The following is a 54,057-nucleotide window of genomic DNA, read 5'->3' on the forward strand; positions in this document are numbered from 1 at the left end:
CCGTTCGCGCCCGTGGCCGGGCTGGGTGGTGAAAGGCGGTGGATCCGCTTCGAAGGGCAGCCGGGGAGACGGCACGCCGCCGTCCGGAGCCCTTCGAAGCGGCAAGGGGACTTACTGGGCGGGTGCGACCGGAGCCGCGGCCACCGGGGCTGCCGCCGCCGGGGGCAGGGCCGCCGGCGAACTTGCGGTCACGCCGGCATTTTGCGCGCGCGGCCCGTCAAGCCAGTTGAACCGGTCGGTGCTGAGCAGGATGAAATGGATCAGCAATGCCAGTACGAACAGGAAGGTGAACAATGCCACCAGGGTACGGCGGGGATCGAAAATCAGCCAGATTCTCCACATGGCCAGGGCTCCTTAGCTGAAGATCGTCAGGACGACGCTGGCCATCTGCTGGCCGGTGTCGATCATCGCGGAGGCACCGTAGCCAGCCTCGCCGGGAAGCCACGGCCGCCACATCCAGGCAAGGAAGTGGGCAACAATGGCGATCGCCGTGAACAGCAAGAAGCTGGTGACGAAGATCTTGTGGAATTCTTTCGCTTCCTCCGGGGTCAGGTAGGTACCCGGACCGAAGCGATCATCGCGCTCTCTTGTGTCGCTCATGCGTCGCTCTCCATTATGCCCGTTTCCGAAGAAGGAGGCGCGAACGCCAGCGGGCGGCTTTCTCCGTGGGCGTTGCCGTCCACGAAGGGGGTGGGCCTGGGGGACCAGGCGAAGGCGGGGGAGCGGATCATGCCGGCAGCTCCATCAGGGTATCGGCGAGGCGGTCGGCGGTGACCGTGCGCTCGCCCGCGGATCGTGCCGCGCGTTCGGCGGCGTCGCGCAATTTCTTGGCGGCGGAGATGCGGACCAGCACCGGCTGGGCATCGACGATCGCCTGCAGCTTGGCGCGGGCGGGTTCGTCCCAGGCAAGCTCGGCCAGGCCGCGCGTGGGGGTCGCCTCGACCTTGTCCATCTGCGCGGCGCCCGGGAGGATGTGGAAAAGCGCGTCGAACAGCGCGTTGCACACTTCCTGCAGCAGGTAGGTGGCGCCGGCATAGCCCATGAAGGGCGTGCCGGTGTGGCGGCGGATGATCGGCAGCGGGAAGCTGGCCGGGATGAAGGTCGCCCGCGCTCCGCTTTCGGCCAGGTACATGCGCTCGTTGAAGCTGCCGAAGACGATTAGCGGGGGCTGGTTGGCGCAGGCGGCGATGACCGTCTGGTTGTCGGGCTTGACCCCGGCACGGCGGGCAAAGGCGAAGCTGCAGGGCAGGCCCATATCGCCCTCGAGAAAGGCGCGGACGCCGCGGGCATAGGTGTCGGTGGCGTGGATCCCGAAGCTGGCGGTGCCGAAGAAGTCCTGGGTGACCGAGCGCCACAGGTCCCACAAAGGCTTGATGGTGGTGTGCTTTTCGCGCTCGATGAACGGCTCGGGATCGAGCCCGGTGAGCTCGCCCAGCTGGCGCAGGAACAGGGTGGTCGAGGTGATGCCGATCGGCGCCTGGAGGTAGGGGCGGTCGAGCTCCTCGCACAGCTTGCGGCCCCATTCGCGGTACATACAGACGTTGACGCTGGCATCGGCGAGCTTGCGGATGTCGGCGAGGTGGGTGCCGAGCGGGAAGGTCATGTTGACCTCGGCGCCGATGCCTTCGACTAGGCGGCGGATCTCGGCGAGATCCGAGGGCATGTTGAAGGCGCCGTATTGCGGGCCGATGATGTTGACCTTGGGCCGCTCGCCCTCCTTCAACTTCCTAGGGCCAGGCACTTTCTTGGGGCCGAACTGGGTCCACAGCCAGAGAAGCGCGCGGTCGGCGGATTGCCACTGGTCCTCGTCGATGGTGCGGGGAAGGAAACGCTGGATGGTGGTACCCTCGGGCGTCACGCCGCCGCCGATCATCTCGGCGATCGAGCCGGTGACGACCACGCTTGGCAGGTCAGGATCGAGGGTCGCCCAGGCCCGCTTCATCGCGCCCTCGGTGCCGTCGCGGCCGAGTTCCTGTTCGGAAAGGCCGGTGACCACAATCGGCAGTTCGTGGGGCGGCAGCGCGTCGGTGTAGTGGAGGACGCTCGTGACCGGCAGATTCTCGCAGCCGACGGGGCCGTCGATCACCACCTGCAGGCCTTTGACCGCGGTGAAGGCGTAGACCGCGCCCCAGTACCCGCCGGCGCGGTCGTGATCGAGGATCAGGGTCATGAGCCGATCGCCTCGGCCGCCTTGGCGGCGGCGATGCGGCGGGCGGCGTAGCGGGCCTTGAAGTCGGAGCGTTCGGCAGGGACGTCGAGGTGGATGCCGGCGGTGTGGCCTTCGCCGACGCCTTCGAAGAAAGCTTTCATCGAAGCCATGCGATCCTTGCCGGCGATGGCAGCGTTGATCACCGTGGCGAGACTTCCAGCGCCGGCCGCGCCCATCAGCGGCCGGGCGGAGATCAGGTTGGTGAAGTAGAGCGCAGGCATGCCGCGGCTCTTGGCGTATTGGACCACGGGTGTGGTGCCGATCGCTAGGTCGGGGCGATATTCCTCGACCGCCGCGATGTCCTGTTCGAGGCTGGCGCGATAGTTGATGCGGACGCCGCGTGTTACGAGCCATTCGCGGTCGGGATCGGACCAGGGCGTGCGCGGGCAGGCGGTGCCGACGTACGGCACGTCGGCGCCGCTTTCGATCAGCAAGCGGGCGACGAGCAGTTCGGAGCCTTCGTAGCCTGACACGGTGACTCGGCCCTTGATCGGCATGGCGGCGAGGGCGGCGCGGATGCCGGGAAGGATGGCGTTCTTGGCAGCGGCGACGGTGTCGGCAGCAATCCCGCAGGCGGCGCCGATCGCGTCGAGCCAGGCGGCGGTGCCGTCGACCCCGACCGGTGCCGAGCCGATGATGCTACGGCCGGCGGCGGCGAATTCGCGAACGCTGGCGGTGTAGAAGGGGTGGATGGCGGCGACCGCGGCGCAATCGAGCGCACCGTACAGCTCACGCCATTCGCGGGTCGGGACGACCGGGCCGGCGGCGAGGCCGAGCGGGGCGAGCAGTTGGCCGATGACGACGGGGTCGGCCGGGAACATCTCACCCAGCAGAGTGATCGTCGGCTTGTCCGAACGCTCACGCGGTGCAGCGACCGGGCCGGCGGCTGCTTCGGCGCGGGCGAAGGCGAGCATCGCGCCGGCGAGCACGTCCTTGGCTTCGGCATGGGTGGGCACGCCGAAGCCGGGGACGTCGATGCCGATCACGCGGACACCGTTTATTTCGTTCGGCAAGAGCTGCAGCGGCACGCCCGAGGCGGTCGGCACGCACAGGTTGGTGACGATGATGGTGTCGTAGAGCGCCGGATCGGCCAGCTCGTGCACCGCGTCACGGATGTCTTCGAACAGCTTGCCGGTGACCAGGGTTTCGGAGCTGAAGGGGACGTAGCCGACGCTGCGCTTGGCGCCATAGAAATGCGAGGTGAAGGTGAGGCCATAGACGCAGCAGGCCGAGCCCGAGAGTATGGTCGCAGTGCGCCGCATCCTGAGGCCGACGCGCAGCGAGCCGAAGGCCGGGCACATGCTTTGCGGCTGGTCGTGCGGGCCCTTAGGATAATCGCGCGCGAAGCCTTCGAGCAGTTCGGCCTTGCCGGCGGCCGCGGCTTCCGCGCGGAGACGCTCGGCGCCGGCATGGCAGCCGCCAGCGTCGCCCTCGACCTCAATCCGGTCGAGCTCACGCGAGGAGGGCGCGGCATAGTCCATCAGGCGCGGGCCTCAAATCGTGTCATAAATGACCTCGAGGCTGGGCTTGGGCGCGAAGCCCGCACCGCCGCGCATGTCGGCCTGGGTGGCCGGCTTGAGCGAATAATCGGCGCCGGTGATGTCGGCGCTGAACAGACCGAGCAGGCCGTCCTGGTCGAGCGGGGTCGGGCGCAGCGGCGGCGCGGTGGCGACGTTCTCCGCCAGCTCCTCGAACAGGCTGCCCCACTGACCGCCGGGCATGCCGATGATCTGGTAGTTGGCGCTCTTCTTGCGGATATCCTCGTTGGCGGGGATGGCGGTGAGGACCGGGATCCCGACCGCTTCGGCAAAGGCATTGGCCTCGCCCGTCCCGTCATCCTTGTTGAGGATCATTCCCGCGACGCCGACATTGCCGCCAAGCTTGCGGAAATATTCCACCGCCTTGCAGACGTTGTTGGCGACGTAGAGCGACTGAAGGTCGTTCGAGGCGACGACGATGACCTTCTGGCACATGTCGCGGGCGATCGGCAGGCCGAAGCCGCCGCACACCACGTCGCCGAGGAAATCGAGCAGGACGTAGTCGAAGCCCCATTCGTGGAAGCCCAATTTCTCGAGCGTCTCGAAGCCATGGATGATGCCGCGTCCGCCGCAGCCGCGGCCGACTTCGGGGCCGCCGAGTTCCATCGCGAACACGCCGTCGCGCTGGAAGCAGACGTCCTCGATCCCGACTTCCTCGCCCGCCAATTTCTTGGCCGAGCTGGTTTCGATGATGGTCGGGGTCGACTTGCCGCCGAACAGCAGGCTGGTCGTGTCGGACTTGGGATCGCAGCCGATCAGCAGCACGCGCTTGCCCTGCTGGGCCATCATGTAGCTGAGGTTGGCCAGCGCGAAGCTCTTGCCCGAGCCGCCTTTGCCGTAAATGGCGATGATCTGGGTCTTGGAGGTCGGTTCGGCGGTGTGGACCGGATCCGGCTCGTGCATCGCCTCTTCGCGCAGTGCTTCGTGGTGGTCGAGCATCAAGGCCATCCTCTCCAGTCGAGCACCATCTTCAGGCAGCGCCTGTCGTTGAAGGCGTAGGGGTAGGCGTCGCCGGCTTCTTCGGCCGGGCGAACGTCGCTGATCAGCCCGGCGAGCGAGAGCCGACCGGTTTCGACCAGGGTGCGCACGGCGGCGAGGTCGTCGGGTTGCCATTCGGCGGCGATGCGAAGCCTGGCTTCGCGCATGAAGGCGGGCGCGAAGGCGAAGTTGATCGGGGCCGGGTAGAAGCCACCGAGGATCAGCTCACCCTGCGGGGCGAGGCGGCCGATAAGTGTGTCGAGCAGGCCGGAGTCGCCGGTGACATCGGCGATAACCCGATAATCGCGGCGGGAGTCCGCCTCGGCAGTAGTGACGAGGTAGCCCTGGACGCCGCCGCTGCGGAGCGGATCGGATTCCCACACGGTCGGCGCGGGTGCACCGCACGCGACAACCAGCCGGGCGATCAGACGACCGAGGACGCCGTGGCCGACGATCAATTCGGGCGCCGGGCCACCTTCCAGCAGGTGGGCGGCGGTGGCGGCAAGAGCGAGGAGGATGCCGTCCTGGCCGAGCGACTCGGGAACGGGAAGGGCCCGGGCGGCGGGGACGATCAGGCGGCGGGCAGTGCCGCCGAACAGGCCGTGTGCGTCACGGAAACAGCGAGCGCCGGGGACAAACACCCATTCGCCGATCCGCTCGCGGGCGTCGCTCCCGGAATCGACGATCCGGCCAACCGACTCGTAGCCGGGGACCAATGGGTAGCCCATGCCCGGAAAGGGCGGCATGGCGCCCGACCAGAGGAGCTTTTCGGTGCCGCTGCTGATGCCGCTCCAGGCGATGTCGACCAGCACGTCGCCCGCGCTCATCGGCTCCAGAGTCAGCTCGCGAAGCGTGAGCTGCTCTGGTGCTTCGATGATGACGGCAAGTGCGTCCAACGACCGTTCCTTGCGGAGGAACGATCGGACTTGTGGCTAATCCCACAAAACCAACTTCCTCCATGTGTCTTCTGCGCTTGACACAAAAGACTGTCAAGCAAGATGGACGTCAAGTGAACGCGACAAGGCAGCTTGCGACGAGGGGGAGCGGGGTCGCCTTGCGTTGAACGCGCGCGAATCCAGCGGCTTGCAGCATTGTGGTGATCTCACCGGGCTCGCGCGGACGGCCCGACTGCATGGCGGCGAGATACATGCCGAAATAGGCGTGGCCTTCGGGCGCTGAGCCGAGCGCAGCCATCGGCTCGACGATCAGCAGGCGTCCCCCGGGAGCGAGCGCCGCGCGACTCGCCTTGAGAATGGCGAGCGCGGCTTCGTCGTCGTGATCGTGGAGCACCCGTACGAGGGTGTGCAGGTCGTAACCGCCCGGCAGGGGATCGCTGCGGAAGTCGCCGCCGTGGCGGGTGATGCCGGGGGAAGCAGCAGTGGCGGCGAGCACTTCCGGACGGTCGAACAGGCCGAGCTCGAGGTTTGGAGCGTGCTCGGCCGCCGCACGCAGAAAGGCGCCCGAGCCGCCGCCGATGTCGAGCAGGCGGTGGTGCTGGGCGAAGGGGTAAGCCGCGAGCGCCTGGGCGGCAACCATCGGTTGGGTCGCCGCCATCAGCTCGGAATAAGTGGCGGCGTCGGCGGGCTGAGACCCCGGAGCATAGTCCCATAGCCGGGCCAACGCCCCGCGGCCGCTGCGCCTCAGCATCGCCAGCGGATCGGCGAGGTCGGCATAGAGCAAGCGGTGGTGACGGATCATCGCCTCAAGCCCTGGAGTCGCGAGTAGTGCCGCGCCGCGCACGCCGAGGATCCAGTGGCCCGACACCCGCTGGGTAATCCCGAGCGAGGCCGCGGCGAGCAACAGGGTGCGGGTGGCGGCCGGGGTCAGCCGCGCGGCATGGGCGGCCTCGTCTTCGCTGAGCGGGGCGGCCGCGAGGGCCCGGAGCAAACCGCTTTCGACCAGCGCGGCGGTGATCTGGCTGTAGACGAAGCCCGCGGTGAGATCGAACAGGCGGCGGGCGTGGGCGCGGGCAATCCAGCGGCCGGGAAGCAGGCGCTGCGCGAGCGCCTGGAAGCGGGGGCTGGCGATCAGCCGGTTGCGCCACTCGGCCAGCGCCAGGCCGGGGTGCCTCGGCCGCGCGGCGGGCAGGGGGCGCTGTCTGTCAAGCACGCTTGTTCCTTATTGCTGTCCACGAGAATGGACACGTGTTAGGCTACCGTCAATGGAGGCGGTGATGCACGGCGCGGAGCAAGTGGTGGTGATCGGCGCCGGTATCGGCGGCCTTGCCAGCGCGGTCCTTCTTGCCGCGCGCGGTGTATCGGTCACCCTGGTCGAGAAGGACGCTCATCCCGGCGGCAAGGTGCGCCGGCAGGAGGTCGGCGGGGTGGTGATCGACGCCGGGCCGACGGTGTTCACCTGCAAGGACGTGTTCGAGGCGTTGTTCGCCGAAGTCGGGGCCGATCTAGACCAGCGCTGCGCCATCCGCCGTGCCGACTCGCTGGCCCGTCATGCCTGGAGCGAAGGCGAGCGGCTCGACCTGTTCGCCGATCCGAAACGCAGCGAGCAAGCGATCGGGGACTTCGCCGGGGCGGACGCGGCGCGCGGCTACCGTGCCTTTGCCGCCGAGGCGAAGCGGATCCACGGCATCCTCGACTCCTCCTTCATGCGCAACAGCCGGGTCTATCCCCCGATGTTGATGTGGCGGATCGGGCTGTGGCGGCTCGGCGCGTTGCGGGCGATCAGGCCCTACGAAAGCCTGTGGAGCGCGCTTGGCGGCCATTTTCGCGACCCCCGGCTGCGGCAGTTGTTCGCGCGCTACAGCACCTATTGCGGCTCCTCGCCGTTCGAGGCGCCCGCCACCCTGATGCTGATCGCACATGTCGAGGCGCAGGGCGTGTGGCTGATCGAGGGCGGATTGAGCGCGCTGGCCGGGGCCTTGGCGCAGCTTGCCCGCGAGCAGGGCGCGCGGCTGCGGTTCGGTGAGGCGGTTAGCGAAGTGCTGGTCGAGCGCGGGCGTGCGGCGGGGGTGCGGCTGGCGAGCGGCGAGGTGATTCGCGCGGCGAGCGTGATTGCCAATGCCGATCCCGCGGCGCTGGGCTCGGGCGCGCTGGGGCAGGACGCGCGGCGGGCGGTGCGGCCGGTGCCGGCCTCGCGCCGCTCGCTGTCGGCGGTGACCTGGCTGATTAAGGCGCGGAGCGACGGCTTTCCGCTCGACCGGCACAACGTCTTCTTCTCGCCCGATTACCAGGCCGAATTTGCCGCGCTGAAGGGGGGCCGGCTGGCGGCCAGCCCGACCGCCTACCTGTGCGCGCTCGACCGCCCCGGCCAGCCACCGGACGGCGGCGAGCGCGTGCAGATCATCGTCAATGCGCCGGCTAACGGCGACACCCACCCTTATGGACCCGAGGAGATCGCCGCATGTGGAACCGCGATGCTGGAACGGCTGCGTCGTTGCGGCTTGACGCTGGAGCCGGCGGCGGAACCGCTGGTCACCACCCCGGCGGACTTCGCGCGCCGCTTCCCGGCGACGGGTGGAGCCCTTTATGGACGGGCCTCGCACGGGTGGGCGGCCTCCTTCCTCCGGCAGAGCGCCCGGACACGGATCCCTGGGCTTTATTGCGCGGGCGGGAGCACCCACCCGGGGGCGGGCGTGCCGATGGCAGCCTTGTCCGGGCGCCTGGCCGCGCAGACCGTGATGAGGGACTGGGCTTCCACGCGGCGGTTCCGGCCGGCGGCTATGCCTGGTGGTATGTCGATGCCATCTCCGACTGCGGTGCCTTCGGGCTGACCGTCATCGCCTTCCTGGGCTCGGTCTTCTCGCCTTATTACAAGGGGAGCGGGCGGGGCGATCCGCTGGACCATGCCTGCATCAACGTCGCGCTTTATGGGCCGAGGGGTGCGCGGTGGACGATGACCGAGCGCGGGCGCGACAGCGTGTCGCGCGGGCCCGCCCATCTCGCGGTGGGGGACAGCCTGCTGCACTGGCAGGGCGATCGGCTGGAGATCGACATCGAGGAGCAGGCGATATGGCTCGGCGTGCCGTTCCATCCGCCGGTCAGGGGCAAGGTGGTGATCGAGCCCGAGATGTGGAGCGGCCAGCGCTTCGCCCTCGACCCCGCTGGGCGCCACTATTGGCGGGCGTTCGCGCCGCGGGCGCGGATCCGGGTCGAGATGGAGCGGCCGGGAATCAGCTGGAGCGGGACCGGCTATCTCGACGGCAATCAGGGTAGCGAGGCGCTGGAGGAAGGGTTCGCCGACTGGCAATGGTCGCGCGCGCACCTCGGCGAGGAGGCGGCGGTGCTGTACGAGGGCGTCTGGCGCGACGGGTCTAGCTTCGCCTCGGCGTTGCGCTTCGATGCCCAGGGGCATGGGCAGGAGGAGTCGTTGCCGATGGGCGCGCCCTTGCCCGCGACGCGCTGGCTGATGGGGCGGCGGACGCGTGCCGATCGCGGCCATGCGCGGGTGGTCGGGACGTGGGAAGACAGCCCGTTCTATGCCCGCTCGGCGGTGGCCAGCCGGCTGTTCGGGCGCGAGGTGCTGGCGGTACACGAAAGCCTGTCACTCGACCGCTTCCGCTCGCCGATCGTGCAGTGGATGCTGCCCTACAAGATGCCGCGGCGGGTCTAGGGCTCCTTCGTTTCGTCGGCCTTCTTGGCGCGGTCGCGGGCGATTTCGCGGTTGATCGATATGAGTTGCCAGCCGCCGATGCCGAGCACGACGACCGCGACGAACACCATCTCGATCCAGCCGTAATTGTTCATGCCTGTCCTCCCGCGACGATCCGCGCCGCCGCCAGCTCGGGCCGTTCCTCGTGGAGGAGATGGCCAAGGCCCGGCAGCAGCTCGAAATCCGCCTTAGCCAGCCGCGCCGCGCGGCGGGCGTCGGCGGGACGAATGGAGCGATCGGCGGCGCCATGCACGATGGCCAAAGGGACGGGCAGGTGCGGCAGCGCGCGTTCGAGCGGCTCAAGCCGCCAGTTGGCCATCATCGCGATCGTCCCGCGCAGATGGTCGGGATCGGCGAAGAGGCGCTGGTAGAGTGCCGTTCCGATGGGATCGATCCGCGAACCTGTTGCCCGCTCGAGGAAGCGCTCGACCTGACCGGGGGTACGCGCGACCGAGGAGAAGATCGAGATCGCCAGCGGGTTGAGGAAGAGCATTTTCGCAAAGCTGCCGAACAGGGGCGCCGCGCTTCCACCCATCGGCAGCAGGGCCGGGCAGAAAGCGGTGATCGGGCCGGCGATCGTGCCGGCGATGGCCATGCGGCAGGCAATCGCCGCGCCGGCGCTGTGTGCAGCGACTTGCGGCTTCTCGATCCCGAGTGTGGCGAGAAGTTGGGCGACCGCGTCGGCCATGCCGTCGAGCGTCGGGCCACTACCGAGCGCGCCGCGGGTGAAACCGTGGCCGGGTAGGTCGGGGATGACGAGCTGGAAGCGGTCGGCGAGTAGCGGGGCGACGTCGCGCCAGCTGTGGCTGCTCGCGCCGGTGCCATGGAGCAGTAGCAGCGGCGGGCCCTGGCCGAGCAGTTGCACATGCCAGCGCAGCCCCGCCACCTCGACGAACCGGCTATGCTCGCGGAGCGGCCAGTCCCGGCCTTGAGTCGCGAAGTCGAGCAAGGCTTAGGCCGCGGCGCCGGTGACCGCCGCTGCTACGGCGGAGGCTTGGCCCAGCGGCAGGTGGAGGTAGCGGGCCGTCATGTCCTTCGCGAGAGCCGAGGCCTCGGGCCGGGCGCGGGGGCCGATGTCGATTACCAGGGCGCGGAGCGAGCTGCCGGCGACGCGGCGGGCGGCGGCGGCGGCATCGGCGAGGGCGGCGCTGCGGTCCTGCCGGCCGTCGAGCGCGACATTGGCCCGTCCGTCGGTCAGCACCACCAGCGCCGGCACTCGTCCGCGAGCGACCGCGGACAGCGCGAGTTCGCGCGCCGCATCGATCCCCGCGGCAAGCGGGGTGCCGCCGCCGCCCGGAAGCTCGGCCAGCAGGCGTCGAGCGCGGGTCAGCGAGCGGGTGGGAGGAAGCAGCAGGGTCGCGCCGTCGCCGCGGATCGCGACCAGCGCGACTTCGGCGCGGCGGACATAGCTTTGCTGGAGAAGGCTTTCGACCGCTCCCTTGGCCTCGGCCAGGCGCTGGGCCGCGGCCGAGCCCGAGGCATCGACCGCGAACACCGTCAGCGCGGTGGACTTGGCCTCGTGGCGGCGAATGCGCAGGTCGTCCCTGGCGATCTTGATCCGGTCGACGCGTCCGCGCAGCCGTTGCCACGGAGCGGCTGCACGCAGCGTGTCTAGGATCGCCAGCCGCGCGCCATTGCCGGGCTTGCCGGCGCGGGCGCCGATCAACCGCCCATGCAAGGGCGACAGGCGGCGCCCGGCCTTGCCTGCGCCGGTCTGTTTCTTGCCCGTGTCTCCCGCCGCCAGCAGCGAGGCGAGCAACTGGCTCGGCAGTGCGGTGCGGACGGCGTCGAGCACGACATCCTCGAGCTTGCGCTGGCCGTCAGAAGGTGGCGGCGGCTGGTCGGGCGCCTGCTCGGGTTGGGGCTCGGCCGCCGGAAGGCGAGTGGCGCGGGGTGCCAGCACGGTGCGCAGGGCGAAGGCGAGGGCGGCTGAGTCGATTGCGCTTCCTCGCAGTGCCGCATGGGCGCGGACAGCGTGGAGCGCGAACAGGTCGGCGCGAGCCCCGGCGACGCCGAGCATGGCGGCGGCTTCGGCAACGGCGGTGCGGGCCTCGTCTTCGGACAGGGCGGTGCCGGGAGGTGAGTCGTCGTGTTCACTACCGCCGAGCAGGTGGAAGGCGACTCGTTCCAGCAGGCACGGCGCGATTGCTGCTTCGTCGGGTTCACCCCGGTCGAGCAGCAGCAGGTCCGGACCCCCGTCGTCCATCGCCGCGGCGATCCGGCCGGCGATGGCGCCGCTCAATCGCTCGGCGCCGGGGACCAGCAGCAGGCCACCGCGCGCTTCCTCGAGCAGGCCCGCGCGCCGCACCGGGCGGGAGGCGGCAAGGGTGGCGGCGACATCGAGGCCGCCGTCGAGGCGCTCGGGATCGACTGTCGCTGGAAGCTTGCGGAGCGGCGTCGGCGCGGTCAGCGCGGCCAGTGAGTGTTCCGCCCCGCCCTCATCCTTGATCCACAGGCCGCCGAACAGCTGTGGGTGCGCCGCGACCAGCCGGGCGGCGATGCGGGCGTCGCCGCCTAGTCCCACAGCTCGGCCATCGCGCGCTCGATCCGCACGGTCGGGCCGGTTTCGTCCAGCACCCCGCGGCGCAGGCGATGGCGCAGCGCCATGGGAGCGACGGCGCGCAGGTGGCTTCGTCCGACCGCTGTCTCGCCCTCCAGCGCGGCGAGGGCACGGGCGGCACGGATCAGGGTCAGCTCGCCCCGCAGGCCGTCGGCGCCGACAGCCATGCACAGCATTGCCGCATCGGCGAGGGTGGCTTCGGGCACGCTCAACTGGGCGAGCAGGGTGCGGCCCGCGGCGATCTGGTGCAGGACCTGCCGGTCCTTGCGTTTCCACTTGGCGCTGAAGGCCTTGGCATCGCGCTCGGCGGCGTCGCAGCGACGCATGATTTCGATCCGCTGCTGGACGTCCTGCGGAGTGCGCACCTCGACCGACAGGCCGAAACGGTCGAGCAATTGCGGGCGCAGTTCGCCTTCTTCGGGATTGCCGCTGCCGATCAGCACGAAGCGCGCGTCGTGGCGGACACTGAGGCTTTCGCGCTCGACCACATTCTCGCCGCTGGCGGCGGCATCGAGCAGCAGGTCGACGAGGTGATCCTCGAGCAGGTTGATCTCGTCGATGTAAAGGAAGCCGCGATTGGCGCGGGCGAGCAGGCCCGGCTCGAACGCTTTTTCCCCCGCGACCAACGCGCGTTCGATGTCGAGCGAGCCGGTCACCCGGTCTTCGGTCGCGCCGAGGGGTAGGTCGACGAACGGAACCGACACCTCGTCGATCTTGCCGTTGCCGCCATGACTGCATTTGATGCCTGCGGGATCGCAATTGAAGCGGCAGCCCGCGACCACCTTCATCGGGGGGAGCAGCGCGGCCAGCGCGCGGGCGGCGGTCGACTTGCCGGTACCGCGATCCCCAAACACCATCACCCCGCCGATCCGCGGCTCCACCGCGGCGATCAGAAGCGCGCGCTTCATCTCGTTCTGGCCGACGATCGCAGAGAAGGGGAAGGCGGCCATGAGGCTCCAAGTGTCAACGTGCTTGGACGGAGGCTATCGTCAATCCAGCTTGCGGTCCAGCCATCGTCGAGTTGCTTCCGGCATTTCCTCCGCTACGGCGCAGCGATGCTGATAGTTGCTCTCCCAGCCGAAATCGTAATCACCGCGCGGGCCTTGCCCGATCCGGTGGCGGAACGCCTGCTGGGGGTCAGCCGGATCGATCGCGACCGGCTGGAGGATGCCGGCGGCCTAGGTGTGGAGCAGGTTCTCCGCGAGGCGGCGGGAGTGATCCTGTTCCGCCGGTCGGATGCACGCAGCGGGCAGCCGACCAGCCAGGGCGTGACCCTTCGCGCGCTGGGCGGGAATGCCGCGAGCAGGGCGCTGCTGGTGCTCGACGGCGTGCCGCAGTCGGACCCGTTCGGCGGGTGGATCAACTGGCCGGCGTACGACCCTGCGGCGCTGGCCGAGGTCCGCATCGTTCGCGGGGGCGGGAGTGTTGCCGATGGACCAGGCGCGCTCGCCGGAACCATCCACATGACGAGCGTGGTCGGCGCGGAAATCGCGGGACGTGTCGAGCTCGGCAGTCGCTCGGCGTTGTACGGCAGTGCGCGGGCCGGGATGGCGCTGGGTTCGGGAAGCCTGATGCTGTCGGGCTATGGCGGGCTGGGCGACGGTTTCGTCCCGGTCGAGGCGAGTGTGCGCGGGCTGGCCGATCGGGCGTCGCCTTATGCCTTTGGCGGCGGACGGATGCGCTGGGCGGGCGACATCGCGGCCGGCGTTGCGCTTGAGGCGGCGGTGGGCGGCTTCGACGACCGGCGCGAGCGCGGCCTGGCGTTTACCGACAACCGCACGCGGGGCCTGGACGCTTCGTTGCGGCTAGTCGGGCGGGGTAGCTGGGGCTGGTCGGCGCTGGTCTATGGCCAGCGCCGCGAGTTCGAGAGCAGCTTCGCGAGCACCGACCGGGCGCGCACCACCACCACTCGCACTGCCCTGCAATACGACGTGCCCGGCCGCGCGATCGGCTGGAGCGCGGAAGTCCGGCCGCCGGTGGGTGCGCGGACCGAACTGCGCATTGGGACCGACGGGCGGAGGATGAAGGGACGGTCGGACGAATTCGGAGCTTACGTTGCCGGGCAGCCGACCCGTGACCGGAGTTCGGGCGGGCAGAGCGCGCATGCCGGGCTGTTCGCCGAGCTGACGCGGGAGGAAGGGCGCTTCACGCTGAGCGGCACCGCGCGGGTGGATCGCTGGACGATCACCAAGGGCGCGCTGCGCGATCGATTGATTTCGACAGGAGCGCTGACGAGCGAGCGCTTTCCCGACCGCTCGGGCTGGCGGCCGACCGGGCGGATTGCGGCAGGGGCAGCGCTGTCGAACCGGGTTGCGCTGCGTTCGGCGGCTTACCTCGGCTGGCGGCTGCCGACGCTCAACGAGCTGTTTCGCCCGTTCCGCGCCGGGACCGACGCGGTCGCCGCCAACCCGGCGCTGGCGCCCGAGCGGCTGCGCGGCGCGGAGGTCGGGGCCGACTGGCGAGGAGGCGGGGCATCGCTATCCCTCACCGCCTTTGCCAATCGCCTGCTTGACCCGATCGCCAACGTCACCTTGGGGACCGGTCCGGGCAGCTTTCCGGGCGTCGGCTTCGTCGCGGTGGGCGGGAGCTATCGCCAGCGCCGCAACCTCGACCGAATCGATGTGGCTGGGCTGGAGGCGTCAGGGTCGTGGCGCCTAGGCGAATGGACGCTCGGCGGCTCGCTGTCGCTGGCGGATGCGCGGGTGAGGGCGATGGGAGCGGCCGCGCCGCTCGACGGCCTTCGTCCGGCGCAAACGTCGTCGTTCGGGGCGGGTGCTAGCGTCGGCTGGGAACGCGAGGGGCGGTCGGCGGCTCTTCAGCTGCGCCATTCAGGGCGGGCTTATGAAGACGACCTAAACCGCCTGTCGTTGCCGGCTGCTACCACCATCGACGCGGCCGCGTCGTGGCCTTTGTCGCGGCGGATCGCGCTGACCGCGCGGGCCGAGAATCTGTTCGATGCGCGGGTCATCGCAGGGCGGACGGGGGACGGGATTACTGAGCGGGCGACCCCGCGCAGCCTGTGGCTGGGGCTTCGCCTGAGCCGCTGATTGTTGCCGCTGGGCGACACCTGCCGCCATTCGGTTCCGCGACCCGCCGGGAGTGACACAATCGGGCGGCTCGGGCATTGGCGGGCAAGGGGGCTGTTGAGAAGAGTTTGAATTTGCGACTTTCGGTGCCGATTTCCTTCCGCAGGACCTTGCTGGCCGGGTGCGCCACTCTGATCTTCGCTGCTTCTCCGGCCGGCGCGCAGGTCGCCGCGCCCGAGCCCCAGCGTCCGGTCTGCCCGCCCGAGGGGCCGACCGTCGCACCGCCGCCGCCTGGAGGAAGTGACCTGCCCCAGGTCGACCCGATCATCTGCCAGGAAGAATTGACCCGCGAGGTGCCCCCGATCGGTGCCGACGATCCCGCGCTTGCCACCCCGCTCGAGACCGTAGCCGAGTTCGAAGCGCGGCTGAGGGCGCAGGAAGCGGCCGGCATCGGCGTCGCGCCGACCGCCGATCCCGAGCTGACCCAGCCGCTGCCGCCGCTCAATCAATTCGACGTGCGTGAAGTCGAACTTGCCCAGCCCGAGCCGGCGGAAGCGGTGGCCGAGCTACGCTACGCGACCCGGATCGAGGGGCTGGCCGAAGCCGATGCCGCGACCGAGGCCGCGCTGCTCGACGAATTCGAAGCGCTGTCGGCGCTCGACGATGGCGACGGCAAGGCGGCCAACGAGGCGATGCTGTCGGCCCGGCTGACCGAGGACAGCAAGCTGATCCAGCGCATCCTCCAGGCCGAGGGCTGGTACGATGCGGCGGTGCAGACCCGGATCGACCGCTCGCCGGCCGAGGACGGCCAGCCGGTCAACGCCGTCCTGCAGGTCGCTCCGGGGACCCGCTACGCCATCGGCACCATCGCGGTGCAGGCCGACGCGCCGACGCCGCCGGACCTCATCACCAGCAATCTTGCGCTCAAGGTCGGGGAGCCGATCGTCGCCCAGCGCATCCAGGGTGCCGAAGCCAATATCGCCATCGTCCTGCCGCAGGAGGGCTATCCGTTCGCAACGGTCGGCCAGCGCGACGTGCTGCTCGATCCCGACACACATCTTGGCGACTACACCCTGCCGATCACGCTTGGCCCGCGGGCGCGGTTCGGTGGGTTCCGCACCACCGGCGACCTCGCCTTCGGGGCGAGCCACGTGAAGACGCTGTCGCGGTTTAAGGCGGGCGAATTGTACGACAGCCGCGACGTCGACGACCTGCGCCAGGCGCTGGTCGCGACCGGGCTGTTCACCACGGTGGCGGTCGAGCCCGAGCGCAGCGGGCAGGTCAATCCCGACGGGACCGAAACGGTGACCATGCTGGTGACCCAGGACGCCGGCCCGCCGCGGACCCTGGCGGCGAGTGCCGGATATGGCACCGGCCAGGGGTTCCGGGTCGAGGGCAGTTGGACCCACCGCAACCTGTTCCCGCCCGAAGGCGCGCTGGTCGCCTCCGCGGTCGCGGGCACGCAGGAGCTGGGCGCCAGCGCGATCTTCCGCCGCTCCAACGCCGGCAAACGCGACCGTACGCTGCAGGCCGGGATCGAGGCGCTGCGCAGCGACTATGACGCGTTCGAGGCGCTGACCGGGCGGATCTTCGGGCGGCTGAGCTACGACAGCACGCCGATCTGGCGGAAGACCTTCACCTGGGGGATCGGCGCCGAAATCCTCGGCACGATCGAAAAGGATTATAATTTCGCGCTCGGTCGCCGGGACGATCGCAAGTTCCTGATCGGGGCGCTGACCGGACAGGTCGGGTTCGACAAGACCGACAGCCTGCTCGACCCGACCAAAGGGTTCCGGGCGCAGATCCTGGTCCAGCCCGAAGGCGCGCTGAGCGATGGCTTCCGCCCGTATGTGCGGAGCCAGCTGGACGGCAGCGCTTATTATTCGATCGGCGACAGCATCGTCGTCGCGGCCCGCGCCCGGGCCGGGACCACGCTGGGGATTGATCGCTTCGAGCTGGCGCCGTCGCGCCGGTTCTATGGCGGCGGCGGCGGTTCGGTGCGCGGGTTCGCCTATCAGCAGCTTGGGCCCAAGGATCCGGAAGGTCGGCCGCTTGGCGGGCTGAGCCTGGTCGAGGCGGCGGGCGAGGTGCGTTATCGCTTCGGCGACTTCGGCGTGGTCGGGTTCGTCGACATGGGCCAGGTCTATGAGGAAAGGGTGCCGAGCTTCAGGGATCTGAGGACCGGAGTGGGGATCGGCGCGCGCTATTACACCAGCTTCGGGCCGCTGCGGGTCGACGTCGCGACGCCGCTCGGCCGCCGCGAGGGCGAGAGCCGGTTCAACGTCTACATCTCGATCGGCCAAGCCTTCTGATGAGCGAGACCGCCGCCACCGCCGACGGCCTGCCCGAGGGCAGCCACGAGACCATCGTGGTCCGCCGGCACCGCAACTGGCCGCTGACGATCGCCAAGGTGCTGCTGGGGCTGGTGGTCGGGCTGGCGCTGCTGGTGCTGGCGCTGTTCACCTTCATCAACACCGACCCCGGCCGCCGCTTCGCCGCCGACCGGATCGAAGCGCTCGAATTCGCCAACGGGATGAAGGTCGGGGTCGGGCGGATCGACGGGTCGCTGACCGGGGCAATGACCATTCGCGGCTTCACACTGAGCGACCCGCGCGGGGTGTTCTTCTCCGCGCCGCTGGTCATGCTCGACTGGCGGCCGTTCGATTATCTCAACAATCATGTCGACATCCGCAGCCTGGTCGCGCCGACCGCGACATTGGCGCGGTTGCCGCAGTTCAAGGCGACTCCGCCGAGCGACGGGCCACTGCTGCCCGACCTCGACATCGACATCGGGCGGCTGAAGGTCGACCGGCTGGTGATCGGCCCATCGGTGACCGGCGAGCAACGGGTCGGGTCGATCGACGGCCGCGCGCGCATTGCCAATCGCCGGGCGCAGGTTGCGCTGCAGGCGGCGGTGATCGGCGGCGAGGGCCGCGCAGGCGGCGACCGCCTGGCGCTCAATCTCGATGCCGTGCCCGACGACAACAAGCTGACGCTCGACGCCTTCGTCAGTGCCCCGGCGGGCGGGGTGCTGGCCAAGATGGCCGGGCTGACGGCGCCGGTCCGCGCGCGGATCCAGGGCCGCGGCGACTGGAAGCAATGGGATGGCCGGCTGCTTGCCGACCTCGACAATCAGCCATTCGCTCGGCTGATGCTGACTGCGCGCAACGGCACCTTCGGGGTGCGCGGGCCAACCCGGGTCGCGCGACTGGTCGAGGGGCCGACCGCGGCGCTACTGGGGCCGATCACCAACGTCGCGGTGCAATCGACCTGGGCCAATCGCCGCGCCGACCTCAATGGCCGCGTCTCGAGCGATGCGTTCACGCTGGTCGCCAATGGCGTGGCCGACCTCGGCCGCGACCGGTTCGAGGGCATGAAGCTCGATTTCGGGCTGCTGAAGCCGCAAGTGCTGGCACCCAATTTCGCCGGGCGCGACCTGCGCGCGGCGCTGACCCTGAACGGGGCGCTCCGCAAGCCGACGGTCGACTACCGGGTGACGGCGGCGAGCCTCGCGTTCAACGACATGGGGCTGCAGGGGCTCGACGCGAGCGGCAAAGCACGGTTCGATAAGGACCAGATGATTGTTCCGATCGCCGCCACCGCTCGCGCGATCACCGGGCTCGACGTTGCCGCAGGGGGCCCGATCACCAACGTTCGTCTCGACGGCGATCTAGCGGTCGACTGGCCGCGTATCGTGTCCGACGACATCCGCATTCGATCGAACCGGATCGACGCCCGGGCGATCGTCCTCGCCGACATCGGCACCGGGCTCTACACCGGGGCGATCGACGGGCGGATCAACGATTACCGCGTCGACAGCGTCGGCATCTTCAACATCGACACCGATGCCGATGTGAAGAGGGTAGCGGGCGGCGGCTTCGCGCTGGTCGGGCGGATCCGGGCGCAATCGACTCGGCTGTTCAACGATGGCGTACGCAGCTTCCTTGGCGGTAATCTCGTCGCGTCGAGCGATGTCGCTTACGGCACCGACGGGATCATCCGCTTCTCGCGGTTGCGGCTGAGCGCGCCTTTGCTGCGGGTCACCGATGGCAGGGGCAGTTACTCGCCCGACGGCCGAATCGACCTTCGTGCGCAGGGCGTGTCGCGGCAATATGGGCCGGTTGGGGTGCAGGTCGCCGGCACGGTTGCCAGCCCGCGCGCAATCGTCACTGCGGCACGGCCGGGCTTCGGGATCGGCATTGCCGGCCTGACCGCCGAGATCCGCAGCACCGGCAATGCCTATGCGATCCTGGCGCGCGGGCGCAGCAACTATGGCGACTTCACCGCCGACGTGTCGGTGCAGACCGCGGCGGGGCCGCTGACGGTCGATATCCGCCGCGCGACGCTGGCCGGGATCACCGTGCAAGGGCGGGTACGGCAAACGCCGGCCGGGCCTTTCGCCGGGCAGTTGAATGCGCGCGGGGACGGGCTTGGCGGCGTGGTGCGGCTGGCCGCGGCCGGTCGCTTCCAGCAGGCGATCGTCAATCTGCGCGCCCGCAACGCCATCCTGCCGGAGCCGGCCGGCATCGCGGTCGGCGCCGCCATCGTCGATGCTCGCATCATCCTCTACGACCAGCCCGAGATCGTCGCCGACGCCCAGCTGGCCGACGCCCGGTTCGGGTCGACCAATATCGCGGCGCTACGGACGATCATCAATTATCGCGGCGGGCAGGGGTTCGCCCGCGGCGTGGCCGAAGGCACGTCGGGCGTGCCGTTCCGGATGGCCTTCAACAGCGAACTGACCCCGCGGCTGTGGCGCGCCTCTTTGAAGGGGCGGATAAACGGGATCGACGTGCGCACCGAAAGCCCGGCCCGCATCGTGCCGCGCGGCGGGACCTATGAGCTGCTCCCGACCCGCCTGACCTTCGATCGCGGCAGCATGCGGCTAGCCGGAAGCTATGGCCGTGAGCTGGCGCTGCGGAGCCGGATCGATTCGATCGACATGAGCCTGCTCAACATCTTCTCGCCCGGTCTCGGAGTCGGCGGACAGGCAACCGGAAGCATCGACTTCGTCCAGGCCGGCAGCGCCTTCCCGCGGCTGGACGCGAGCTTGGCAATCCGCAATTTCACCCGAACCACCGCGGCGTCGGTCAGCCGTCCGCTCGACGTCAATCTGGTCGCGCGGCTGGCGCCGGGGGCGGGCACGCTCAACGCCGTGATGCGGACCCGCGGAACGGTGGTCGGCCGGGTGCAGGCGGCGATCCAGCCCTTGTCGTCGGGCAGCTGGACCAGCCGCATCGCCGGCGCACCCCTGCGTGGTGGCATCCGCTATGCCGGTCCTGCCGATGCCTTGTTCTCGCTGGCCGGTCTGGCCGACCAGAGCCTTGCCGGACCGCTCGGCGTCGCAGCCGACTTCGGCGGGCGGGTCGAGCGGCCGAGCCTGCAGGGCGTGGTCCGTGGCCGGAACCTGACCTATGCCAACGCCACCTACGGCACGCGGATCACCGACATGGCGCTGCAGGGCCGCTTCACGGGCGAGCGCTTGCAGATCGATCAGCTGACCGGGCGCGCGGGTAGCGGGACGGTGACCGGCAACGGTTATGTCAGCCTGGCAGCGGCGAGCGGTTATCCGGCCAATTTCGACCTGGCGCTCGACAATGCGCGGCTGGCGGACAGCGACGCGTTGCGGGTCACCGCCACCGGCAATGTGCGGCTGATCAAGGCCGCTAACCAGTCGCCGGTGCTGAGCGGCACGGTGCGACTGCCGGCCACCCGCTACCAGATCGTGCGCCAGGGCTCGGCCCAGGTGCCCGAGCTGACCGGCGTCCGCTTCAAGCCGCCAAGGGGCCGGCCGAGGGTTACCGGCGATGCCCCGCCGCAGTCAGCTGCCGCCAGCTTCGGCGACGTGCGCCTCGACCTCAACATCGTCGCTCCGGGGCAGCTGTTCGTGTCGGGCATGGGTCTGGAATCCGAATGGCGCGCCGACATGCGGGTCGCCGGGACCAGCCAGGCGCCGCGGATCACCGGCACCATCGACCTGGTGCGCGGAACGCTGGGCTTCGCCGGCCGCTCGTTCGAGCTGCAGGAGGGCCGGGTGCGCTTCAACGGCGGCGGGGCGTCCGACGCGACGGTGGCAATGCAGGCGACCGAATCGATCGAGGACGTGGACGTGACGGTAAACGTCGCCGGCAACGCGCTCGATCCGCGGATCACCTTCACCAGCTCACCCGGCCTGCCGCAGGACGAGATCGTGTCGCGCATCCTATTCGGCAATTCGGTCGGGCAATTGTCGGCGATCCAGGCGGTTCAGCTGGCGGCCTCGCTTAACACCCTGCGCGGATCGGGCGGGGGCGGGCTCAATCCGCTCGGCAAGCTGCGGCAGGTGGCGGGGATCGACCGCCTCCGCATCCTCGGCCCCGACGACACGCAGGGACGCGGAACGGCGCTCGCGGCAGGCAAATATATCGGCGACGACATCTATCTCGAGGTCGTGACCGACGCACGAGGCTTCACCGCGACCCAGCTCGAGGTGACGCTGAGCCGGAGCCTGTCGATCCTCAGCCAAGCGGGCGGATCGAACAGCACCAACGTCAACGTGCGCTATCGGAAGACTTACTGATGCGGGTGGCGGCCGCCTTGCTAGGCCTGCTCGCGCTGACCGCGTGCGGCGACCGGCGCAGCTTCGACGAGCGCTACAACGATACCAGCAGCCAGCTCGAAGACCGCGCGCGGGCGATCGACGATAACATCGCCAACGAACTGCCGGCGGACGAGAATCAATCGGGCTAGGCGTGCGTCGGCTCGGCTTCCTCAGCCATCCAGCCACTCCGCCGAGATCACGCCGCGATGCCCGTCGGGTGCCAGCGCGGCGCGATAGGCTTCCAGTAGCGGGGCTAACCCTTGCGTGAAGGCGTAGGGCGGATTGATGATGAATAGCCCCGCGCCGTTGTAAATGCCGGGCTGTTCGGCGTCGTACAGCCAATGCTCGATCACCAGGAATTTGGCGATGCCGAGCCGGCGCAGCTGCTGCTTCCAGCGCAAGTGGGTCTCGCGATTCTTGAGCGGATACCAGATGGCCGTCACCCCGTGAGCCCATTTGCGCTGCGCGGCGGCGAGGGTGTCGGTGATGCGCTCGCGTTCGTCGGTCTGCTCGTAGGGCGGGTCGACCACCACGACCCCGCGAGGCGTCCGGGTCGGCAGCACCGCCAGCCACAACTCGTAGGCATCGCGCTGATGCACCGCGGCGGGCAGGCCACGCATCGAGGCACGCAGGGCAGCGATGTCCTCGGGATGCTTTTCGTTGAGGATCAGGAAGTCCTGCAGGCGAAGCAACTGCGCCAATACCTGCGGAGAGCCGGGGTAGAGACGCGGCTCGGTCCCTTCGTTGACTGCCCTGACGGCCGCGCGATAGTCGTCGAGCAGGGGGTTGCTGTCGGCGAAGGCCCGTACGACGCCTTGCGTCGCCTCGCCGGTGCGCTGGGCCCTGTCATCTTCGAGATCGTACAGCCCGCAACCGGCGTGGGTATCGATCAGCGTCAGCGCGCCCGGCTTTTGCTGGAGCGCGCGAACGAGGGCGATCAGCAGGCCGTGCTTGACGACATCGGCGCTGTTTCCGGCGTGGAAGGAGTGGCGATAGTTCATTGGTGTCCAGATCGGTGCTGTTGTGCCTGCGGGCGGAGATGCGGACCTAGACGGCGATTTCCTCGAACTGGCCCGGGGCGATGTTGGCGACGGTCCAGTCGCCGATCGACCAGCGGACCAGCCGCAGGGTAGGCAAGCCGACCGCCGCCGTCATTCGCCGGACTTGCCGGTTGCGCCCTTCGCGAAGCGTGATCTTCAGCCAGTTGTCGGGGATCGACAGGCGCCGGCGGATCGGCGGGTCGCGCGGCCACAACTCGGGTTCGTCGATGCGCGCGACGTCGGCCGGGCGGGTCATGCCGTCATTGAGCTCGACGCCCTGGCGCAGACGCTCCAGCGCCGGCTCCTGCGGATCGCCTTCCACTTGCACGAGATAGGTCTTGGACAGCTTGAAACGCGGATCGGCAATGCGCGCCTGCAATTGCCCATCGTCGCACAGCAGCAACAGACCCTCGCTGTCGCGGTCGAGCCGTCCGGCGGGGTAGACGCCTTTCACCGCGATGAAGTCCGACAGGGTCGAACGAAGCGTCGGCGATCCGCGATCGGTGAATTGCGAAAGCACTCCATAGGGTTTGTTGAATAGCAGCAACCGGGCCATCGGCCGTGCATATCGCCCGATCGCGGCAAAGTCTTCTGACCTGCGCTGCGGCGATTCGTGGCCAGTGCCATGGCCGAGGTCGTGAAAAGTGGCGCGCCCGGCAGGACTCGAACCTGCGACCACGAGCTTAGAAGGCACGTGCTCTATCCAGCTGAGCTACGGGCGCGTTGGGTCGTCGCTAGGGCCACGAGCGACCGGGCTCAAGCATTCATCTTTCATTCACCGCGCGAGTCGCGTATTACCTAGGCAAGACAGGGGTGTTTATGCGCGTTTTTCTCAGCCTGCCGCTCGCTTTCCTGGCGTTAACCGCGACTCCCGCTGAAGCGGCCAAGATCCTGATCCTGACCGACCCGATGACGCTGGAACGGCGGATGGTGGTGATCGAGGAGCCGGGGCCCGACCGCATCTTCCTGTGCGCGATGCCGCCCGCGGTGGCCGGCTGCAAGGACGTCACCCCCAAGGCGCGCTAAGCGGCCGCCAGAGCGCCAACCAGGCTCTCGAATAACCGCCGCCCATCCTCGTTGCCATGCGCCGGCTCCGCCGCCCGTTCGGGATGCGGCATCATGCCGAGCACGTTGCCCCGCTCGTTGACCAAGCCGGCGATATCGTTGGCCGAGCCATTCACCGTGCAGGCGTAGCGAAAGACGACCTGGCCATTCCCCTCGACTCGAGCGAGCGTCTCGGCATCGGCCTGGTAGTTGCCGTCATGGTGGGCGACCGGAATGCGAATTGCCTCGCCCTCGGCATAGGCGCTGGTGAACGAGGTGCGGTTGTTGACGACGGTGAGATCAGAGTCGCGGCAAACGAAGGTCAGGTTGGCATTGCGCATCAGCGCGCCGGGCAGCAGCCCCGCCTCAGTGAGCACCTGGAAGCCGTTGCAGATGCCGAGCACCGGGCGACCCTTGGCCGCTTCCTCGACCACCGCCCGCATGATCGGCGAACGTGCCGCCATCGCGCCGGAGCGTAGGTAATCGCCGTAGGAGAAGCCGCCGGGAACGCCGACCAGGTCGAGTGCGGGGGGAAGCGCGGTCTCGCGGTGCCAGACCATCTCGGGCCTGTTGCCGGTCGCGCGTTCCAGCGCCACGGCGAGGTCGCGGTCGCAGTTGGAGCCGGGGAAGACCAGAACCGCAGTGCGCATCAGCCGAGCCGCTCGATGCGGAAATTCTCGATCACCGTGTTGGCGAGGAGGTTGCGGCACATGTCCTCGATCGCGGCGTCGTCGGTGCCTTCGTCGAGGTCGAGTTCGATCAGCTTGCCCGCGCGCACGTCGTTGACGCCGCCGAAGCCGAGACCCTCCAGCGCATGGTGGATCGCCTTGCCCTGGGGATCGAGCACGCCCGGCTTCAACGTCACCAGAACCCGCGCCTTCATGGCCTTCTCCCGCCTGATCAAAGGTGTTTTGACAAGGCGCCTATGGACAAGGGATAAGACTCTAGCAAGCATTGCAGGGGAGACTGCCGCAGTCGCCATTCTCGGCTGCCGGCAAGGGGAGCGTGTCCATGTCCTATCTCGCGACTGCCATCTTCCTTGGCCTGTTCCTGGTCGGGCCAACCTATTTCGGTTGGCAGGACCCAGCCGGGAAAGTGAGCATCGCGCTGGTGACCACCTTCCTGCTGGGCGCCGTGGCCGGCTACAAGGCCAAGGGCTGACGCGCCGGGGCGCTAGAGCCAGCCCTGCTGTTCGTACCAGGCGACGGTGGAAGCCAGGCCGGCAGGCGTCGGTATCTGCGGGTGCCACAGCGCGGCGTCGGGTCGCCGGGCCGGGTCGACCGTCCAATCGGGATGGCAGAAATAAGCGGCGCGGTCGGGCGTGAGCTTGGCCTTACCGCGGCGCATCAGGCCGTCGATCCGCGCGCCGAGACGCACCAGGCCGGCCGGGACGGAGAGCGACAGGGTGCGCCGATCCTGCGCGGCGGCGAGCGCGTCGGCGAATTCGCGGTGGGTCCAGCCGCCCTCGCGGCCGTCGTCAGGCTCGACGACCAGCTTGGTTGGCGCATCGGCGGCGGCAAGCGCCAGCAGCAATCGCGACAGGTCGTCGACATGGATCAGGCTGATTCGGCCCTTGGGCGGAAGCGGGACCAGCCCCAGCCGCGCGGCCTTGAACAGCTCCAGCGTCTCGCGGTCGCCAGGCCCGTAGACGGCGGGCGGCCGGACGATCGCCCAATCGAGACCGCTGCGCTGCACCAGCTCCTCGCTGCGGGCCTTGGACGCGCCGTAGAGCGACAGCTTGGGCTCACGCGCGGCGAGGCTGGAGACATGGACGAAGCGGTGGACGCCGGACGCGGTGGCGGCGGCAAGCAGGCCCAGTGTGCCGGTGACGTTGCCCTTTTCGAACCCGGCAGCGTCGGGGGCGCTGATCACCCCGGCGACGTGGATCACCGCGTCGGCATGCTCGACCAGCCGCTGCAATGCGAGGCGATTGTCGAGCGCGCCCTGCACCCAGGTGACGCCGCGGCGCTCGTTCTGCGAGCGACGCGTGAGCGCTATCACCTCATGCCCCTGCTCGACCGCAAGGCTCAGCAGGCGGTTGCCGACGAAGCCGGTACCGCCGGTGATGGCGAGCTTCACAGCGGCGACCAGGCCTTTGCTTCGGCGTCTTCGTCGCCGGACAGGGCCGCCCCCTCGTCGTCGTGGTTATCGGGGTTATCGAGGTGCGCCGAGAGGGCGTCGAGGACTTCCTCAAGCCCGGTTTCACCGGCCGCCGACAGCGCGAGCACCCGCAGGCCGCTCGCCTCGGTCAGTTCGGCGGTCAGCGCCTCGACCAGCTCGGCGTCGATGGTGTCGACTTTGTTGAGGGCCAGCACCACCGGTTTGTCCTCCAGCCCGGCGCCGTAATTGTCGAGCTCGTCGCGGACGATCCGGTAGCTGGTGGCAACGTCCGCGTCTTGACAGTCGATCAGGTGCAGGAGGACGCGGGTGCGCTCGATATGGCCCAGGAAACGGTCGCCGATGCCGGCGCCTTCGGCCGCGCCCTCGATCAGGCCCGGGATGTCGGCGACCACGAACTCACGGTCGCGGTAGCGGACCACGCCGAGCTGCGGGCGCAGCGTGGTGAAGGCATAGGCGCCGACCTTGGCGTCGGCGTTGGTGACGGCGTTGATGAAGGTCGATTTGCCTGCGTTGGGAAGGCCGACCAGCCCGACATCGGCCAGCAGCTTCAGCCGCAGCCAGACGTACATCTCCTCGCCCGCCCAGCCCTTCTGGTGCTGGCGCGGGGCGCGGTTGGTCGAGGATTTGTAGGTCGCATTGCCGCGCCCGCCGTCGCCGCCCTTGAGGAAGACAAGGCGTTCCCCGACTGTGGTGAGGTCGGCGAGCAGGGTCCGCTCCTCGTCGTCGGCGAGGATCTGGGTTCCGACCGGCACCTTGATCACGAGATCGTCGCCATAGGCGCCGAACCGGTTGGAGCCCGAGCCGCCCTTGCCGCGGGGGGCCCGGAAGTGCTGGGTATAGCGGAAGTCGATCAGGGTGTTGAGGCCGGGCACCGCTTCGAACACGATGTCCCCGCCCTTGCCGCCGTTGCCGCCGTCCGGTCCGCCATATTCGATATATTTCTCGCGCCGGAAGGAGACCGCGCCGGGGCCGCCCGCGCCCGAACGGACGAAGATCTTGGCCTGGTCAAGGAAATGCATGGCGGCCCCTTAGAGGCTCGGGCGAAAAAATCCTAATGACGTCCACTTCGTCCACTGGTTCGAAAATGGCCTGCTGGAGCCGAAAACGTATACCGGAAGATGGTGGCGCGGGACAGCCTTGCAACCTTTCCGCGCCTATGAGACGTTACATTGTCACATTGCCAGGAGGTGCAGCATGGCCAGCATGAGCGTTCCCGTCCCGTCCGCCGCCGAGCCGATGATGGAGCTGAACACCACGCCGCTGATCGACATCATGCTGGTGCTGCTGATCATGTTCATCATCACCATTCCGCCGCAAAGCCACGCGGTGAAGCTGGACCTGCCGAACGATCGCGTAGACGTCGCGCCTGATCCCTTGCGCAACAAGGTGGTGGTGACCGAGCGCGGCGGGCTGCTGTTCAACGGGGCGCCGGTTACCGCGCCCGAGCTGAGCGGCCTGTTCGAGCGGATGGCGCAATTGCCGAGGATGCCCGAACTGCAGCTCCAGCCTGCCGCGATGGCTCCGTACGGCGCGGTCGACGAGGTACTGGTTCGCGCCAAGAAAGCCGATCTCACCCGCCTAGGGTTCGTCGGTAACGAGGCCTATCAGGGCCTCTGAGCGGTCGGCAGGGGCGCGCTAGCCCTTGCGGGCGCTGGCGAGGAAGCGGCGGGCGGTGTCGCGAACAGCTTCGTCGTCGCCGGTGCCGTCCTTGGCCGGATCGCCGAGGTGGTCGATGCTGTCTTCGATCCGGTCGATCAGGCCGGGATGCTGGGCTTCGACGTGGCGGACCACCTGGAACAGGATATGCTCGGCCGCCATTTCACGCTGGCGGGCCTGGACGGCGCTGTCGGACGGGCGGGATTCGGCGTCGATCATGGTCTGCTCCGGCTTCTAGGGGTTGCCGGGCGAGCGCTCGGGACCCCTTGCCGGTTCCGCTAGGCGAGCAGCCGCCACAGTCCCCAGCCGCTGGTCACGATCAGCACCGCGCCGACCAGCACCAGCAGTTTGTCCGCCTCGACCCGCTTGGCGACGATTGCGCCCAGCGGTGCGGCTGCCACACCGCCGATCAGCAGGCCGATGATCGCCACGCTGAACGCTTCCCACCCCAGCGTCAGGAGGAAGGTGGCGGAAATGGTCAAGGTGAGGAAGAATTCGGCGGTGTTGACGGTGCCGATGGTGGTCCGCGGCGCCGAGCCCTGGACCATCAGGTTGGAAGTGACGATCGGTCCCCAACCGCCGCCGCCCGCGGCATCGAGGAAGCCTCCGACCAGCCCGATCGGGGCGACGATGCGCGGCCGCTTGAGAACATGGGTATGGGTCCAGCCGCGCCAGAAGATGTAGAGTCCGAGCGCCATCAGATAGGCGAGGACGAAGGGGCGGGCGGCCTCGGCGTGGATGTTGCTGAGCACATAGGCGCCGAGCACGCCGCCGATCACGCCGGGCACAACGATGCGGGCGAAGAGCTTCCAGTCGACGTTGCGGTGGGCGACGTGACTGACCGCGCTGATCCCGGTGGTGAAGGTCTCCGCGGTGTGGACCCCGGCGCTGGCCACCGCCGGGGGCACGCCCATGCCGACCAGCAGGGTCGAGCTGATCGTCCCATAGGCCATGCCCAGCGCGCCATCGACCAGCTGCGCGGCGAAGCCGATCAGGATGAACGGGAGGAGGACCGACGGGTCGGCGGCAAGCTCGGCTATAATCGGCGTCGACCTTTCCCCTATTAACGGCGCCCCCATGCACGGGAGCGGCGGGTGCGCCTAGAGGGCAGCGGCGTGCCTGCCTTTGCAACCGAGGCGGGAGGACATACATTCACGCCGAACAGTCACGTCCCGGGGACCCGAGCTTGCGTTTCGCCCTTCTTGATTACCTCGACAGCGTGAAGGAGCGGGACCCCGCCGCGCGCAGCCGGTGGGACGTCATCCTCTATCCGGGCGCCTGGGCGCTGCTGTACCACCGCGCCGCGCACTGGCTGTGGGGTGGGCGGCTGTTCTGGCTGGCGCGACTGGTCAATCACTGGAGCCGGATGGTGACGGGGATCGATATCCACCCCGGCGCGACCATCGGCCGCAATTTCTTCATCGACCATGGCTTCACCGTAATCGGCGAAACTGCGCTGATCGGTGACAACGTCACCATCTACCAGAACGTCACGTTGGGCGGGACCAATCCTTCGACCGGGATCGGCGGCAAGCGCCATCCGACGCTAGAGGACGGCGTGGTGATCGGATCAGGCGCGCAGGTGCTGGGGCCGATCGTGGTCGGCGAAGGCGGCCGAGTCGGGGCCAATGCGGTGGTGACCAAGGACGTGCTGCCGCGGACCACAGTGGTCGGCATCCCGGCGCGGCCGGTGCCGGTCGACCTGGTCCACTACAGCCCGGGCTTCATCCCCTATGGCACGCCGTGCGGCGAGGACGTCGACCCGTTGCGCGCCCGGCTGACCACGCTGGAAGAGGAACTGGCCGAGCTTCGAGCCGAACTGAAGTCGCTCCGGACGCGAGGGGAAGCATTGCCGGAGAGCAAGGCTTCGTGAGCAGCGTCACGCCCTTTCCGGTGCGTCCCGACCGGAAAGCCGTCGCCACCTTCGACCGGGTCGAGCTGCAGCGCATCCTCGACCTGTACGGACGGATGGTCGCGGCCGGGCACTGGCGCGATTATGCGATGCAGTTCGCTCCCGACCTCGCCAGCTTCGCCGCCTTCCGCCGCACCGCCGAGCGGCCCGAGATCCGGATCGAGAAACGCCCCTCGCTTCGGCTGAAGCAAGGGGCGTGGGCGTTGGTCGGGGAACATGGCGCCGTGCTCAAGCGGGGCGGGGATCTCGGGGGCATCCTCGCTCCGCTCGAGCGGCGGTTGCTCAGGCTGGTTGAGGACTGAGGCTCGGCAGGTGGCCGCGCAGGCCGCCGGGCAGACGGGATACCACCGCGGCGCGGGCCTGGTGCCAGAAGGCCGACAGCAGCAGCAGCGCCGAACCGATCACCAGCGCCGTCAGCGCGATGTTGAGGCTGACCGCGCCGAACTGCCTGAACAGCTCGTTCAGGGCGAACAGGACATAGGCCAGCGCCGAGACGAGCAAGGCGCGGCGGTCGATCGCCAGCGCGGCGATTCCAAGCACCACATAGATGGCGACCACGATCAGGCCCTCGCCGACCGTCGCGTCGCCGTCGTTCAGGCCGAGCAGGGTGAAGACCGGGTGGACGATCATCGGCGCGGCCAGCAGGTGGAGCCAGAAGGCGACGTCCGAGCGGCGGGTGATGCGCGACGGGTCCGACGAGTCCCAGCGCATGGCGTAAAGGAACACGCCAAGGCCCAGCAGCAGCACGACGCCGAGGAGGATGTTGCCGGTGCTGGGCGTGTCGCCGATGGTGGCGCCGATCAGCGCGACCGCGATGCCGGCGACCGAGGCGGCGCCGGCGGCGACGGTGATCGGGACGCGGAACCGCTTCCAGTGAACGAACGCGGCAAGCGCGCCGGCGGAAGCGGCGGCGGCACCTACCAGCCCGGCGGTCCACGCCTGCTGAGTCGCCTCAAGGTCGTTGTTGACGAACAGCATGATCAGCAGGAAGCCGACGCTCGCCACCGTTCCGCCGACGAAGGCGAGCAGCAGCAGGATCGAGGGCAGCGCCATGCGGCGGCGCGCGGTGAAGAACAACGCCAGGCCCCAGGCCGTGGCGGCTATCAGCGCCGGGGCGATGAAGGAGGGTCCTTCGCCATCGATCACCAGACCGAGGTTCTGGCCGATGCTCTGCCCGATCCAGCCCACCGCGAACAGCAGGATGGCGGCGGCGATCGAGACGAAGATGTCGTTGAACCCGGTGATGAGGCGGAAATGCTCCTCGTCGACGGCCGGCGATTTGCATTGCCCGTCGACGAAGGCCCGGAGCGACGTCGCCGCTTCGGGCGTGATCGCGCCGGACGCGACCGCGTCGTCGAGATCGTTCTGGCTGTACATAGAAACACCTCCCTGTTGCCACGAAGGCTACAGGGAGGTGTCCTATTGTGTCAATACACTAGACTGGTGCTTGCCGAAGCAGGCGGCCGGGCCCTAGCGGCAGACGTAGCGCTTGCGGCTACGCTCGACTTGACGGCCGAGCAGCGCACCGGCGGCGGCACCGACGATCGTGCCGGTGGCACGGCTGCCCTGGGTGTCGATCGCGCGCCCGATTAGGGCACCGCCGGCGGCGCCGACGAGCAGGCCGGTGGTGCCGTTGTTACGGCGGCAGCGCTGGCGGCCCTGGCCGTCGTACCAGGTCTTGCCGTTGTAATAGCGCTGGGCCTCGGCCGGCGCGGCCACAGTCAGCGTGGCGGCGGGAACGGTAAGGCCGGCGGCGGCAACCGCCATCATCATGGTCCGCATCATGTTTCTCCTGTTTCTCGTTGCGGTTTCGCTAGAACCTGTCTGGACGTGTCAACCTGAACGGCTGGGCAACGGTTGACACGATTAAGCGAAGAATAAGCAGTTAACGGCGAAACGAGTTTTAAGGTTCGACGAGGCGAGGCAATCGATGTGCAATCTCTATTCTATGACCGCGTCGGTCGACGAGATGAAGAAGCTGTTCGGCCCGTTCGAGGGCGAGCGCGACAACCTTCCAACCTTCGACGAAATCTATCCCGGCAAGCCGGCGCCGGTGCTTCGCCGGGCCGAGGGCGGGGCGCTCAGGCTCGAGATCATGGAATGGGGTTTTCCAGGGCCGGCCGCGGCCAGGGGGCGGCCGGTGACCAACATCCGCAACCTCGCCAGCCCGTTCTGGCGCAGCGCGCTCAATCGCACCGACCGGCGCTGCGTGGTGCCGGTCACCCGCTTCTGCGAGTGGGAAGGGGAGAAGGGATCCAAGCGCAAGGTGTGGTTCGGGCTGCACGAGGAGCATGACCCGCTGTTCGCCTTCGCCGGTCTATGGCGGCCGGGCGAGGGCGGGGTGCCCTATATGGCGTTCCTGACCTGCGATCCGAACGAGGTGGTAGGGGCGGTCCATCCCAAGGCGATGCCGGTGATGCTGCGCGCGAGCGATGTCCCGACCTGGCTCGATTCGGAAACCGCAACCGCCTGCGCGCTTGCGGTGCCCTACGCGGACGCCGATATGCGACGTCTGCCGTAACGGAAAACAGGGACAAGCCATGGCCAAGGACAAGAAATCGACCAAACCGCGCAAGGGCGACGAGATCGAAGCGGTGAAGCCGAAGAAGGCCAAGGCCGAAAAGGTCAAGAAGCCGGGCAAGGTCAAGAAGAGCGACGGCAATGGCGGTACCCGCGCGCATCCGCTGGAAGCGTTGTCGAAGCTGGCCGATCATCCCCTGGTGTCCGAACTGCTCGCCGCCGGCGCGCTGGCCGCGGTTGCCGCCATCGCCGAAGCAGGCTCGCGCAATCCGACCGCGGTGAAGTCGGCTGATAGCGCCAAGAAAGCCGGCAAGGCTGCCGCCGCCGCGATCGGTGCGCGCCTGCTGAAGGAATTCAACGCCGGCAAGAAGACCGTCGAGGGCACGGCGACCAAGACGCAGAAGTAAGGCGGCGCTTCAGGCTTGCAACAGGGTGAGGCAGGCCGGGCCTGTGGCGCGCGCGGTGTCGAGGCGGAGGGTGCCGGGATCGACCGCCGCGCCCTTGGCGGTTTCGATCGCCAGCCAGCCGCCCGGCGCAAGCCACCCGGCCGCCTCGACCGCGGCGCGCACCGCATCGCCCGATCCTGCCGCATAAGGCGGATCGGCGAACACCAAGTCGAACGGGGTCGCGACAGGAGGCAGCTCGAGGGCTGAGCCGGCGAGCAGCTTCACTTCGATGCCCAGCGTCGCGGCATTGGCGAGGATGGTCTTGCGCGCCGCCGGATCGGTCTCGACCAGCACGACGCTGGCCGCGCCGCGCGACAGAGCTTCGAAGGCCAGGGCCCCGCTGCCGGCGAACAGGTCGGCGACCACGAGATCCTCGAAGCTGCCGAGCCGGCTGGCCAGCATGGAGAATAATGTCTCGCGCGTGCGGTCGGCGGTGGGCCTGGTGGACGGCGTGGGCGGAGCGGCGATGACCCGGCTCCGCCATTTGCCGGCAATGATCCTCATTGCTCGGTACTAGCGCTCCCGACTGCGTTAGTCCCGAGCGAAGTCGAGGGACGGATGCCTCGACTTCGCTCGGCCCAAGCGCCGTAGGGTGCTTCGCGGCTCAGTACTTGACCCGGGTGGTCTTGATGCCGGTCTTGGCGAGATAGTCCTGGACGCTGTCCTTGCCCGCCAGATGGCCGGCACCGACCGCCACGAACACCGTGCCCGGCGTCTTCATCCGGTTCTCGATCCACTGGGCCCAGGTCTGGTTACGGCCGGTCAGCAGAAGCTGGTGCATCGCCGGGCTCTGCGTCTGCATCTCGTTCATCATCGCGGCGAGGCCATCGGCATCGCCATTGTTCCACGCCTTGGTCATGGTGGCGAAGGTCTTTTCCATGTCGCCGAAGGTGGCGGCGGTATATTCGAGCATCTTCACCTGCTCGGCCTCAGGCAGCTTGTCGAACAGCTGCATCTGGAACTCGAGCGTCTCGAGCTGGTCGATCGGCTTGCCGTCCTTCTTGGCGGCGGCGGTGATCAGCGCCTCAGCGCCCTGTTCGCCGGTCTTCCCAACCTTCTGCATGCCGAGCGCGGCCAGCACCATCGAAGCGGCGAACGGCTTCATCGGCTCAACCATCGCGGTCGATCCGCCGACGCTGGCCAGTGCCGTGGCGAGATCCTTCTTGCCCTTTTCGCTGAGCTTGGAAGTAAGCGGCTTGCCGTCGGTCGCGACCCAATATTTCTGGACCAGCGGCGCCATCTCGGCCGGGTTCTCGGGCTTCACGACCTCGAGGTAGACCTTGCCCGAACGATCGTAGGCCGCCTTGACCTCGTCATTGAACCAATCGGTTTTGCCGTCGAGGGCGTGAAAGGTGCCGAACAGGTAGACGGTGGTGTCGGCATCTTTGACCACCCACAGGGCGGGATCGGTGTCGGGCAGCTTGGCGGCCGGCGCCGGCGCCGGGGCGGGCGCGGCGGTCTGGGCCACGGTCGGCGAGGCAAGGCCGAGGGCGGAGCCGAGTAGGATCGAACGGAACAGCTTGAACATGGTGGTTTCTCCCTTGGATTGATGGATGGTGGTGGAGGTCAGCGGTATTTGAGCCAGGCCCAGACCGCGAAGTTGATGACGAAGGCGGAAAGCATGATCAGCATGACGCTGCCGATGCCGATCGGGCCGACCAGTCCCCCGCGTTCGAGCAGCCAGACGGCGGGCAAGGCGAGCGCCAAGAAATAGAAGGCGAGGCTGTTGGCCCACAGGTAAGCCTGCTGCTCATGGTCATCGATCGAGCGGTGATAGATGACCAGCGTGCCGGCCAGAGTCACGACCATGGCGAGGGCCGCAATAACGGCGAAGCGAGAGTCGATCGGTCCGTTGCTGAACAGCGAGGTGCCGGGCTGACCATCGCCAGCGAAGCCGATCAGCACACCAATCGGCATTCCCGCCGCGAACAGGACCCACATCATCTTGCTGTAGCGCCGCTCATAGGCACTGCGCCCGGGGCGCCGCCAATGCGCGCTGAGCTTCCAGCAGGCCCAGCCGAGGGCGGCGGCAGCGATCACTGCGACTGCAAGTAGCATGGCACCGCGCGGCTTGAGCAGGCCCTGTTCGAACGAGGCGACCCCGATCCCGGCCACCAGGCCAATGCTGAACACCAGCGCGATCGACGTCAGCACAAGCAGGACGAGCCGGACCGGCAGGGACAGGCGCGAGGGCGCGTCGGCGGTGACGGTGGCGGCGGCAAGCTCGGTCATTGGTGGTCCTCATCGGAGAAGATCTGCTCGATCGGCTGGCCGAACAGCCGGGCAAGCTTGAATGCGAGGGGAAGCGACGGGTCGTATTTGCCGGTCTCGATCGCGTTCACCGCCTGGCGGGAAACGTCGAGGTGCGAGGCGAGCTCGGCCTGGCTCCAGCCCCGCTCGGCGCGCAGGACGCGGAGGCGGTTGTTCATTCGTCCTCCTCGTCGATGTCGTCGCCACCGACGGCGGGCGACCAGACCAGGAAGGTGGCCGGAAGGATTAGGATCGCGAGCATGCCCCCGGTGCACAGCTGCTGCCAGGCATCGGCGGTGGCCGGCATCGGCAGATCAAGGTCGACCGCGAGAAAGGCATAGACCGCCGCGGCACCGACCAGGGCGGACAAGGCGGTGTAGGCCTTGGACATGGCCGACAGCCGCAGGCCAAGCTGGAATTCGTCAAGCTTCTCGCGCCGGCGGCCGACCACGATACTGGCCAGGGTCGAGCTTGCCACCGCCACCATCGCCGTCAGCGCGGCAATCTTCAGGAGGCCTCCCACGAAACCCGCGGCGGTGTCGGCCTGGCCCGGGGCTAGCTTGAGAAGGACGCCGGCGGGATAGGCGACGAGCGCGACGACGGTCAGGATCCGCAGCGAGCGCGTCGACAGGTCGAGCATCGTGTCGCGGGGGTTGGGGCGGGGCCGATACGTCATGGAAAGCCTGTCAAGTTGAGCTGACTTGGTGTCAGGTCTACTTTACTATGGCGGGTCGCGGGCGATGTCAAGCGACCCCGACAAAATGTCGCGGGTGCTTGACGGGGGTCAATTGATCCGGCCGCTGCGGATCCCTACGGCGGCGAGTTTCGCCTGGACGCTGTCGCTTCCGACGAGATGGCCGGTGCCGACCGCGACGAACACCGTTCCGGGTTGATCGAGCCGGCGAGCGATCCACTTCGCCCACGCGGTGTTGCGGTCGGCGAACAGGCGGCGATAGGCTTGCGGCGACTGGGCCCGGACCGCGCCGACCACCGCTTCGATCGGGCTGGAGTCACCGCGGTTCCAGCCGTCGAGCATGGTGCGGAGGTAGGGGGCGAGGGCCTGCTCGGGACGCGCCGCCGGAGCCACCGCGGCGGCGGCGGTCGCGGGCCGGGCGCGCGGGGGCAGCGACTGGTACATGCGCAGCTGCTCGTCGAAGCTTTCGAGGCCGATGATCGGCTTGCCCTCAGCATCAGCAGCGCGCGCCAGCACCATGTCGGCGCCCAAGCGGACGCTGAGCCCGGCCTGCCGGGCTGACTGGACCGTGGCCTTGGCCAGCGACAGGCCTGATCCTTGCGGCGCGGTGTCGGCCTTGGGCGGTTCGGCCGGGATCAGGGTTTCCAGCACCAGGGTCGAACTGGCGTCGAAGGCGCGGCGGACGGCATGGTCGAACCAGTGCGCGCGGCCGTCGTGGGTGTGGATGGTGCCGAACAGGTAGATGGTGGTGTCCGCGTCGCTGACCACCCACAGCGAGGGGCGGGCGCAACTGGCCTCGTCATGGGGCGTGACCAGCGGAAATTCGGGTCGAGCGTGGGAAGGGCTTGCGGTCAGCAGCGTCAGCCCGGTCAGGGCCAGCAGCAGTTGCCGAGCGTGTCGCGCCCAGCCCATCCGATCCATCGACGACCCCCCGGCCCTCATTATAGAGGCGGAGTGTCGCCAGCCTGCGGACACCTGCCAACGCCTTGGAAGGCGTGAGGAAATCACTGGATGCGAGTGACTTTCAGGCCACGCTTGCCGAGCATCGCCTGGACCGAGTCTGCGCCCGCCAGATGTCCGGCGCCGACCGCCACCATCACCGTGCCGGGCTGGCCCAGCCGGGTTTCGATCCACCGAGTCCAATTGGCGTTGCGCTGCCGCAGCAGCAGGTCGGCGAGCGCCGGATTGCCGTCCATCTCCGCATTGAAGCTGCGCCCGATGGCGGCGACGTCGCCGCGCGCCCAGGCGCTAAGCATCGTGTCGAACTGCTTGCTGACCGTCGCCGGGCTTTCAAGCGTGCCGAGCAGCAGCGACTGCTGGGCGCTTTCGGGCAACAGGTCGAAGAAGCGCAACTGCTCCTCATTGGTCTCGAGCTGACCGATCGGCTTGCCGGCGGCTGTGAAGCGATCCTTGAGCTTCGTTTCGACTCCTTCCTCGTGCTTAAGGTCCATCGCCCCGAACTGCGGCCCGAGCAGCGCCAGCGCGACCGCCCAGGTCTCCATCCGGTCGAGCGAGGCGGGGGCCAAGCGGCTCTTGGCGATGGCGGTGGCGAGCGCCGCCCGCTTTTCCTTCGGCACCCGGTCGAGCACCGGGGGCAAGCCCGGCGAGGTGGCGAGCTTCATCATCGTCGCGGCAAAGGCGGCGGGATTGGCGGTGTCGACGATGGTTTCCAGCACCAGGCCCTGCGATTCGTCGGCGGCGCGCTCCAGCGCCGGACTGACCCACCGCGCGCCGAGCGGCAGCAGGTGGATGGTGCCGAACAGGTAGACGGTCGTGTCACGGTCGGCGACCTTCCACAGCGCGGGCCGGGGTTCGGCCAGCGCCTGGGCGGAAGCCGGCGCCGGCCCGAGCGCAGCAAGGCCGAGGGCAGCCAAGCCCTTGCGAAACCAGTTCAGTTGCAAACCCACGCTCCTATCCTCTTGGATCCTCATGTGGGAGCCGCTTGCCCCGCTGCCAAGCTCCGTCCTATGGCCCCGCCCCATGACCGCGCCCGCGCCCCTAAGCTTCCAGGACCTGATCCTGACCCTTCATCGCTACTGGTCCGAACGCGGCTGCCTGATCCTGCAGCCCTACGACCTGGAGATGGGCGCCGGCACCTTCCACCCCGCCACCGTGCTGCGCGCCCTAGGCCCCGAGCCGTGGAACTGCGCCTACGTCCAGCCGTGCCGCCGTCCGACCGACGGCCGCTATGGCGAGAACCCCAACCGGCTGGGGGCTTATTATCAGTATCAGGTGATGCTTAAGCCGAGCCCGCCGAACCTGCAGCAGCTGTACCTCGACAGCCTGACCGCAATCGGGATCGACGTAACCGCGCACGACATCCGCTTCGTCGAGGACGATTGGGAAAGCCCAACGCTCGGCGCCTGGGGGCTTGGCTGGGAAGTCTGGTGCGACGGGATGGAGGTGACGCAATTCACCTATTTCCAGCAGGTCGGCGGATTCGACTGCTCGCCGGTCGCGGGCGAGCTCACCTACGGGCTGGAGCGGCTGGCGATGTACATCCAGGGCGTCGACAATGTGTACGACCTGAAGTTCAACAGCCCCGGGCCGGGCGGCTGGCAGGCGACCTATGGCGACGTGTTCCTGGCCAACGAGAAGCAGATGAGCGAGTGGAATTTCGAGGTGGCCGGGACCGAGCGGCTGTTCGACGCCTTCCGCAAGGCGGCCGAGGAATGCCAGAACTGCCTGGAGCGGAAGCTCGCGATCCCCGCTTATGAGCAGGCGATCAAGGCCAGCCACATCTTCAACACACTGCAGGCGCGCGGGGTGATCTCGGTCGCCGAGCGGCAGGCGTATATCGGCCGGGTGCGTGACCTGGCCAAGGCGGCGTGCGGGGCCTGGCTGGAAAGCCAGGGGGAGCAAGCGGCATGAGCGCGCCATCGACCCGCGAGCATGCCGAGCTCGACCCGGTGTCGGCGGTGCCGACCACGGCCGACTTCCTGCTCGAACTGCTGTCGGAGGAAATTCCGGCGCGGATGCAGGCGCGGGCACGCAACGACCTGGCGCGGATGTTCGCCGAGGAGCTCGCCAAGGCCGGGCTCGAGGCCGAGGAGATCGAGACCTTTGCGACCCCGCGGCGGCTGGGTCTGATCGCGCGCGCGTTGCCGCTGGCGACGGCGGCTTTCAGCGAGGAGCTGAAGGGGCCGCGTTCGTCGGCGCCGCCGCAGGCGCTGGAGGGCTTCCTGCGGAAGACCGGGCTCACGCAGGATCAGCTGGTCGACCGTGACGGCGTCTATTTCGCGGTGATCGACAAGCCGGGCCAGCCGAGCGCGGCGGTGCTAGGCGGGGCGGTCGAGCGGATCATCCGCAATTTCCCGTGGCCCAAGTCGATGCGCTGGGGCGCGGCGTCGGCCTCTACCTCGTCGCTGCGCTGGGTGCGGCCGTTACAGGGGATCGTCGCCCTGTTCGGTGACGCTATCGTACCGGTCGAGGTCGAGGGTGTCAGCAGCGGCGCCAGCACGGTCGGGCACCGCTTCCACCATCCCGGGCCGATCACGCTCGGCGGTGCGAGCGACTATGCCGAGAAGCTGCGCGCCTGCCATGTGATCGTCGATGCCGACGAGCGCGCCGCGATCATCCGCGATCGCGCTCGTGCTCTTGCCGGCGAAGCCGGGCTTAGCCTGGTCGAGGACGAGGGACTGGTCGCCGAGAATGCCGGACTGACCGAATGGCCAGTCCCGCTGCTCGGCCGCTTCGACGCCGATTATCTCGACGTGCCGCCCGAGGTCATCCAGCTGACCGCGCGGTCCAACCAGAAATATTTCGTGCTGCGCGACGACAGCGGCGCGCTGGCCCCGGCGTTCATCTGCACCGCCAATATCGAGTCGTCGGACGGCGGCGCGGCGATCGTCGCGGGCAACCAGCGGGTGCTCGCCGCCCGCCTCAGCGACGCGCGCTTCTTCTGGGAGCAGGACCTCAAGACCCCGCTCGACGAGCAGGCGAAGAAGCTGTCGGAGATCGTCTTCCACGAAAAGCTCGGCACCGTCGCCGAGCGCGTTGGGCGCATCGCCGACCTCGCCGAATGGCTGGCGATCGAAGCGATCGTTCCCGGCTGCGACCCCGATCACGCCCGCCGCGCGGCGGAACTCAGCAAGGCCGACCTCGTCACCGGAATGGTCGGTGAATTCCCCGAACTGCAGGGCCTGATCGGCGGCTATCTGGCCGAGGCGCAAGGCGAGCCCAAGGCCGTCGCCGAGGCGGTGCGCGACCATTACAAGCCGGTCGGGCAGGGCGACGACGTGCCGACTGCGCCGGTTACGGTGGCGGTGGCGCTGGCCGACAAGCTCGATACCCTGCGGGCTTTCTTCGGCGCGGGAATGCCGCCGACGGGGAGCAAGGATCCGTTCGCGCTGCGCCGAGCGGCATTGGGCGTGATCCAGATCGTGACCGGGAACGGGCTGCGACTGCCGATCGCCGCCGGCGATCTGCTCGACTTCCTCGCCGACCGCCTCAAGGTCCAGCAGCGAGAAGCGGGGGTCCGCCACGACCTGATCGACGCGGTGTTCGCGCTGGGCGGGGAGGACGATCTCGTCCGGGTTCTCGCCCGCGTTGCAGCGCTGCAATCCTTTGTAGAAGGCGGCGAGGGCGCGAACCTGCTCGCGGGCTACAAGCGCGCGGCCAACATCCTGAAGAAGGAAGGCTGGGACCTGCCCCGGGTGATGGCCGACCGCGGCGAGCAGGGGATGCCGCAGACCGGTGAGGAGGATCCCTTGGCGATGGTCGAGGAGATGCCGGAACTGGTGCGCGAGATGGCGCTGGGTTCGGCGCTGCCGGCCGACGCGCCCGACGCCGAGCGCGCGCTGGTGGCGGCGCTCGATGCTGCCGAGTCGGGTGCCAAGGCCGCGGTCGAGGCGGAGGACTTCGCCGCCGCAATGGGCGCGCTGGCGAGCCTGCGCGGGCCGATCGACGCCTTCTTCGAGGCCGTGACGGTCAACGACGCTGATTCGGCGGTGCGGCGGCGGCGGCTCAATATCCTCGCCCGCTTCCGCGACGCCGTGCACGGCGTCGCGGATTTCTCGAGGATCGAGGGCTAGGCCTTAGCGCCGGTCGCCGTCGAGCGGGCGGCGGTCGTAATTGTCCGGCACGCCGTCGCGGTCGAGATCGCGGCGCGGGGCGTTGAGGTCGTCGGGGTGACGATCGCGCAGTCGGTCGTCGACATACGGATCGGCGCGGCCGGCCGGGGTCGCAACCGCAGCGGCCCGCGCCGCAGCTTCGCGGCGGTCGGCTTCGTCCCGCAGTTCCTTTTCGCGGGTCGCCCAATTTGCATCGCGGTCCTTTTCGCGCGCTTCCAGCGCCTTGCGGGCGGTCACTTCCTCATTGTAGCGGGTCTTCCACTTGCTGCGTCCGCCGCTGGTCATCCAAGCGCCAACGAGGAAGCCGAGCACGAAGACCAGGCCGAGGATGATCCACTGGTCGGTGGTGAAGTTGGTCATTCGGGTGTCCCCTGTCGTAGCGAGTGCGGTTGCGTAACAATCATTACGACGAAGGGCGGCCGATGGTTCCCCACCGACCGCCCCCCGGACCCCACTCCTGACAGGAAGGCTTAGCCGCCGCCGATCATGCTGTCGCTGATCGAGCAGGCCGCCGGGCCAAGGATGACCACGAACAGCACCGGCAGAATGAACAGGATCAGCGGGACGGTCATGATGGCAGGAAGGCGCGCGGCCTTTTCCTCGGCTCGCATCATGCGGTCGTTGCGGAACTCGGCCGACAACACGCGCAGCGCGGAGGCCAATGGCGTGCCGTATTTCTCGGTCTGGATCATGGTGGTGACCACGCCGCGGACGGCTTCCAGGTCGACACGGCTGGCGAGATTGTCGAACGCCTGACGCCGTTCGTTGAGGAAGCCAAGTTCGATCGAGGTCAGGCCGAATTCGTCACCGAGCTCAGGATAGGCCTTGCCCAGTTCGCGGGCGACCCGGCTGAATGCGGCGTCGACGGTAAGACCGGCTTCGGCGCAGATGACTAGGAGGTCGAGCGCATCGGGAAGGCCCTTGCGGACCGCGACGCTGCGCTTGTTGATCTTGTTCTTCAGCCACAGGTCGGGCGCCTTGTAGGACCCGATCAAGGTGCCTGCGACCAGCGCATACTTCTTGAACGCGCCCCATTCGGGAAAGCTGTCGAAGACGTAGACGGCGAGGATCGCCAGGCCGCCCAGCACCACCGGCAGGATCAGCCGGCCGAAGATGATGAAGAAGGCGAGGTCCTTGGTGCGGATACCGGCCTGCAGCAGCTTGACCTGGATGTCCTGGATCTGGCTGCCCTGGATCATCTTGAACGTCGACAGAATGCCGCGGACCTTGTCGGCCGCTTCGTTCTTGTTGATCAGGCTCTTGCGCTTGTTGGTCGAGGCGACGATGCCGGCCTTGAGCTGCTCGCGGCGTTCGTTGAGCGCCTTCACCCGGCGGGCCATGGGATCACGCACGGTGGTCGCGGCATAGATGGCGATCATCACCGCCAGCGTGGCGACGCCGGTCAGCAGGGTCGCGACCCAGATGACATCGACACCGAGGAGAGTGGGCCCGGAGGCCGCTGCGGGTTCCATCTGCTTGCTGCCCCTAGATCTCGAAATTGACCATCTTGGCCATGATGGCGACGCCGATCCCCATCCACACCATCGCGCCAAGGCCGGCGACGATCAGCCGCTCGTCGGTGAAGAAGCCGCCCATGTAATTGGGGTTCAGGAGGTAGACCATGGTGAAGACGATGAAGGGCAGGGCGCCGACGATCATCGCCGAGGCCTTGGCTTCCGAGCTCATCGCCTTGATCTTGAGCTTCATCTGCGCGCGCTTGCGCAGCACGTCGGCCAGGTTGGACAGGGTCTCGGCGAGATTGCCGCCGGTCTCGCGCTGGATCGCCAGCGTAATCACGAAGAACTGGAACTCGGGCGTGCCGAGGCGGTCGGCGCATTCCTGAAGCGCCGCGTCCATGGTCAGGCCGATCTTCATCTTGTCGCTGACCGAGCGGAATTCGATGCCGACGGGCCCGCTGATCTCGCCCGACACGATGGTAAGGGTCTCGGTGATCGGAAGGCCCGAGCGCAGGCCGCGGACCATCAGTTCGATGGCATCGGGGAAGTTGGCGGTGAACTGCTTGAGCCGCTTGGTGATCATCTTTCCGATCACGAAGTGCGGGATGCCGATGCCGATGAACAGGCCGGCCATCAGCGACAGCAGGACCGGCGCGCCGCGGGCCATCATGAGGCCGGCGACGGTCACGACGATGCCGGCATTGATCACCGCATAGCGGCCGAGCGTGATCTTGCGACCGGTCTTTTCCAGCCGAAGCTGCATGACCGCCGGCCGCGGGATCAGGCCCGACGCCATGGTCTCCATCCTGGAGTCCTTGCGCGACAGCAGCTTGCGGATCTGGGCGTTGGCGATGGCCGGGACGCCAGACGCGCCATGCCGTTCGCGGACCGCCTCGATCCGCCGCTTCAGCGCCTTGCCCGAACTCGGGCCGGACAGGGCGACGTACAGCATGCCGAGCATGCCCACCACGCCAAGGCCAAGCAGCAACAGGGTCAGGCTCATGCCGGCATCCTCATTTTGTCGGGCCTTTCAACCAGCGGGTTCAGGCGGCAGCCTTGGCCGGCTGCTTGGCGAGCATGCCCTTGAGCCCCGCCATCAGCGACTTGGACTGGCCCGACGCGGCCGACGCGGCCTTGGCGGCATCGCCGGCGCCTTCTTCGGTGGCATGGCTCAGCACCATGTTGCACAGCTGGGAGAAGGGCGCGGCGGACTTGCCGCTGGCGATTTCGGCCATCGGCTTGCCGAGCTTGGCGGCCTGTGCCGCAAGTTTCTGGTCCAGCGTGAACTGGACGTCGACCTTGCGCTCGACCGAATCCTGGAAATCCTTGATCGAGATTTCCAGCCCTCCGCCCGACGGGACCTGGTTGGCGACCATGATCACCTTGGTCTGCGGGGCATTGCTCTTGAGCCAGGCGAGCACCCGGATGGTGTCGCGGGTCGCGGCCAGCGTCAGGTTGCTGACCACCACCGCGACATGGGCGTCGTGGACCATGTGCGGATACTGGACCAGCATGTTGCGCGGCAGGTCGAGCACCGTCGCCTCGAACGCGTTCTTCATCTCCTCCTGGAGCTGGAAGTAGGCAGTCCCGTCGGTGATCAGCGGCTGGTTGATCGGCGCTTCGGCCGACAGCACGCTGAGGCGCTCGTTGCAGCGAACCATGGCGCGTTCGATGAACAGGCCGTCGATGCGGCTCGGGTTCTCGATCGCGTCAGTAAGGCCGCGGCCCGGCTCGAGGTCGAGCGCGAGGGCGCCGGTGCCGAAGTGGATGTCGAGATCGAGGAGGGCGGTCGAACGCTGCGCCTTTTCGCCCAGCAGCCAGGCGAGGCTGGTGCTGAGGGTCGAGGCGCCGACACCGCCGCGCACACCGATCACCGCTGACATGATGTGCGGCTTGTCGGTCTGCGCTTCGCCGCGCGGGCCGGAGATGATCATCTGGGCATTGGCGAAGGTGTCGCGCAGCTGGTCGACGCTGAACGGCTTGAGTAGATAGTCGTGGATCCCGCTGGCGAGCAGGTCGCGGTACAGGCGGACGTCGTTGACGCCGCCGGCCGCGATCACGATCGTCCCAGGCTCGCACACTTCGGCAAGCGCGTTGATGTCGTTCAGCGGATCGGCCGATTCCGACAGGTCCACGAACAGGATGTTCGGAGAGGCCGAGACCGACAGCGACTGGACTGCGTTGCGAAGGCCACCCTTGTTGACCTTGTCCGGGCTCCAGCCATGCTCGACTGCGACCGGCCGAAGCACATCGGCGGTGGCGTCGTCGCAGACGAATGCGGTAAACGGATCACGCAGACCCCCGCGGGATTGAAACGGCGCGTTCATCATCAGTTCCCCTTTGCGGAAGCCGCCTCCACCTGGTTCACCTTCGGCGAACGCGAGCGATAGGCTTCGATCGCCTTGTTCCCGAGCGACGCATCGGTGCTCGAGCTTTCGCGGCCGCTGACGAGGTCGGCAGGATTGGCGACCATGGCGGCGAGGTTGCTGTTCACTCCGCAACCAAAATTGCTCATGGTCTCGTTGGAGTAATTCGGCGTGCTGGGTTGCGACCAGTTGGGACAGCCCGGGACGCTGGCGCGGGTGCGGGTCACGACCACCCGGACCGAGCCCGGCGGGATCACTCCGGCGGTGATCGGAACCGAATCCGAAAGCAGCAGGCCATATCGCCCCGCCACCCGCGCCACGTCGGCGCGGGCCGCCACTGCGTCCACGCCATCGACCCCGATCGAGTCGCCATAGCCAAGCTCGAGTCCACGCAGCCAGCCGTCGAGACGGGCGGCTTCGGTCGCGGCGAGCACGCCGCCCGGCGCCGCGGCGTCGAACACATAGTCGGCGCGGCTGACCACCGGCACATTGACCGCCTCGAGTCCGCGGGCGGGGCGATCCTCGCCGCGATGGACCTGGCAGCCGGCCAGCGCAACGCAGCTCAGAAGGAGAAGGGGAAGCGTCTTGATCATGGGTCGATCCTTGTCCTTGGCCGCGATCACAGCTTGAATCCGGGAGCGGGCAGGGCCGCCGCCGGAGCCGCCGAAGCGGCTGCCGGAGCCCCCGCCACCGAAGCCGACAGAGCGGGCGCCGGGCGAACCGCCACGGGCCGCGGCCCCGACACGCCGGTGTAATGCTGACCTTCGAGGATAGCGGTGCCCTCGTGGGCGGTACGGAAGCCGTCGACCGGGGTCGCAAGCCGCCCGTTGACCGGCCGCACCAGATACGGCGTGACGATGATCACCAGCTCGGTTTCGGCGCGGCGGTAACCGCGCGAGCGGAACAGCGCACCGAGGATCGGCAGGTCGCCGAGGAACGGCGCCTTGTCGATCGTATTGTTGTTCGTGTTCTTGAGCAGTCCGGCAAGCATGAAGCTCTGGCCCGAACCCATCTCGACGGTGGTCTCGGTCCGGCGGGTGACCAGGGCAGGCACCGAATAGCCGTTAAGGCGGAGGGCGCCTTCGGTCGACAATTCGCTGACTTCCGGGCGGACCCGCATCGAGATACGGCCGTCGGCCATCACGATCGGCGTGAAGGCGAGCGCCACGCCGTAGGACTTGTACTCGACCGACACCGAGCCGCCGAGGCCCTGGCTGATCGGGATCGGGAACTCGCCGCCGGCAAGGAAGCTCGCGGTCTCACCCGACAATGCGGTCAAATTCGGTTCGGCAAGCGTGGTTGCAAGACCATCGGTCTCGGCCAGATTGAGGCGGGCAGTGATGTCGAGACCGAGGAACCGCTTGGCGATACCGATCGTCGCACCGAGCGGATCGCGAATGATCTTCCCGGCGTCCGCACCATTGGTCCCGTCGCTGGCGCCGGCCTCAGGCAGGTAGATGCCCTGGCCCTGCATGAACAGGAAGTCATTGCCACCCGCGAGAAGGTTGACGCCGATCTGCTTCAGCGCCGAGCGGTTGATTTCTGCGATCCGGACCTTGAGGTTGACCTGCAGCGGGACGGCGGTGCGGAGACGCGAAACGACCTCCATGCCATCGCCGACATAGGCTTTGACCAGGCGCTGCGCTTCGGAAGCATCCTCAGGGCTGGCGACCGTTCCGGTCAGCAGCATGAGGTTGTTCATCGGCGTCGCCTGGACCTGCGCCTCCGGCATCGCCGCGCGCAGCATCTCGTCGACCGAGCTGATGTTGTTGCCGACCCGAACGTTGGCGGCATAGACCACCCGGCCGGACTTGTCGGTCGCATACAAGGTGGTCTCGCCCTTGCCCTTGCCGAACACGTACAGCTGGGTGGAGGAGCGGACTTGGACGTCGGCGATCGAGTCGTTCGAGATGAACAGGTCGCTCATCGGCGAGGACAGGCGAACCAGCGTGCCGGTCCCGGCGGAGATATTGAGCGTCTCCGAGGGACGGGCGGCCATTGGCTGCGCGACGGCCGGCGAGGCGGCCAGGCTCAGCGCCGAAGCGCCGAGGGCGAGGGCGGCGATGGCCGAAGCCACCCGCCCGAACGACTTGTTACCCTTGCTCATCTTAGCGAGCCCCCACTGGAACGAAGCTGACATTGTTGCCGCGGGCGATGCGGACGCTCGGTCCGACCGGACCGGACGGAGCAGCGCTTGGGGCCGGTGCCGGTGCCTGGGGCGCCGGAGCGACCATGACCGTTGCGCCGTTGCCACCGCCATTGCTGGCCGACCGGGCCGGAACCGAGCGGCGCTGGAAGCGCGACACGTCACCGCCGGTGGCAAAGGTTGGCGAATTGTCGATCGGCTGGCTGGCCATCGCCATCAGGATGCGGCGCTCTTCCGCCGGGCTGGCGCCGGCCGGGACCTTGACCTGACCGGTCGACACCATCCGCTCGAGCTCGGCCTGGTTGTCGGCGATGCTGCGCAGCGTGAGGCTGAGCTGGCCCAGGCTCTGGGCGACCGAGATCTTCTCCGCAAGCTTGGGAGTGACCTCGAAGGTGACGTTGCCGAAGCTTTGGACGATCGGCTTGCCGTCCTCGCCCTGGCGGCTGGTGGCCTGGCCGGTGGCGAGTACCCGCAGGTTGCGGATGATCGTCTCGGACACCTTGAGCGGCGGGCCGTCGCCGCCGCCGGTGACGGTCTGCGACAGCACCATGTCGACCCGGTCGCCCGGGAAGATGAAGCCGGCAACGCCCGCGATGTCGTTCACCGACACCGTGATGGCGCGCATTCCCGGGGTCAGGGCGGCGGCAAGGAAGCCGCGATCCTGCGGGCCGACCAGCGAACCGCGGGTGACCGGCTGGCCGGCGGTGATCGCATTGCGAACCACCGTGCCGATCAGCTTGGACACGTCGGCGTCAGGGCCGCCTTCGGTATAATAGGCCTGCTGGATCAATTCGGCCGGCCAGGGCTGATAGGCAAAGCTTTCGGCATCGACCATCGCGCCGACCGGAAGAGGCTTTCGGGCGACCAGCACCTTGGGGCCCATCGGCACAGCTGCCGCCTCGGCCTTCGGAGCGGACGCGCCGGTGAACATGTTCTTGGCCATCACGGCCGTCACTGCTGCAACCAGCAACGCCCCCAACAGGAGTGCAATCTTCTTCACATCCATGGCGACACCCGCCCCTTCCTCACAACCCGTAGGAAACCCTTCGAATGCAGAACAAATCGGCCAAAATGGTTAAGATATGGTTCGGGCAACGAGCGCGTCGCCGGCACTGGACGAGGGGCCTCGGCAGGCCGTAATCGGCTGCCTTCATGAGCAGGGTCGAAATCTTGATCGTCGGGGCGGGCATCGCGGGCGCCAGCCTTGCGGCGGAAGTCGCCGGCCGGCGCCGGACCCTGCTGGTCGAGGCGGAAGCGCATCCCGGCTATCACAGCACCGGACGCTCCGCCGCTTTCTGGCACGAAGGCTATGGCGGCCCGTTGGTCGCTCCGCTCAGCCGTACCAGCCGCCCGCTGCTGGACGAGGGCGGCTATCTGTCACCGCGCGGCGCCATCCACCTCGCTCGTGAGGGAGAGCCGATTGAGCTCGTCGAAGGGGTGACGACCCACCCGTTGGACCGTTTGCAGCTCGAGCGTTTGTTGCCCGGACTCGCACCGGAATGGATGCAGGGCGCCGACGAACCCTCGCTCGCCGACATCGATGTCGCCAGCCTACACGCCGACTGTCTCGCCGCCACCCGGCGGGCCGGGGGCGACGTGCGCACCGATGCGCGAGTGGCGTGCGGGGAGCGCCTGTCCGGCGGCGGCTGGTCGGTCCGGCTGGAGGATGGCAGCAGCCTGGTCGCCGATTGCATCGTCAACGCTGCGGGAGCGTGGGGCGATCAGCTCGCCGGGGCGTTCGGAATCGCGCCGCTCGGCCTCGTCCCCAAGCGCCGGACCATGGTGCAGCTGCGGGTCGGGCGGAGCGGCCTTGCCCGGCTGCCGCTGGTGGTCGCCGCCGACGGCAGTTTCTACTTCAAGGGTGAAGGCGATTCATCGCTGTGGCTCAGCCCGCACGACGAGATCGATTGCGCGCCCTGCGATGCCGCGCCCGAGGAAATCGATGTCGCCACCGCGATCAACCGCTTCCAGAAGGTAGTCGATTGGCCGGTCGAGAAGGTCGAGCGGCGCTGGGCCGGGCTTCGCACCTTCACCCCCGACCGGGTGCCGGCGATTGGCTTCGCCTCGGACGACCCCGACTTCTTCTGGTGCGTCGGCCAGGGCGGATTCGGGATCCAGACCGCACCGGCCGCGGCACGACTGGGGGCCGCACTGCTGCTGGGAGAAGGGGCGATGCCCGAGGGCGTCGATCCGGCGGTCTACGATCCCGCGCGATTCGCCATAGGGACGGCCTAGCCGCGAACGCTCTCGGCCGCGGCGCAGGCGAGCTGGTCGACCCGCTCATTCTCTTCGTGGCCGGCGTGACCCTTCACCCACTTCCAGGTGATCTGGTGCGGCTCGACCGCCGCGCACAGCGCCTGCCACAGCTCGGCATTCTTGACCGGCTTCTTGTCGGCGGTGCGCCAGCCGTTGCGGCGCCAGTTGTGGACCCACTTGGTGATGCCGTCCTTGACGTACATGCTGTCGGTCGAAAGCGTCACCCGGCAGGGGCGGTTAAGCGCCTGAAGCCCGCTGATCGCGGCCATCAGTTCCATCCGGTTGTTGGTGCTGGGATTTTCGGCCCCCGACAGTTCCTTCTCGCGCTCCCCCATGCGGATCAGCACGCCCCAGCCGCCGGGGCCGGGATTGCCCTTGCAGGCGCCATCGGTGAACATCTCGACTTGGGGAAGCTCGGTCATGGCGCGCCGATGCGGGGCCGGACCGGCGAAGGCAAGCCCCTAGGCGACCAGCTCGCGCGGAAGCTTGAAGGTCAGGCCTTCGGGGACGTGCTTCAGCTCTTCCATGGTCAGGATGAAGCGCTCCGACAGAGCCTCGATCACTTCCTCGACCAGCACTTCGGGGGCCGAGGCGCCGGCGGTGAGGCCGACCGCCTTGGGCGAACCGAGCCACTCCCAGTCGATCTCCACCGCGCGCTGGATCAGCCGGGCGGGCACGCCCTCGCGCTCGGCGACTTCGGCCAAGCGCAGCGAATTGGAGCTGTTGGGTGCGCCGATCACCAGCATCTTGTCGACCAGGGGGACGATCGCCTTGACCGCCGACTGGCGGTTGGAGGTGGCGTAGCAGATGTCCTCGCCGCGTGGCGCCTTGATCGACGGAAAGCGGCGGTGAAGCGCCGCGACGATCGCGGCGGTGTCGTCGACCGACAGCGTGGTCTGCGTCAGGAACGCCAGATTGTCGGGGTCGGCCACCTGCAGCAGTGGAACGTCGTCCTCGGTCTCGACCAGGGTCATGGCGCCGTCAGGCACTTGGCCGAAGGTGCCGATCACTTCCGGATGACCGGCATGGCCGATGAAGATGATGTGGCGCCCGGCCTCGATCAGCCGCTGGGCCTGGCGATGGACCTTGCTGACCAGCGGGCAGGTCGCATCGAGATAGTCGAGCCCGCGGCCCTGCGCCTCGGCCGGAACGGTCTTGGGGACGCCGTGGGCGGAGAACACCACCGGCACGCCGTCCGGTACCTCCGACACTTCCTTGACGAAAATCGCCCCCATCGCCTTCAATCGGTCGACCACGAACTTGTTGTGGACGATCTCGTGGCGGACATAGACCGGCGCGCCGTACCGCTCGAGCGCGAGCTCGACGATGCGGATGGCGCGTTCGACGCCGGCGCAGAAACCGCGCGGCGCTGCGATGATCAGGTGGAGGGGGCTGGCGCCTTCTTGCATGGCGGCCATGTAAGCCATCGCTTGCCTGGAAAGAAGGGGCTTCCTATGAGCCTGACCCCATGACCATGTCCCGCCGTGCCGCCCTCGTGCCCCTGCTCGCCCTGATCCTCGCCGGTTGCGCCCGCGACGGACAGCTTGCCGACAATGGCGTCTACGTCACCCGGACGGGCTGCCCGCAGGTGGCGATCCCGGCCGCGACCGGGGACATCACCCTGTTCGATCCCGCGACCAGCCGCGATGCCCGCGCGATCGACGTGGTGGCGACCATCACCAACGTCCGCGCCACCTGTACCGAGGATGCGGCCAATGTGGTCAGCACCGCGACCTTCGACGTGGTCGCCTCGCGCCGCGAAGCCGGCGCCGCGCGCCAGGTGGTCCTGCCCTATTTCACGGTAGCGATGCAGGGCGGAACCAACATCATCGCCAAGAAGGTTGGCGGCGTTGCGCTGAACTTCGCGGCCGGCTCGCTGCGGGCCCAGACCAACGGCCAGACCACGGTCCGGGTCAGCCGTTCGGCGGTGGCGCTTCCCGCCGACGTGCAGCGCGAACTGACCCGCGTGCGCCGCCCCGGCGACGCCGACGCTGCGGTCGATCCGCTGTCGGACCCGAAGATCCGCTCGGCCGTCGCCAGCGCGACCTACGAGCAACTGGTCGGCTTCCAGCTGACCCAGGAACAGCTGCGCTACAACGCGACCCGCTGAGCACCTACTAAAGCTCCGATCGAGGTAGCCCGACCGTCGCCTGGCCATGGGCGATCGTCCAGGCGATGGCGAGCGGCAATATGATCCCCGCCGCGACCAGCCATACGGGATGCGGAAAGCTCATCGCGTTGGCGATCACGCCGGCGACCACCAGCGCGGCGACGATCCACGCCGTCCCGGCCCACTTCGAAATGCCGGTGCCGATGAAGCCGCCGACGCCGACCCCCAGCACCCAGGCCGCGAGCACGAACAGATGCATCGCCGCCGTCGCCTCGCCAGGCGTGGCCGGCGCCCCGAGGGCGAAGTGACCCAGCTTCTCGACCGCGCTGATGACAGCCACGCAAAAGCCTGCTGCGGCAACCGTTCCGATGATTCGCTTGCCGATCACGACGCTGGTCTCAGTTCGGACGCGGGGAGCGGCTGAAGCGCCCGCTCCAGCGTCAGCCGGGCCAGCTTGCGCCCCATTTCGTCGCCGGCCTCGTTGCTGAAGCGGTAATGCACCCCGCCCAGCGTGCGGGAGAAGCTGACCTGCTTGGCCCATTCGTTCCAGTCGGGCAGCACCTGTATCGCGCTGTTGGGCAGCGACATCGACCCGACCCGCACGCCCCACGCCGGCGCCTTGCCGCCGACCGTCGTCATCATTTCAGCGATGCCGCCCGCATAGAGGCAGTGGCCGCACGGATATTCGGCATGGTTGGGAGTGTTCATCAGCGGCAGCCAGCCGGGATCGGCCTGAGTCGCGGGATTATCGTCCTTGTCGGCATTGCGGATCGCGGTAATCGGGCGCCAGAAGCCGTAATGCAGCTTGCCGTCGGACATGGCGATCTGCAGGTCGTCGACCAGCATCCCGTAAAGCGCGAACAGCCGCGCATTGTCGACCAGCCGCCGACCGTCCTGGTCGGCGACCATCCGTAGCGCCGGCATTTCGTTGCTGGTGATCCGATAGCGCGCCATCAGCGTCTGGACCTTGGTCCGCTCGGTGCTGGACCGCGCGCCCAGCCGGCGCACTTCCTCCAGGTCGCGGGCGTAGCGTTCGCTGGTTAGGGCCGGCGGCGGGGCGGGGCGAACCTCGTCCGCGCGTTTCAGTACCCACGGCCGGTAAGCGATGCTATACGGCCCGGTAGCGGGAAGCGCGGTGGGCACCCATTGGCCCGGGATGACCAGCGGGCGATAAGGCGCCTGGACGATCTTCGAATCGATGTCGGGCAGCTTCAGCACCGCGGCGGCGGCGGCCTGCCCCAGTGCGATGCCGGCCTGCTTGGCCTGTCCGTCGGGCATTCCCGCCAGCGCAAGCTCGTAGCTTTCCTCAAGCTCGGTCTTGCGTGCTGCGGGATGCGCCTTCAGCACCTGGATGGCAGCGGTCATGGCGGCGGCCTGCTGGTTGGCGACGACTGCGCCCGGCGCCAGTCCGACGTAGCTACGATAGCGATGATCGATCGCGTTCACCGCTTCGAACATCGCCAGCGCGACCTTGGTCAGGGCATGGTCGTTCTCACCGGTCGGCGCCTGGGTCAGCCCCATTGCCGGAGCAGGTCCCTGCGGCAATTGCTTCTGCGCGAAGTCCATCCATTCGCAGATCGTGTCGGCGGAAGCAGGAGCGGCGACCAGGCCAAGCGCGGTTGCAGCAAGCATCGAAGTTAGGCGCATCGTCGAGTCCCCTTGATGATGGCGGCGGCAAGCTATCATGGGATCGGCCTCGTCCCACGTGGAATCTTCACACCCCGCCTCAAGGTGCGTTGACAGGCAGGCCCCTCCCCCTAGAGCCGGGGACAGCCAGTCCGGCGGCAACGCCGGGCGACTCGCGCGGGAGAGGCCCTGGCTCGACCAGGGCGCCGAAGGAGCAACCGCCCCCGGAATCTCTCAGGCAAAAGGACCGCGCGTGGTCGAGGCTGTCTGGAAAGCGTCATGGCCGCAGGGCCGTGGCCGCCGAAGGGGTAACCTCGGGAAACCGGGGGAAAGCTCTCAGGCAAGGAGGGACAGACGGGGGTTCGCTTGGGCTTCTTGGCCGCCGGTGACGGTGGGCAGGGGGCGCGAACCTTCAGGAGTGTGTTCCTTGGCCGACGTCCTCGATACCCCGATCAGCACCTTGCCGCTCGACGCCTGGCACCGCACCCGCGGCGGCCGGATGGTGCCATTCGCCGGCTATCACATGCCGGTCCAGTATGAAGGCATCATCGCCGAGCACCGCTGGACCCGCGCCCATGCCGGGCTGTTCGACGTCAGCCACATGGGCCAATTGATGCTGCGCGGCCCGAACGTCGCGCAGGCGCTCGAAACGCTGCTTCCTGGCGACATCACCGGCCTTCAGCCAGGCCGAATCCGCTATTCGATGCTGCTCAACGACAGCGGCGGGATCATCGACGACCTGATGGTCACCAACGTCACCCCGACCGGGGGCGAGCCCGCTTATTACATGGTGGTCAACGGCGCGACCAAGGCTGGCGACATCGCCGACCTCCGCCGCCGACTGCCCGCCGACATCGTCATCGAGCATCTCGAGGATCGCGCGCTGCTGGCGTTGCAGGGTCCCGAGGCCGCGGCAGTGGTCGAGCAGATCTGGCCCGGAGTCGGCGATGAAGTCGCCTTCATGCAGGGAACGTCGCGCGATTGGGAAGGCGTTGCGCTCGGGTTCGGCCGGTCGGGCTACACCGGCGAGGACGGGTACGAGCTGTCGGTCCCGAATAGCCATGCGGAGCGGCTGGCGGACCTTCTGACCAGCGACGAGCGGGTTCGCCCGATCGGCCTCGGTGCGCGCGATTCATTGCGGCTGGAGGCCGGGCTTCCGCTCTACGGTCACGATCTCGATGAGACGACTACGCCGGTCATGGCCGACCTGCTGTTCGCCGTGAGCAAGCGCCGCCGCAGCGAGGGGGGTTTCGCCGGCGCCGAGCGGATCCAGGCCGAGCTTGAGCAAGGCTCCATCCAGCGCCGCATCGGCTTCACCGTCGACGGCCGCCAGCCGGTGCGCGAAGGCGCCCGAATCCTCGACGCGGAAGGCAATGAGGTCGGTCGGGTGACCAGCGGCGGCTTCTCGCCCACCCTCGAGGCACCGATCGGCATGGGCTACGTCGCCACCGCGCTGGCCGAGCCGGGGACCGCCGTGACACTCGAACAGCGCGGCAAGCTGTTCCAGGCGACCGTCGCCGCCATGCCGCTCGTGCCGCACCGCTATCATCGCAAGGGGAAAAGCCAATGAGCCTGTATTTCACCAAGGACCATGAATGGATCCGCGTCGAGGGCGACACCGCCACCGTCGGGATCACCGATCACGCGCAGCACCAGCTCGGCGACATCGTGTTCGCCGAGGCTCCCGAAGCCGGCAAGACGCTCGACAAGGGCGGCGAGGCCGCGGTGGTCGAATCGGTCAAGGCCGCCAGCGACGTCTACGCCCCCGCCAGCGGCGAAGTGGTCGAGGCCAATCCGGGGATCGCCGACGATCCCTCGGTCATCAACAGCGATCCCGAGGGCGAG

The 54,057-nt window shown here is 68.4% G+C and carries 58 protein-coding genes, 1 tRNA gene and 1 riboswitch (1 of these 60 only partly in view); of the genes, 19 read left to right on the top strand and 40 right to left on the bottom strand.

Translation table 11 applies throughout. From position 1 onward, the window contains the following. Positions 1–111: 111 nt before the first annotated feature. The 7 genes from pufA to M1K48_RS13780 all read right to left on the bottom strand — a co-directional run bounded on the left by pufA (position 112) and on the right by M1K48_RS13780 (position 6,834). Positions 112–342 (bottom strand): light-harvesting antenna LH1, alpha subunit, encoded by a 231-nt coding sequence (gene pufA, locus M1K48_RS13750; protein ID WP_249503755.1) that lies wholly within the window; start codon positions 340–342, stop codon positions 112–114. Positions 343–354: 12 nt separating this feature from the next. Beyond that, positions 355–600 carry a light-harvesting antenna LH1, beta subunit gene (gene pufB / locus M1K48_RS13755; RefSeq protein ID WP_168068236.1) on the bottom strand — a complete coding sequence of 82 codons (246 nt, stop codon included), beginning with the start codon at positions 598–600 and terminating at the stop codon, positions 355–357. A gap of 127 nt (positions 601–727) precedes the next feature. Continuing rightward, positions 728–2,170: a chlorophyllide a reductase subunit Z gene (gene bchZ, locus M1K48_RS13760; protein WP_249503756.1), complete on the bottom strand. Its 1,443-nt coding sequence runs from the start codon at positions 2,168–2,170 to the stop codon at positions 728–730. Beyond that, a complete protein-coding gene (bchY, locus tag M1K48_RS13765) occupies positions 2,167–3,690 on the bottom strand; it encodes a chlorophyllide a reductase subunit Y (RefSeq protein ID WP_249503757.1) in 1,524 nt (507 codons plus the stop codon). The genes bchZ and bchY overlap by 4 nt, the downstream gene beginning before the upstream one ends. 12 nt (positions 3,691–3,702) lie before the next feature. Next, positions 3,703–4,686: a chlorophyllide a reductase iron protein subunit X gene (locus M1K48_RS13770; protein WP_406696852.1), complete on the bottom strand. Its 984-nt coding sequence runs from the start codon at positions 4,684–4,686 to the stop codon at positions 3,703–3,705. Continuing rightward, positions 4,686–5,621 (bottom strand): chlorophyll synthesis pathway protein BchC, encoded by a 936-nt coding sequence (gene bchC, locus M1K48_RS13775; RefSeq protein ID WP_249503759.1) that lies wholly within the window; start codon positions 5,619–5,621, stop codon positions 4,686–4,688. The genes M1K48_RS13770 and bchC overlap by 1 nt, the downstream gene beginning before the upstream one ends. A gap of 109 nt (positions 5,622–5,730) precedes the next feature. Next, on the bottom strand, positions 5,731–6,834 hold the full coding sequence (locus M1K48_RS13780) for a methyltransferase (RefSeq protein WP_249503760.1): 1,104 nt from the start codon (positions 6,832–6,834) through the stop codon (positions 5,731–5,733). Positions 6,835–6,898: 64 nt separating this feature from the next. Here M1K48_RS13780 and crtD point away from each other — a divergent pair, with 64 nt between their 5' ends. Beyond that, complete coding sequence (gene crtD / locus M1K48_RS13785) at positions 6,899–8,452, top strand: 1-hydroxycarotenoid 3,4-desaturase CrtD (RefSeq protein ID WP_249503761.1); 1,554 nt, start codon at positions 6,899–6,901, stop codon at positions 8,450–8,452. A 122-nt stretch (positions 8,453–8,574) separates the two neighbouring features. Continuing rightward, positions 8,575–9,291 (top strand): hydroxyneurosporene dehydrogenase, encoded by a 717-nt coding sequence (locus tag M1K48_RS13790; RefSeq protein ID WP_249503762.1) that lies wholly within the window; start codon positions 8,575–8,577, stop codon positions 9,289–9,291. Here the strand turns inward: M1K48_RS13790 and M1K48_RS13795 are convergent. From M1K48_RS13795 to bchI, 4 genes are read right to left on the bottom strand one after another with little or no spacing between them, the layout of a single operon-like run. Then, positions 9,288–9,425 carry a hypothetical protein gene (locus M1K48_RS13795; RefSeq protein WP_249503763.1) on the bottom strand — a complete coding sequence of 46 codons (138 nt, stop codon included), beginning with the start codon at positions 9,423–9,425 and terminating at the stop codon, positions 9,288–9,290. The genes M1K48_RS13790 and M1K48_RS13795 overlap by 4 nt on opposite strands. Next, on the bottom strand, positions 9,422–10,279 hold the full coding sequence (bchO, locus tag M1K48_RS13800) for an alpha/beta fold hydrolase BchO (protein ID WP_249503764.1): 858 nt from the start codon (positions 10,277–10,279) through the stop codon (positions 9,422–9,424). Before bchO ends, M1K48_RS13795 begins: the two co-directional genes overlap by 4 nt. A 3-nt stretch (positions 10,280–10,282) precedes the next feature. Continuing rightward, positions 10,283–11,854, bottom strand: a complete 1,572-nt coding sequence (locus M1K48_RS13805; RefSeq protein WP_249503765.1) for a VWA domain-containing protein — start codon at positions 11,852–11,854, stop codon at positions 10,283–10,285. Beyond that, positions 11,845–12,840 (bottom strand): magnesium chelatase ATPase subunit I, encoded by a 996-nt coding sequence (gene bchI, locus M1K48_RS13810; RefSeq protein WP_249503766.1) that lies wholly within the window; start codon positions 12,838–12,840, stop codon positions 11,845–11,847. Before bchI ends, M1K48_RS13805 begins: the two co-directional genes overlap by 10 nt. A 105-nt stretch (positions 12,841–12,945) precedes the next feature. On the opposite strand from bchI, the gene M1K48_RS13815 reads away from it, so the two are divergent. From M1K48_RS13815 to M1K48_RS13830, 4 genes are all read left to right on the top strand, one after another. Continuing rightward, complete coding sequence (locus M1K48_RS13815) at positions 12,946–14,937, top strand: TonB-dependent receptor (protein WP_249503767.1); 1,992 nt, start codon at positions 12,946–12,948, stop codon at positions 14,935–14,937. Positions 14,938–15,062: 125 nt separating this feature from the next. Further along, the gene (locus tag M1K48_RS13820) at positions 15,063–17,228 is read left to right on the top strand and encodes an autotransporter assembly complex protein TamA (protein WP_249503768.1); all 2,166 of its coding nucleotides are present in this window, start codon (positions 15,063–15,065) and stop codon (positions 17,226–17,228) included. Beyond that, positions 17,228–21,475, top strand: coding sequence for a translocation/assembly module TamB domain-containing protein (locus M1K48_RS13825; RefSeq protein WP_249503769.1), 4,248 nt, complete (start codon positions 17,228–17,230; stop codon positions 21,473–21,475). The genes M1K48_RS13820 and M1K48_RS13825 overlap by 1 nt, the downstream gene beginning before the upstream one ends. Beyond that, positions 21,475–21,645 carry a hypothetical protein gene (locus M1K48_RS13830; RefSeq protein ID WP_249503770.1) on the top strand — a complete coding sequence of 57 codons (171 nt, stop codon included), beginning with the start codon at positions 21,475–21,477 and terminating at the stop codon, positions 21,643–21,645. Before M1K48_RS13825 ends, M1K48_RS13830 begins: the two co-directional genes overlap by 1 nt. Before the next feature lie 21 nt (positions 21,646–21,666). Here the strand turns inward: M1K48_RS13830 and M1K48_RS13835 are convergent, their stop codons facing one another. The 3 genes from M1K48_RS13835 to M1K48_RS13845 all read right to left on the bottom strand — a co-directional run bounded on the left by M1K48_RS13835 (position 21,667) and on the right by M1K48_RS13845 (position 23,258). Further along, positions 21,667–22,497, bottom strand: coding sequence for a 23S rRNA (adenine(2030)-N(6))-methyltransferase RlmJ (locus M1K48_RS13835; protein ID WP_249503771.1), 831 nt, complete (start codon positions 22,495–22,497; stop codon positions 21,667–21,669). Positions 22,498–22,543: 46 nt separating this feature from the next. After that, a complete protein-coding gene (locus M1K48_RS13840) occupies positions 22,544–23,092 on the bottom strand; it encodes a pseudouridine synthase (protein ID WP_249503772.1) in 549 nt (182 codons plus the stop codon). Positions 23,093–23,181: 89 nt separating this feature from the next. Then, positions 23,182–23,258: transfer RNA gene (locus tag M1K48_RS13845), tRNA-Arg, on the bottom strand. Between the two features lie 97 nt (positions 23,259–23,355). Here M1K48_RS13845 and M1K48_RS13850 point away from each other — a divergent pair. Next, on the top strand, positions 23,356–23,562 hold the full coding sequence (locus M1K48_RS13850) for a hypothetical protein (protein WP_249503773.1): 207 nt from the start codon (positions 23,356–23,358) through the stop codon (positions 23,560–23,562). Here M1K48_RS13850 and purQ read toward each other — a convergent pair. Continuing rightward, positions 23,559–24,230 (bottom strand): phosphoribosylformylglycinamidine synthase subunit PurQ, encoded by a 672-nt coding sequence (gene purQ / locus M1K48_RS13855; RefSeq protein WP_249503774.1) that lies wholly within the window; start codon positions 24,228–24,230, stop codon positions 23,559–23,561. The two genes, M1K48_RS13850 and purQ, sit on opposite strands and share 4 nt — an antisense overlap. Further along, a complete protein-coding gene (gene purS / locus M1K48_RS13860) occupies positions 24,230–24,463 on the bottom strand; it encodes a phosphoribosylformylglycinamidine synthase subunit PurS (RefSeq protein WP_249503775.1) in 234 nt (77 codons plus the stop codon). The genes purQ and purS overlap by 1 nt, the downstream gene beginning before the upstream one ends. 128 nt (positions 24,464–24,591) lie before the next feature. Between purS and M1K48_RS13865 the strand changes: the two genes are divergently transcribed. Next, positions 24,592–24,741, top strand: coding sequence for a hypothetical protein (locus M1K48_RS13865; RefSeq protein ID WP_249503776.1), 150 nt, complete (start codon positions 24,592–24,594; stop codon positions 24,739–24,741). A gap of 12 nt (positions 24,742–24,753) precedes the next feature. Here M1K48_RS13865 and M1K48_RS13870 read toward each other — a convergent pair whose 3' ends face one another. Together M1K48_RS13870 and obgE are read right to left on the bottom strand one after the other, a co-directional pair. Next, positions 24,754–25,659: an NAD-dependent epimerase/dehydratase family protein gene (locus tag M1K48_RS13870; protein ID WP_249503777.1), complete on the bottom strand. Its 906-nt coding sequence runs from the start codon at positions 25,657–25,659 to the stop codon at positions 24,754–24,756. Beyond that, positions 25,656–26,720 carry a GTPase ObgE gene (gene obgE, locus M1K48_RS13875; protein WP_249503778.1) on the bottom strand — a complete coding sequence of 355 codons (1,065 nt, stop codon included), beginning with the start codon at positions 26,718–26,720 and terminating at the stop codon, positions 25,656–25,658. Before obgE ends, M1K48_RS13870 begins: the two co-directional genes overlap by 4 nt. 184 nt (positions 26,721–26,904) lie before the next feature. Between obgE and M1K48_RS13880 the strand changes: the two genes are divergently transcribed. Then, the gene (locus M1K48_RS13880; RefSeq protein ID WP_249503779.1) at positions 26,905–27,318 is read left to right on the top strand and encodes an ExbD/TolR family protein; all 414 of its coding nucleotides are present in this window, start codon (positions 26,905–26,907) and stop codon (positions 27,316–27,318) included. Between the two features lie 18 nt (positions 27,319–27,336). Here M1K48_RS13880 and M1K48_RS13885 read toward each other — a convergent pair whose 3' ends face one another. Beyond that, entirely contained in the window at positions 27,337–27,576 is a 240-nt protein-coding gene (locus M1K48_RS13885; RefSeq protein ID WP_249503780.1) for a hypothetical protein, read from the bottom strand. A 59-nt stretch (positions 27,577–27,635) separates the two neighbouring features. After that, positions 27,636–28,400: a sulfite exporter TauE/SafE family protein gene (locus M1K48_RS13890; RefSeq protein WP_406697380.1), complete on the bottom strand. Its 765-nt coding sequence runs from the start codon at positions 28,398–28,400 to the stop codon at positions 27,636–27,638. Positions 28,401–28,543: 143 nt separating this feature from the next. Here M1K48_RS13890 and epsC point away from each other — a divergent pair, with 143 nt between their 5' ends. Then, entirely contained in the window at positions 28,544–29,230 is a 687-nt protein-coding gene (gene epsC / locus M1K48_RS13895; protein WP_249503782.1) for a serine O-acetyltransferase EpsC, read from the top strand. Continuing rightward, positions 29,227–29,571 (top strand): DUF2794 domain-containing protein, encoded by a 345-nt coding sequence (locus tag M1K48_RS13900; protein WP_249503783.1) that lies wholly within the window; start codon positions 29,227–29,229, stop codon positions 29,569–29,571. The genes epsC and M1K48_RS13900 overlap by 4 nt, the downstream gene beginning before the upstream one ends. Here M1K48_RS13900 and M1K48_RS13905 read toward each other — a convergent pair. Beyond that, positions 29,552–30,646, bottom strand: a complete 1,095-nt coding sequence (locus tag M1K48_RS13905; RefSeq protein ID WP_249503784.1) for a hypothetical protein — start codon at positions 30,644–30,646, stop codon at positions 29,552–29,554. The genes M1K48_RS13900 and M1K48_RS13905 overlap by 20 nt on opposite strands. A 93-nt stretch (positions 30,647–30,739) precedes the next feature. Beyond that, on the bottom strand, positions 30,740–31,054 hold the full coding sequence (locus tag M1K48_RS13910) for a glycine zipper 2TM domain-containing protein (protein ID WP_406696861.1): 315 nt from the start codon (positions 31,052–31,054) through the stop codon (positions 30,740–30,742). 145 nt (positions 31,055–31,199) lie between these two features. On the opposite strand from M1K48_RS13910, the gene M1K48_RS13915 reads away from it, so the two are divergent. Together M1K48_RS13915 and M1K48_RS13920 are read left to right on the top strand one after the other, a co-directional pair. Further along, positions 31,200–31,790, top strand: coding sequence for an SOS response-associated peptidase (locus tag M1K48_RS13915; RefSeq protein ID WP_257794152.1), 591 nt, complete (start codon positions 31,200–31,202; stop codon positions 31,788–31,790). Between the two features lie 19 nt (positions 31,791–31,809). Next, positions 31,810–32,196 carry a hypothetical protein gene (locus M1K48_RS13920; protein WP_249503786.1) on the top strand — a complete coding sequence of 129 codons (387 nt, stop codon included), beginning with the start codon at positions 31,810–31,812 and terminating at the stop codon, positions 32,194–32,196. A gap of 9 nt (positions 32,197–32,205) precedes the next feature. On the opposite strand, the gene rsmD is transcribed toward M1K48_RS13920, so the two are convergent. The 7 genes from rsmD to M1K48_RS13955 all read right to left on the bottom strand — a co-directional run bounded on the left by rsmD (position 32,206) and on the right by M1K48_RS13955 (position 37,086). Further along, positions 32,206–32,739: a 16S rRNA (guanine(966)-N(2))-methyltransferase RsmD gene (gene rsmD, locus M1K48_RS13925; protein ID WP_249503787.1), complete on the bottom strand. Its 534-nt coding sequence runs from the start codon at positions 32,737–32,739 to the stop codon at positions 32,206–32,208. A 100-nt stretch (positions 32,740–32,839) separates the two neighbouring features. Then, a complete protein-coding gene (locus M1K48_RS13930) occupies positions 32,840–33,763 on the bottom strand; it encodes a TraB/GumN family protein (protein ID WP_249503788.1) in 924 nt (307 codons plus the stop codon). Between the two features lie 38 nt (positions 33,764–33,801). Continuing rightward, complete coding sequence (locus tag M1K48_RS13935; RefSeq protein ID WP_249503789.1) at positions 33,802–34,467, bottom strand: hypothetical protein; 666 nt, start codon at positions 34,465–34,467, stop codon at positions 33,802–33,804. Then, complete coding sequence (locus M1K48_RS13940) at positions 34,464–34,664, bottom strand: helix-turn-helix transcriptional regulator (RefSeq protein ID WP_249503790.1); 201 nt, start codon at positions 34,662–34,664, stop codon at positions 34,464–34,466. The genes M1K48_RS13935 and M1K48_RS13940 overlap by 4 nt, the downstream gene beginning before the upstream one ends. Further along, positions 34,661–35,161 (bottom strand): hypothetical protein, encoded by a 501-nt coding sequence (locus M1K48_RS13945; RefSeq protein WP_249503791.1) that lies wholly within the window; start codon positions 35,159–35,161, stop codon positions 34,661–34,663. The genes M1K48_RS13940 and M1K48_RS13945 overlap by 4 nt, the downstream gene beginning before the upstream one ends. A gap of 108 nt (positions 35,162–35,269) precedes the next feature. Continuing rightward, complete coding sequence (locus M1K48_RS13950; protein WP_249503792.1) at positions 35,270–36,100, bottom strand: TraB/GumN family protein; 831 nt, start codon at positions 36,098–36,100, stop codon at positions 35,270–35,272. Positions 36,101–36,183: 83 nt separating this feature from the next. Next, positions 36,184–37,086 (bottom strand): TraB/GumN family protein, encoded by a 903-nt coding sequence (locus tag M1K48_RS13955; RefSeq protein WP_249503793.1) that lies wholly within the window; start codon positions 37,084–37,086, stop codon positions 36,184–36,186. A 73-nt stretch (positions 37,087–37,159) separates the two neighbouring features. On the opposite strand from M1K48_RS13955, the gene M1K48_RS13960 reads away from it, so the two are divergent. Both M1K48_RS13960 and glyS read left to right on the top strand, forming a co-directional pair. Further along, positions 37,160–38,050 carry a glycine--tRNA ligase subunit alpha gene (locus M1K48_RS13960; RefSeq protein WP_249503794.1) on the top strand — a complete coding sequence of 297 codons (891 nt, stop codon included), beginning with the start codon at positions 37,160–37,162 and terminating at the stop codon, positions 38,048–38,050. Positions 38,051–38,154: 104 nt separating this feature from the next. After that, positions 38,155–40,212: a glycine--tRNA ligase subunit beta gene (glyS, locus tag M1K48_RS13965; RefSeq protein WP_249505276.1), complete on the top strand. Its 2,058-nt coding sequence runs from the start codon at positions 38,155–38,157 to the stop codon at positions 40,210–40,212. A gap of 3 nt (positions 40,213–40,215) precedes the next feature. Here glyS and M1K48_RS13970 read toward each other — a convergent pair whose 3' ends face one another. The 7 genes from M1K48_RS13970 to cpaB all read right to left on the bottom strand — a co-directional run bounded on the left by M1K48_RS13970 (position 40,216) and on the right by cpaB (position 47,226). Beyond that, complete coding sequence (locus M1K48_RS13970; RefSeq protein ID WP_249503795.1) at positions 40,216–40,611, bottom strand: hypothetical protein; 396 nt, start codon at positions 40,609–40,611, stop codon at positions 40,216–40,218. A gap of 110 nt (positions 40,612–40,721) precedes the next feature. Continuing rightward, entirely contained in the window at positions 40,722–41,723 is a 1,002-nt protein-coding gene (locus M1K48_RS13975; RefSeq protein ID WP_249503796.1) for a type II secretion system F family protein, read from the bottom strand. Positions 41,724–41,736: 13 nt separating this feature from the next. After that, complete coding sequence (locus M1K48_RS13980) at positions 41,737–42,711, bottom strand: type II secretion system F family protein (protein ID WP_249503797.1); 975 nt, start codon at positions 42,709–42,711, stop codon at positions 41,737–41,739. Positions 42,712–42,751: 40 nt separating this feature from the next. Next, the gene (locus M1K48_RS13985) at positions 42,752–44,035 is read right to left on the bottom strand and encodes a pilus assembly protein CpaE (protein ID WP_249505278.1); all 1,284 of its coding nucleotides are present in this window, start codon (positions 44,033–44,035) and stop codon (positions 42,752–42,754) included. A gap of 2 nt (positions 44,036–44,037) precedes the next feature. Beyond that, positions 44,038–44,667, bottom strand: a complete 630-nt coding sequence (locus tag M1K48_RS13990) for a CpaD family pilus assembly protein (protein WP_249503798.1) — start codon at positions 44,665–44,667, stop codon at positions 44,038–44,040. Positions 44,668–44,693: 26 nt separating this feature from the next. After that, positions 44,694–46,181 carry a type II and III secretion system protein family protein gene (locus tag M1K48_RS13995; protein WP_249503799.1) on the bottom strand — a complete coding sequence of 496 codons (1,488 nt, stop codon included), beginning with the start codon at positions 46,179–46,181 and terminating at the stop codon, positions 44,694–44,696. Between the two features lies 1 nt (position 46,182). Beyond that, entirely contained in the window at positions 46,183–47,226 is a 1,044-nt protein-coding gene (gene cpaB / locus M1K48_RS14000) for a Flp pilus assembly protein CpaB (RefSeq protein WP_249503800.1), read from the bottom strand. A 146-nt stretch (positions 47,227–47,372) separates the two neighbouring features. On the opposite strand from cpaB, the gene M1K48_RS14005 reads away from it, so the two are divergent. After that, positions 47,373–48,455, top strand: coding sequence for an NAD(P)/FAD-dependent oxidoreductase (locus tag M1K48_RS14005; RefSeq protein WP_249503801.1), 1,083 nt, complete (start codon positions 47,373–47,375; stop codon positions 48,453–48,455). On the opposite strand, the gene rnhA is transcribed toward M1K48_RS14005, so the two are convergent. Both rnhA and ispH read right to left on the bottom strand, forming a co-directional pair. Continuing rightward, positions 48,452–48,898, bottom strand: coding sequence for a ribonuclease HI (gene rnhA / locus M1K48_RS14010; RefSeq protein ID WP_249503802.1), 447 nt, complete (start codon positions 48,896–48,898; stop codon positions 48,452–48,454). The two genes, M1K48_RS14005 and rnhA, sit on opposite strands and share 4 nt — an antisense overlap. Before the next feature lie 39 nt (positions 48,899–48,937). Beyond that, the gene (ispH, locus tag M1K48_RS14015; protein WP_249503803.1) at positions 48,938–49,894 is read right to left on the bottom strand and encodes a 4-hydroxy-3-methylbut-2-enyl diphosphate reductase; all 957 of its coding nucleotides are present in this window, start codon (positions 49,892–49,894) and stop codon (positions 48,938–48,940) included. 50 nt (positions 49,895–49,944) lie between these two features. On the opposite strand from ispH, the gene M1K48_RS14020 reads away from it, so the two are divergent. Continuing rightward, on the top strand, positions 49,945–50,586 hold the full coding sequence (locus M1K48_RS14020; protein WP_249503804.1) for a hypothetical protein: 642 nt from the start codon (positions 49,945–49,947) through the stop codon (positions 50,584–50,586). Between the two features lie 7 nt (positions 50,587–50,593). On the opposite strand, the gene M1K48_RS14025 is transcribed toward M1K48_RS14020, so the two are convergent. Then, complete coding sequence (locus M1K48_RS14025; RefSeq protein ID WP_249503805.1) at positions 50,594–50,926, bottom strand: hypothetical protein; 333 nt, start codon at positions 50,924–50,926, stop codon at positions 50,594–50,596. Positions 50,927–50,970: 44 nt separating this feature from the next. Continuing rightward, positions 50,971–52,233 (bottom strand): vanadium-dependent haloperoxidase, encoded by a 1,263-nt coding sequence (locus M1K48_RS14030; RefSeq protein ID WP_249503806.1) that lies wholly within the window; start codon positions 52,231–52,233, stop codon positions 50,971–50,973. Between the two features lie 147 nt (positions 52,234–52,380). After that, positions 52,381–52,472, top strand: a riboswitch (glycine riboswitch). Positions 52,473–52,639: 167 nt separating this feature from the next. Here M1K48_RS14030 and gcvT point away from each other — a divergent pair. Further along, a complete protein-coding gene (gene gcvT / locus M1K48_RS14035; protein ID WP_406696870.1) occupies positions 52,640–53,782 on the top strand; it encodes a glycine cleavage system aminomethyltransferase GcvT in 1,143 nt (380 codons plus the stop codon). Continuing rightward, a protein-coding gene (gene gcvH, locus M1K48_RS14040; protein ID WP_249503808.1) for a glycine cleavage system protein GcvH crosses the window boundary here: on the top strand, positions 53,779–54,057 show its 5' portion. It continues 93 nt past the right edge of the window; 279 of the gene's 372 nt are visible here — the first part of the coding sequence; the start codon lies at positions 53,779–53,781; the stop codon falls past the right edge of the window. The genes gcvT and gcvH overlap by 4 nt, the downstream gene beginning before the upstream one ends.

It is taken from the genome of Sphingomonas glaciei (assembly GCF_023380025.1).
In the GTDB taxonomy this organism is placed as follows: Bacteria; Pseudomonadota; Alphaproteobacteria; order Sphingomonadales; family Sphingomonadaceae; genus Sphingomicrobium; species Sphingomicrobium glaciei.

What these genes read in the sequence shown, in the direction of transcription:
- pufA (WP_249503755.1), bottom strand. Translation starts at nt 342, where the DNA reads ATGTGGAGAATCTGGCTGATTTTCGATCCCCGCCGTACCCTGGTGGCA.
- pufB (WP_168068236.1), bottom strand. Translation starts at nt 600, where the DNA reads ATGAGCGACACAAGAGAGCGCGATGATCGCTTCGGTCCGGGTACCTAC.
- bchZ (WP_249503756.1), bottom strand. Translation starts at nt 2,170, where the DNA reads ATGACCCTGATCCTCGATCACGACCGCGCCGGCGGGTACTGGGGCGCG.
- bchY (WP_249503757.1), bottom strand. Translation starts at nt 3,690, where the DNA reads ATGGACTATGCCGCGCCCTCCTCGCGTGAGCTCGACCGGATTGAGGTC.
- M1K48_RS13770 (WP_406696852.1), bottom strand. Translation starts at nt 4,686, where the DNA reads ATGCTCGACCACCACGAAGCACTGCGCGAAGAGGCGATGCACGAGCCG.
- crtD (WP_249503761.1), top strand. Translation starts at nt 6,899, where the DNA reads ATGCACGGCGCGGAGCAAGTGGTGGTGATCGGCGCCGGTATCGGCGGC.
- M1K48_RS13790 (WP_249503762.1), top strand. Translation starts at nt 8,575, where the DNA reads ATGACCGAGCGCGGGCGCGACAGCGTGTCGCGCGGGCCCGCCCATCTC.
- M1K48_RS13795 (WP_249503763.1), bottom strand. Translation starts at nt 9,425, where the DNA reads ATGAACAATTACGGCTGGATCGAGATGGTGTTCGTCGCGGTCGTCGTG.
- bchI (WP_249503766.1), bottom strand. Translation starts at nt 12,840, where the DNA reads ATGGCCGCCTTCCCCTTCTCTGCGATCGTCGGCCAGAACGAGATGAAG.
- M1K48_RS13815 (WP_249503767.1), top strand. Translation starts at nt 12,946, where the DNA reads ATGCTGATAGTTGCTCTCCCAGCCGAAATCGTAATCACCGCGCGGGCC.
- M1K48_RS13825 (WP_249503769.1), top strand. Translation starts at nt 17,228, where the DNA reads ATGAGCGAGACCGCCGCCACCGCCGACGGCCTGCCCGAGGGCAGCCAC.
- M1K48_RS13830 (WP_249503770.1), top strand. Translation starts at nt 21,475, where the DNA reads ATGCGGGTGGCGGCCGCCTTGCTAGGCCTGCTCGCGCTGACCGCGTGC.
- M1K48_RS13835 (WP_249503771.1), bottom strand. Translation starts at nt 22,497, where the DNA reads ATGAACTATCGCCACTCCTTCCACGCCGGAAACAGCGCCGATGTCGTC.
- M1K48_RS13840 (WP_249503772.1), bottom strand. Translation starts at nt 23,092, where the DNA reads ATGGCCCGGTTGCTGCTATTCAACAAACCCTATGGAGTGCTTTCGCAA.
- M1K48_RS13850 (WP_249503773.1), top strand. Translation starts at nt 23,356, where the DNA reads ATGCGCGTTTTTCTCAGCCTGCCGCTCGCTTTCCTGGCGTTAACCGCG.
- purQ (WP_249503774.1), bottom strand. Translation starts at nt 24,230, where the DNA reads ATGCGCACTGCGGTTCTGGTCTTCCCCGGCTCCAACTGCGACCGCGAC.
- purS (WP_249503775.1), bottom strand. Translation starts at nt 24,463, where the DNA reads ATGAAGGCGCGGGTTCTGGTGACGTTGAAGCCGGGCGTGCTCGATCCC.
- M1K48_RS13865 (WP_249503776.1), top strand. Translation starts at nt 24,592, where the DNA reads ATGTCCTATCTCGCGACTGCCATCTTCCTTGGCCTGTTCCTGGTCGGG.
- obgE (WP_249503778.1), bottom strand. Translation starts at nt 26,720, where the DNA reads ATGCATTTCCTTGACCAGGCCAAGATCTTCGTCCGTTCGGGCGCGGGC.
- M1K48_RS13880 (WP_249503779.1), top strand. Translation starts at nt 26,905, where the DNA reads ATGAGCGTTCCCGTCCCGTCCGCCGCCGAGCCGATGATGGAGCTGAAC.
- M1K48_RS13885 (WP_249503780.1), bottom strand. Translation starts at nt 27,576, where the DNA reads ATGATCGACGCCGAATCCCGCCCGTCCGACAGCGCCGTCCAGGCCCGC.
- M1K48_RS13905 (WP_249503784.1), bottom strand. Translation starts at nt 30,646, where the DNA reads ATGTACAGCCAGAACGATCTCGACGACGCGGTCGCGTCCGGCGCGATC.
- M1K48_RS13910 (WP_406696861.1), bottom strand. Translation starts at nt 31,054, where the DNA reads ATGATGCGGACCATGATGATGGCGGTTGCCGCCGCCGGCCTTACCGTT.
- M1K48_RS13915 (WP_257794152.1), top strand. Translation starts at nt 31,200, where the DNA reads ATGTGCAATCTCTATTCTATGACCGCGTCGGTCGACGAGATGAAGAAG.
- M1K48_RS13920 (WP_249503786.1), top strand. Translation starts at nt 31,810, where the DNA reads ATGGCCAAGGACAAGAAATCGACCAAACCGCGCAAGGGCGACGAGATC.
- rsmD (WP_249503787.1), bottom strand. Translation starts at nt 32,739, where the DNA reads ATGAGGATCATTGCCGGCAAATGGCGGAGCCGGGTCATCGCCGCTCCG.
- M1K48_RS13930 (WP_249503788.1), bottom strand. Translation starts at nt 33,763, where the DNA reads ATGTTCAAGCTGTTCCGTTCGATCCTACTCGGCTCCGCCCTCGGCCTT.
- M1K48_RS13935 (WP_249503789.1), bottom strand. Translation starts at nt 34,467, where the DNA reads ATGACCGAGCTTGCCGCCGCCACCGTCACCGCCGACGCGCCCTCGCGC.
- M1K48_RS13940 (WP_249503790.1), bottom strand. Translation starts at nt 34,664, where the DNA reads ATGAACAACCGCCTCCGCGTCCTGCGCGCCGAGCGGGGCTGGAGCCAG.
- M1K48_RS13945 (WP_249503791.1), bottom strand. Translation starts at nt 35,161, where the DNA reads ATGACGTATCGGCCCCGCCCCAACCCCCGCGACACGATGCTCGACCTG.
- M1K48_RS13950 (WP_249503792.1), bottom strand. Translation starts at nt 36,100, where the DNA reads ATGGATCGGATGGGCTGGGCGCGACACGCTCGGCAACTGCTGCTGGCC.
- M1K48_RS13960 (WP_249503794.1), top strand. Translation starts at nt 37,160, where the DNA reads ATGACCGCGCCCGCGCCCCTAAGCTTCCAGGACCTGATCCTGACCCTT.
- glyS (WP_249505276.1), top strand. Translation starts at nt 38,155, where the DNA reads ATGCAGGCGCGGGCACGCAACGACCTGGCGCGGATGTTCGCCGAGGAG.
- M1K48_RS13970 (WP_249503795.1), bottom strand. Translation starts at nt 40,611, where the DNA reads ATGACCAACTTCACCACCGACCAGTGGATCATCCTCGGCCTGGTCTTC.
- M1K48_RS13975 (WP_249503796.1), bottom strand. Translation starts at nt 41,723, where the DNA reads ATGGAACCCGCAGCGGCCTCCGGGCCCACTCTCCTCGGTGTCGATGTC.
- M1K48_RS13980 (WP_249503797.1), bottom strand. Translation starts at nt 42,711, where the DNA reads ATGAGCCTGACCCTGTTGCTGCTTGGCCTTGGCGTGGTGGGCATGCTC.
- M1K48_RS13985 (WP_249505278.1), bottom strand. Translation starts at nt 44,035, where the DNA reads ATGAACGCGCCGTTTCAATCCCGCGGGGGTCTGCGTGATCCGTTTACC.
- M1K48_RS13990 (WP_249503798.1), bottom strand. Translation starts at nt 44,667, where the DNA reads ATGATCAAGACGCTTCCCCTTCTCCTTCTGAGCTGCGTTGCGCTGGCC.
- M1K48_RS13995 (WP_249503799.1), bottom strand. Translation starts at nt 46,181, where the DNA reads ATGAGCAAGGGTAACAAGTCGTTCGGGCGGGTGGCTTCGGCCATCGCC.
- cpaB (WP_249503800.1), bottom strand. Translation starts at nt 47,226, where the DNA reads ATGGATGTGAAGAAGATTGCACTCCTGTTGGGGGCGTTGCTGGTTGCA.
- M1K48_RS14005 (WP_249503801.1), top strand. Translation starts at nt 47,373, where the DNA reads ATGAGCAGGGTCGAAATCTTGATCGTCGGGGCGGGCATCGCGGGCGCC.
- rnhA (WP_249503802.1), bottom strand. Translation starts at nt 48,898, where the DNA reads ATGACCGAGCTTCCCCAAGTCGAGATGTTCACCGATGGCGCCTGCAAG.
- ispH (WP_249503803.1), bottom strand. Translation starts at nt 49,894, where the DNA reads ATGGCCGCCATGCAAGAAGGCGCCAGCCCCCTCCACCTGATCATCGCA.
- M1K48_RS14020 (WP_249503804.1), top strand. Translation starts at nt 49,945, where the DNA reads ATGACCATGTCCCGCCGTGCCGCCCTCGTGCCCCTGCTCGCCCTGATC.
- M1K48_RS14030 (WP_249503806.1), bottom strand. Translation starts at nt 52,233, where the DNA reads ATGCGCCTAACTTCGATGCTTGCTGCAACCGCGCTTGGCCTGGTCGCC.